Here is a 44,860-nt window from a genome sequence, read left to right on the forward strand (position 1 = left end):
CCCGCTGCAGTACTCCGCCTTCTTTTGCAATAAGTGGAAACACATGGCCAGGACGCTGAAAGTCTCCCGGTTCGGCGGTCTGATTGGCAAGGTGCTGAATTGTCAGCGCCCGCTCGGAGGCACTGATACCGGTTTTGGACGACACATGGTCGACGCTCACCGTAAAAGCAGTGCCATGCGGATCAGTATTCTGATCAGCCATCGGCTGAAGCTGCAGGCGCTCGGCCTGCTCTTCTGTGATCGGCGTGCAGACGAGACCGCGGCCGTACGTAATCATAAAGTTAATTGTCTGGGCATCAATGTTTTCCGACAGAGCGACAAAATCTCCTTCGTTCTCCCGGTCTTCGTCATCACAAACGATCACAACCTGCCCGTTTCTCAGTTCATCTAACGCTTCTTCAATGGGGTCAAACCAGCGTCGTTCCTCCATGGTATCGTTCCTACTTTCTTTGCAAAGGTTTTATTTATCTACAGTTAACAGACGTTCTGTATATTTGGCAAGCATGTCACATTCAATATTGACCAGATCGCCGGCCTGTTTGTCTGCGAGGTTGGTTACCTGCCACGTATGCGGAATAATCGACAGGGTAAAGGTTTCTTTTTCGTCATCCACTCCAAAAATCGTCAGGCTGATGCCATCAACTGTGACGGAGCCTTTATTGGTCATGTAGCGGAGCTGCTCCTTCGGCGTCTGCACATGCACGTAAATCATGTTTTCTTCCTCTTCAATAGAAGCAATGGTTCCTGTGGCATCCACATGTCCCTGCACAAAGTGCCCGCCAAAGCGTCCGCCAGCCTGCATCGCAAGCTCCAGGTTAACGTGTGTGCCTTCTTCCATATATTTCAGACTCGTATGCTTGAGCGTTTCAGCCATCACGTCTACGTAGACGCACCGGCCGTTTTTAGCCGTCGCCGTCAGGCAGATGCCATTTACCGAAATGCTGTCACCAATTTGAATACTGTTCATATCCAGATCACTTTCAAGCTCCAGCTGAATTAAATTTTCCTGGTGTGTCATTTTTGACACTGTTCCTGTCGCTTCTACAATTCCCGTAAACATGCTTTCACTCCCCGGCCTGCAGTGTATATTTTCGGTCCTGACCGAATGTCTCTTCCTTTATCAGTGAAAATGCCCGGGCCTCCTGAAGTGTCGAAATACCGCTTCCCTGGTAGACTCCGGGTGCATTTTCCCCGCCAATCACCATCGGCGCTACATACATTAAATATTCCTGAATCATTGCAGCTTCCAGAAAGGACCCGAGAACGCCGGCCCCTCCTTCCACAAATAATGAGACAATTTTCTTTTCTCCGAGCACATCAAGTACCGCGGAGATATTTTTCACGCCGGAAGCGACTGGTATCACTTCAGCCCCCGCTTCTTCGAGACGGCGCTGCTTTTCAGTGTCGGCCGGCTCATTCGTCAAGATGTAGACTGGAACTGCTGCATCCTTCAGCATTCGGCTGTTCTCCGGCATGCGGAGCGTACTGTCGAGTACTACCCGCGCCGGCGTCACTCCCGTTTCCGGAACCCGGGCTGTGAGGGACGGATCGTCACTCAGTACAGTCCCGATACCGACTAAAATGCCGTCACACCGGCGCCTCTCCCGATGCACATCCTCCCGGGCTTTTTTTCCGGTAATCCACTGGCTTTCCCCACTGGCTGTCGCAGTCTTTCCGTCAAGGGAAGAAGCAGTTTTAGCAGTCACATAAGGTTGTCCATTCTTAATAAAATGAAAAAATTTCCTGTTTAAATAAGCTGCTTCTTCCTGCCCCACTCCAGTCACAACTTCCAGACCCGCTTCCTCCATCATTTGTATGCCCTTGCCGGCTACAAGCGGATTCGGGTCTGAAGCTGCCACCACCACTTTTACAATGCCTGCTTCAATAATCTGTTTGGCACACGGCGGGGTACGCCCGTAATGGCTGCAGGGCTCAAGAGTGACATAAATCGAAGCTCCTTCAGCTTCGTTTCCTGCCATTGCAAGCGCATGGACTTCTGCGTGTGCTTCACCGGAGCGAAGGTGAGCTCCCATTCCAACGATTCTGCCATCTTTAACGACGACGGCACCGACCATTGGATTCGGGTAAGTCTGCCCTTCAGTTGAGCGCGCAAGTTCAAGTGCTGTATGCATCCATGTATGATCCATATGGCCGGACCTCCTTGTATTTTTGCTTTTTTTAATTACAGAAACAAAAAAGCCCCCGAATGAACATCCGGGGGCTTTTATACATACGTATCCAAAATAATATTCCACTTCCATTCTGCGGAACATACACCTGCAGACAGAAAAACAGAATTTTTTCGAATACGGTTTTCCTTCTCCCATCCAGACTGTTACTGTCGGCTTCAGAATTGCACTGAATCCACCGTCCGCGCCTTTGGCGCTTACCGGGTCACGGACTGAAAAGCATTCACTTTATCACCGTCGGTTGGGACTTTCACCCGACCCCGAAGGATGTTGATCGCAATCAACGTACCGTATGAAGTTAAAATACATTTTATTACTTTCTTATTTATCCGTCAAAACATTCAGCTTATGCTTCGTCCCAGACACGCACTTCCTTCATAACATCCTGTGCCTGGATGCGGTCCACCTGGTCCATATTGTCTGTCACACGGCCAAATACCGTATGTACACCGTTCAGGTGCGGCTGCTGGTCAAAGAGAATAAAGAACTGGCTGCCACCGGTATCTTTTCCAGCGTGAGCCATCGAGAGATAGCCTCTTTCGTGGGTGCGCGGGTTTCCTTCCGTTTCACACGGAATGGTATACCCCGGACCGCCGTCTCCACGGTTATTCGGGCATCCGCCCTGGGCGACAAAGCCCGGGATAACGCGGTGGAATGTAAGGCCGTCATAAAAGCCGTCATTCGCCAGACCTTCAAAGTTTTTCACTGTTCCCGGTGCATCCTCCGGGAAAAATTCCAATGTTACTGTTTCTCCATTTTCAAATGCGATTTTACCTTTTTTCATGTCTCTCTACCCCTTTTTATTTGGTTTTTGCCTTTGCCGGTGCATACGACAGATCGTACTGAAGAATATCTTCGTACGTTTCTCCGCGAACCACCAGATGTGACTCCCCGTCTTCGGCGAAAACGACCGGAGGACGCGGGAGGCGGTTGTAATTGTTGGCCATGGAATATCCGTAGGCTCCTGTGCAGAAAACCGCCAGCGTATCATTAGTTTTCACTTCCGGAAGCGGAAGGTTCCAGATCAGCATATCGCCGCTTTCACAGAGCTTGCCGGCGACCGAAAACGTGTCATCGGCTTTTTCATGGCCCCGGTTGGCTAAAATGCCCTCGTACTCTGCCTGATAAAGAGCCGGACGAATGTTGTCAGACATACCTCCATCCACTGAAATGTAGCGGCGGACACCGGGAATGTCCTTTTTCGAACCTACGTCATACAGCGTTGTTCCGGCATCACCGCTAATGGACCTTCCAGGCTCGATCCAGATTTCCGGCACGTCCATGCCGGTACGGAGCGCTTCCTGTTTAACTGACTGGATCATATCCTGGACGTACTGTTCCGGCGCGAGCGGTTCGTCTCCTTCCACATAGCGGATCCCAAAGCCGCCGCCGCAGTTCAGCACATCCGGCGTGAACTGAAGGTGCTCCTGCCAGTGCACAAACTGATCAAACAGTTTTTTGATAGCCATGGTGAACCCGCTCGTTTCAAAGATCTGCGAACCAATATGACAATGCACGCCTTTAATGTTGATGGACGGACTCTGCTGCAGGCGGTAAATGGCCTGATCGGCCTGGCCGGAGGTCAGGTCAAAGCCGAACTTTGAATCCTCCTGCCCAGTGGAAATGTATTCATGGGTATGCGCCTCGATGCCTGGAGTCGTCCGGATCAATGCTTCCACCTGGGTCTGCTGCCTTGCCGCCTGCTGCTCAATCAATTGAATTTCATGAAAGTTATCAATTACAAAGCAGCCAATGCCGAGTTCAATGGCAAGGGCGATTTCCGCTTCGCTTTTATTATTGCCGTGAAAATGAACTTTTTCCATCGGAAAACCGGCTTTTGACGCCGTCATCAATTCTCCTCCGGAAACCACATCCAGGCTGAGTCCCATTTCCTTCGCAAGCTGCGCCATTGCAACGCAGCTGAATGCTTTGCTTGCATAGGCAACCTGATACGTCATTTTGTTATCTTCGAAAGCCTGCTGAAACCCACGGGCCCGCTCGCGCATTAAAGCGACGTCATAAACGTAAACCGGGCTTCCGTATTCCTGCTTTATATCAACCGTATCCACCCCGCCGATCTCCAGGTGGCCGTGTTCGTTTATATGGTGCGTTCCATGAAGCTGCATATTATTCTCTCCTTCGTTGCTCCTCCTCGTTCGTTTATTTTAGCACGCTTCTGAAAAAGACAAAAGCTTTATGCAAGTAAAGAAACCGCGCAATTACTGCACGGTTTCATAAATGAGGACTGGTTTTTCAACAGCAGCTTCTGCAATTGTAAAGGCTTCGGAAATTTTCCTGGCGCTCTCAGCGCTGTTCTGGTCATTCACATGCATAATAGCGATCGTATCGCCCTTTTGCACAGGGTCACCGATTTTTTTCGTGAGCTCAATTCCCACACTGTAATCAAGCACGTCGTCTTTGGTAGCACGGCCGGCTCCGAGAAGCATCGCACTTACGCCGATTTCTTCGGCTTCAATGCCGTGCACATAGCCTGAGGCTTCCGCCTTTACTTCAACACGGTGCTCGGCAGCTGCAAGACCATCCGGGTTGTCTACAGCGGAGGCGTCCCCGTGCTGGTTTTGCACAAATGCCTTCATCTTTTCAAGCGCGTCCCCGTTTTCAATCACCTGAAGCACCATTTTTTCCGCCTGCTCCAGCGTGTCGGCTTTACCGCCCGCAACAAGCATATAGGAGGAAAGCGTGACACTCAGCTCGTGCAGGTCTTCCGGCCCGTTCCCCTGCAGTGTTTCAATGGCTTCTTTAACTTCGAGGGCGTTCCCGACGGTCCGGCCCAGCGGCTGATCCATATTGGAAATGACCGCCATCGTTTTACGATCCAGGGATTGACCGATTTCCACCATTGCTTCCGCCAGACGCTTCGCTTCCTTCACTTCCTTCATAAAGGCACCCGATCCTGCCTTTACATCAAGCACAATTGCATCTGCGCCGGCAGCAATTTTTTTACTCATCACCGAGCTTGCAATCAGCGGAATCGAGTTTACGGTTGCTGTCACGTCCCGGAGTGCGTACAGCTTTTTGTCTGCCGGGGTGAGATTTCCACTCTGGCCTGCGACAGCAATTTTGTGTTCATTAACAAGATTGACGAACTCTTCCTTTGGAATCTCTGTTTCAAACCCACGGAAGCTTTCCAGCTTATCGATCGTGCCGCCGGTGTGCCCGAGCCCGCGTCCGGACATCTTCGCTACAGGAACGCCGCATGCCGCCACAATCGGTCCGATAATCAGCGTCGTTTTGTCGCCGACGCCTCCGGTGGAATGCTTGTCCACCTTGATCCCCTCGATGGCCGACAGGTCGAGTTGATCGCCTGACTCTGCCATCGCGTAGGTGAGCGCGGCAGATTCCTTCTGGGTCATGTCCTGAAAATAAATCGCCATCGCAAACGCCGAGGTCTGGTAATCCGGCACCTCGCCATTGCTGTAAGACTCCACAAACCAACGGATTTCTTCTTCACTCAGTTCTTTTCCATCTCGCTTTTTTGCAATAATATCCACCATTCTCATAGTACGGCCCCTTTACACATTGCTGTTAATTACGTATTTTTGACGATTTCTTTCATTAAAGAGATAAAAATCGGTTTGGTTTTAGCCGCCGTTTCCATCACTTCGTCGTGGGAAATGCTGACGATTTCTTCTCCAATGGCCATATCAGTTATACACGAAACACCGAGGACGCGCAGCCCCGCATGCTGGGCCACAATCACCTCCGGCACCGTGGACATGCCAACCACATCAGCGCCGACGTTGCGAAGCAGGATCAGTTCTGCCCGGCTTAGAAAGTTTGGACCACCGATGCCGCCATAGACGCCGCGTTTCAAGTCAATTTCCAGCGTTTCAGCGGCCTGGAACGCCTTCCCGCGGAGTACCGGATCATACGCCTGGCTCATATCGGGAAAACGCGGGCCGAGATCGCTGTTGTTCGGACCGATCAGTGGGTTGCTTCCGGTAAAGTTTATGTGATCTTCAATCACCATTAAATCTCCCGGGCGAAACGATGACTGCATCCCGCCGCAGGCATTGGTGACAAATAAAAACTCGGCGCCGAGCGCTTTCATCACCCGCACCGGGAACGTTACCTCCTGCATCGAATAGCCTTCATAGTAATGAAAGCGGCCCTGCATCGCTACCACTGTTTTTCCTTCAAGCTCTCCAAGCACAAGACGCCCGGCATGACCTTCCACTGTGGAAACAGGAAAATGCGGGATGTCTTCATAAGGGATCACGGTACCCGCTTCAATGTCATCAGCCAGGTCGCCGAGCCCGGAGCCAAGAATCATGCCGACCTCAGGCGCAGCACTGTATTTCGACTGTATATAATCCTTTGCTTCCTTTATTTTTACAGCATTCATTCAGGCATCCTCCTGTGCGATCCGGCGAAGGGTTTCTTTCATTAATTTCAAGAAATCTTCCTGTACCTTTGATGTCGTATCCATGACTTCATCATGGCTTAACGGCTGGTCGAGCATGCCGGCAGCCAGGTTTGAAATGCAGGAAATGCCGAGAACTTCCATGCCTCCGTGTACAGCAACGATCACTTCCGGCACCGTGGACATGCCAACGGCGTCTGCACCCAGCACCCGTGCCATGCGGACCTCTGCCGGAGTTTCATAGGCCGGTCCGGTATTTGCCATATACGTGCCCCGCTGAATGCGGATATTCAGTGACAGCGCCGCCTCGTCAGCTATTTTGGCCAGGCCTTTTGAATACGCCGAACTCATATCCGGAAAGCGGGGACCGAGCTCTGCATCATTTTCCCCGATAAGCGGGTTAGCGCCGAGCCAATTGATGTGATCATCAATAATCATTAAATCGCCCGGTTCAAAGTCATGATTTACGCCGCCCGCAGCGTTGGTAACAAGAAGCCGCTTCACTCCGAGAGCGTTCATTACCCGGATTGGAAACGTCACTTCCTGGAGAGAATATCCTTCATAGTAATGAAAACGTCCCTGCATCGCTGCCACCTGCATGCCTTCAAGTTCACCGAAGACAAGCTGGCCCGCGTGACCTTCCACTGTCGAAACGGGAAAGCCGGGAATATCTTCATATTTTAGAACGACCGGGTTTTTAATTTCATCGGCCAGCACCCCCAGGCCGGAACCGAGCACGAGGCCGGTTGACGGCACGGCAGAGATATTGGACTGAATGTATTGAACTGCTTCTTTGGTTTGCTGCTGGATACTCAAGTTATTCACCCTTCCTTTTTAGTTGCTGTAAAAAGCTCGTGCCATACTTCGGCATGGATAGACGGAAATTATCCGCTACCGTGGCACCGATATCGGCAAATGTTTTCCGGGTGCCCAGCGGGGCAGAGCCGGTGCTTTTGCTGTAGGCAAGCAGCGGCACGATTTCACGGGTATGGTCAGTGCCGTGATGGACAGGATCGTTTCCATGATCGGCAGTAATAAGCAGAAGATCATTTTCGTCCATTGCGTCGAGCAGCTCCGGCAGCCGGGCGTCAAATTCCTCGAGCGCCTCTCCGTAACCCTGCGGATCGCGGCGGTGGCCAAACTTGGCATCAAAATCCACCAAATTCAAAAAGCTGAGCCCGGTAAACGATTTCTGCGCCGTTTCCGTCACACGATCCATACCATCCATATTGGAGGAGGTCCGGATCGACTCGGTCACCCCTTCGCCGTCATATATATCGCTGATTTTTCCAATAGCAATGCTGTCGAGTCCTGCGTCTTCAAGGTCGTTCATGACCGTGCGGCCAAACGGCTTAAGCGCATAATCGTGGCGGTTGGACGTCCGTTCATAGTTTCCAGGGGAGCCTTTGAACGGACGCGCGATCACGCGGCCGATCATATACGGTGCTTCGTACGTCATCGCCCGGGCCTTTTCGCAGATGTCGTACAGTTCTTCAATAGGCACCTCATCTTCGTGGGCCGCGATTTGAAGTACTGAATCCGCCGAGGTATAGACAATCAGCTTGCCGGTCTTTTGGTGCTCTTCGCCAAGTTCTTCAATGATCTCGGTGCCTGAAGCTACTTTGTTTCCAAGGATGCCCCGGCCGGTTTCCTGTTCGAGCTGCTGCAAAAGCTCATCCGGAAAGCCATCCGGGAATGTGCGGAACGGCTCATCAATATAAAGGCCCATGATTTCCCAGTGGCCGGTCATCGTGTCTTTGCTTCGCGACATTTCTTCCATGTAGCCGTACGAAGATGTCGGCGCCTCTGAAGCTTCCACGCCCGGAATTTCCCGGATATTCCCAAGACCGAGCCGTTCAAGGTTGGGAATTTTGATCCCGTTCATATGCTGAGCGATATGGCCGAGCGTGTCGGCACCTTTATCCCCGTATTCTTCAGCGTCAGGGGCTTCGCCGATACCGACAGAATCCATAACAACTAAAAAAACGCGTGGATACTTGTAGTTTTCCATTGCTCTCTCTCCTTTTCTGCTAGGCCCTTGGATGAGCCTGCAGGTATACATCTTTTAATTTATGGTTGGATACATGGGTATAAATCTGGGTAGTGGAAATATCGGCGTGTCCGAGCATCTCCTGGACCGCCCGCAGATCTGCCCCGTTTTCGAGCAGGTGGGTGGCGAAGGAATGCCTAAGGGTATGCGGAGTTAATGCTTTTTCTATGCCCGCTTTGCCTGCCGTTGCTTTTAATATTTTCCAAAAACCCTGCCTTGAAAGCGGATTGCCGTGATGATTTACAAATAGCAGGTCGTGGCGTTTATTTTTCATCAGAGTACTCCGGCCGTAATGTATGTACGTATCAATAGCCTCGGAAGCCACTTTTCCGAGCGGCACAATCCGCTCTTTGTTTCCTTTGCCAACACAGCGGATAAATCCCATCTGCAGGTGCACATCAGAAATTTTTAACTCACACAGCTCCGTAACACGCAGACCGGTAGCGTACATGCATTCAAGCATCGCCTGGTTCCGTTTTGCAAAGGCTGTCGTTCCTTCGGCTGCTGTGAGCAGCCGCTCGACTTCCTGAGTGGACAGCACGGTCGGAAGCTTTTTTTCTCCCTTTGGAATTTCAATCAATTCCGCAGGATCCTTTTTTACTACCTGTTCACGCAGAAGAAACTGGTGGAACGCCCGGACCGACGACAAAAAGCGCGCCAGCGTAGCTGTAGAGCGCCCGGCTTCTTTTTGAGCATACAAAAAATCCACGATATCCGCACGTTCTGTGTCCGTCCATGACTCCTTCCCCCGAAGCTGCATAAATTTTCTATAGTGTTCCAGGTCTCTTTGATACGACTGAATCGTGTTCTTGGAGAGGCCCTTTTCAACTTGGCAATAATGTATAAAGTCCAGTACCTCCGTGGTCATACGACCGCCTCCTGCTTCCCAATCTTCCCTTCTAAGAATAGCATAGTCGCTTATTACTAGGGAAGGGCGAATGCGGCAGTAAATATACCGCTTTCATTCTAACGGACAATAAAAAAAGCACCGCTCTTTGTTAAAAGACGATGCCCGTACATGTGTTAATTCGTGTGCAGCGAAGCAGCCTCCGCACTTTCTTCGTTCTTTTTTGCCTTCGCCTGACAGCGGTAACAGACCCCGTGGAACGTTAAACGGTGATCCTTTACCTTAAACTGGTAGTCTTTTTCTACAATCTTTTCGACCTCTGCAAGCAGGTCCTCCTGGATCTCATCAACGGTTCCGCATTCAATGCAGACGAGATGGTGATGAGAGTGGCTGGCTCCTTCTTTTCGCAGGTCATACCGTGAAACTCCATCACCGAAGTTGATTTTATCCACGACTTCAAGTTCATTAAGTAATTCAAGTGTTCTGTACACGGTGGCAAGACCAATTTCCGGCGCTTTTTCCTTCACCAGAAGGTACACATCTTCTGCACTTAAATGATCTTCTTCATTTTCCAAAAGCACCTGTACAGTTGCTTCCCTCTGAGGGGTCAGCTTGTAGCTCTGTTCATGCAGCTGTTTCTTAATACGTTCTACCCGATTTTCCAATTATCGCTACCTCCCTTATTCCTTCAAGGGTAATAAACTTATTATAATAATTTTAAATAAGCCTGTCAATATAAAACCGATAACCATTCTCACTTTAAAATTATTATAAATAAATTGGCATGAATTTTGCATACAGACCTTATTTGTCCCGCAATTTCAGTTATTCAGGCGTTGATTATCAATGATACCCCCATGTGACAGATAAATGACGATATTCAATCTCAATTACCGCTGACCGAGAATGGTTTTTACATACTGCACCGCATACATGGTTTTAGCATCATGAATCTCTTCTCTCTGGATCAACTCGTCCGCTTCCTTCAAGCTTACTTCCTTCAGTTCAATAAATTCATCCTCTTCGGTTTCCGGTTCGCCGGCCTCAAGATCGAACGCTTCATACAGATGGACAATTTCGTCTGCAAATCCGGGAGAGGTATAAAATGAAGCAATTTTCTGCACCCGCCCTGCAGTATACCCGGTTTCTTCTTTTAATTCCCGGGCCGCAGTTTCTTCCGGACTGTCAGTGCCTTCGAGTTTTCCGGCCGGTATTTCCACCAGCGGTTTTTCGAGCGGCTTGCGGTACTGCTTCACCATCACTATTTTCTGCTCTGGCGTGACTGCCACCACAGCTACCGCGCCGCTGTGATTAATCACTTCTCGTTTGCTGCTCCTCCCGTCCGGAAGCGTCACCTCGTGCACCGATAAATCGACGACTTTTCCTTCGAATATCGTTTCCTTCTGCGTTGTTTTTTCTGTAAAATCCATTATTAACGTCCTTTCTGCATCGAATATGATTCATTCGTTTTAGTTTACCAGTCTTTAACTGTCTGTGAGAATAGTCATTTGCTTATTTTCACTCTTCCTAATTATCACCAGATTTGCTACACTATCCAAGTAATCTGATGGAGGAGTTGGACCCCATGAATATTTTTGAAGCTGTTTTTCTAGGAATCGTCCAGGGCATTGCAGAATTCCTGCCGATTTCAAGCACCGCCCATATCATCATCGCAGAGTTTCTCCTCGGCCATTCGATCCCCGGCCTGTCATTTGAAATTTTTCTGCACCTGGGATCAATCGTAGCTGTAATTTTTTATTTCCGCAAAGATATCGTCCACCTGATTCAGGTCTTTTTCCGTTATATCGCCAAGAGGCGCCGGGAGGACCGCCCTGAGTTTTTCCTTTGTTTGTACATAGTACTTGCGACCATTATTACCGGCATTCTTGGCGTTTTCCTAGAGGATTCTCTTGGCAGCGCCCTGAAAACACCAGTCATGATTGCTATATCGCTCACCCTGACCGGCATTTTTCTCATCATCATCGAGCGGGCCTACACGATCGGACGCCGTACGGTGAATGAAATGACGGCGCTCGATGCCGTCATTGTAGGCCTTGCGCAAACAGTGGCTGTTATCCCCGGCATTTCAAGATCCGGAAGCACGCTGATTGCCGCTTTATTTTCAGGCCTGGACAGGGAAACGTCGGTCCGGTTTTCATTTCTGCTTTCGATCCCGGTCATTTTAGGATCAACCGTCCTCGCGCTAGGTGATATTACAGACGGCAGCCTCGCTTCTATAGGTGCAGTGTCGCTTGTTGCAGCATTTATCGCCTCACTGATCACTTCCTGGCTCGGCATCATCTGGCTGATTAACTTCCTGAATAAAGGAAAACTCACCTATTTTGCGATCTACTGCTTTCTGCTTGCGCTTGTAACTATTTTATTTCTCGACCCGGGAAGTACAGTAGTTGATTAACGGGTCATAACATAAAAATCCAGCCGGAGCCGGCTGGATTTTGTATTTCATTATTTTTTTACAGTGACCGTCGCTACCACCGTTTCTCCTGCCTTCAGGCGGTTCTCACTGTTCATCTGAATGTTTTCCACCTGATCGCCTTCCGTGAATACGACCGGTGTGATTTTGCTGGCAGCTTTTTCACTGATCACATCCATATCAAATTCCATCAGCAGCTCCCCCTCTTCGACGCTGTCTCCCTCGGATACTTTGCATGTAAAGCCTTCTCCGTCAAGAGACACCGTTTCAAGACCGATATGAATTAATACATCCAGGCCTTCTTCGGAACGAATGCCGATGGCGTGTTTCGTGGGAAAGATTTGCTCTACCTTCCCTTTGACCGGGGAAAGAATAATTCCTTCCGATGGATCCACCGCAAATCCTTCTCCCATCATTTTTTCTGAAAATGTTGGATCCGGCACTTCTGTTATATCAACGAATGCTCCGCTGACTGGTGATTTTATTGTAACGTCTACAGGCTTTTGCTCTTTTCCAAATAATTTTTTTAACATATCATTCACTTCCTTTTTATATAGTCACAACTGCGATCAAGCTGTGCGGATGCTTTAGTAAGTGTAACGAACTTCACGCCTGCGCACAAACCTTCCGGAACGCTCTTATCATTACAAGCTACATAATGCAGGACGAAACGCTCTTTTTTGAACGCTTGTACAATACGTTTTAAATGAGCGTGAATAAGGAATAGAACTCTATTCTAATTGTATATACCTTCTTTTTATAGCGATTTAAACCTTCATTCTATATATAGTCAAACACAGGGGGTGCGCAGATGATTACAGAAAATAAACAGCCGCTTTTTGAAAAGTTGTTTTATTTGTATGACCGGCGCTTGATCCATAAGCATTTTTCTGCCGTACATATGCACAACAACAGCATCTACACCGATGATGCTGCGCTTTTTTATGTCAATCACAGCAACTGGTGGGACGGACTTTTAATCTACTTTTTAAATAAATACTGGTTCCGCCATCCCGGCTACGTCATGATGGACGAAGAAGGACTGCGTGAATTTCCTTTCTTCCGCAGGCTCGGGGCCTATTCGGTGGACCGCAGCAGCCGCCGAGACGTTATCCATGCCCTCCGCCATACAGAAGAGAAGCTCGTAAACGGCCATCACGTCTGGCTGTTCCCGCAGGGGGCGGAAATCCACGCCGATCATTTTCCGATCACCCTTCAGCCCGGCATTTCCTACCTTCTTCCCAGGGTGGACGTTCCATTTGTACCGGTTACGATGCACTACACATTTTTGCATCATCAAAAGCCTGAAATTTTTATCAATATTGGCCCACCGCTCCCGCGGACACCGGAAAACCTCGCTTCAAGAGCGGCAGCCCAGGATGCACTTGAGCGCCATCTGCAGCATCAGTGGGACGAGATGCGTGAAGACATCGCGTACGAGCACCTGGACAACTACACTACTGTTTTGAGAGGTTCGCAGACAATGAGCAGCTGGTGGACCGGCCTCCGGCAGAAAAAATAGAAAGGACGCCCGCCATGTTTCTATGGATTCTCGTATGTATCCTCAGTGCCTGGACGATATTTACGTTCATTAATGTGTGGACTCTGCCTTCTCTCGCCTCTTTTTCTTTTCCAAAGCGCCCGGGCTTGATCAGCGTGCTTGTACCGCTTCGCAATGAAGAACGAAACGTGCCGGCGCTTGTGCGGAGCCTCCGCCAGGCCGACGATCTAAAAACAGAATTCATCTTTCTCGATGACCATTCCACGGACCGCACAAAAATGCTCCTGCAGGATGCTGTCCGCTCTTGGCCCAATGCACGTTACATTGAAGGGACTGCGCTTCCGGAAGGCTGGAACGGCAAGGTGCATGCCTGTCATCAGCTTTCCCGGGAAGCTTCCGGACAGTATTTGTGCTTTATTGATGCTGACGTACGAGTGCACGCGGATGCCCTCCGATGGGCAGAGGGCGCTCTTCAGAAGCATGACGCCGGCCTGGTTACCGGATTTCCTCATTTCAAAACTGAGGGCTTCTGGGGCCGGCTGCTTGTGTATATGCAGCATTTTGTCGTGTATGCTCATCTTCCTGTTCCAGTTGCCAACCGCACCACCTGGAGGGCTTTTACTGCAGCGCACGGAGCTTTTTTATTTTTCAGCCGGCCGGCCTATGACCGGGCTGGTGGCCATGCCGCTGTCAAACAGGCGCTCGTTGATGATATGGCGCTTGCCCAGAATATAAAATCGCACGGTTTAAAAACACTGCTTGTTTCTCCGGGCTCGGCCGTTACCTGCTATATGTACAAGTCGAGCCGGGAGGCGTGGCTTGGCTTCAGTAAAAATATTTTCCCCGGGATCGGCCGCTCAGCAGTCATTGCTGTGGCAGTCATTGCTGTGCATACGCTTTTTTTTATCGTGCCGGCCTTTCTTCTGCTGGCTGCCGTTGTTCTAGCCGAGTGGCAGCTGGCCATTCCATATGTGCTGACAGCTGTGCTTCGCACCGGCATTACCTTAAAAGCTTCCCACCCGTGGTGGACGGTACTTGTTCAGCCTCTTTCTTCGGGGGTCATGATCGCTGTGCTGCTGTACTCGATTTATTTGGATAAAACGAAAAAAGGCTACTCTTGGAAAGGGCGGACCTACCAATGACCACTACTGCTGTTATCGGTGCCGGGCTCGGCGGCTTAAGCGCTGCCATCGTGCTCGCCAAAACAGGCCAGAATGTTACTGTATATGAAAAAAACGAACGGGCTGGAGGAAAGCTCCGCCCGTTCCAGCTTGGAACCCACGCATTTGATTACGGACCCAACACCATTACGATGCCGGATATATTTCGCCGCGTGCTTGCTTTTGCCGGCAGGGAGCCCGAAAATCTCCTTCCGTTCAGGCAGCTGCCGGAGCACACCCGTAATTATTTCCCTGACGGCAGCACGCTCGAGGTTTCTTCAGACGCCGCCGAAACAAAACAGGCTATTGCCCGCCTTTCGGAAGCAGACGCCTCACGGTACGATGACTACCTTCGGGAGGTCAAGCGGCTTTACAAGCTCGCCACGGCAAATTTTCTGCAGCGCACCTTTGAGTCACCGTTGGATTACCTTTCCCCGGGGCTTGCCCTTGCTCTTCGCAAAGTGCGTCCGGCTACCACCATGCATGCTTTCCACCGCCGTTTTTTTAAGCATCCGGATGTACAGCAGGCGTTCGACCGTTATGCGACCTATATCGGTTCTTCTCCGTACGATACCCCGGCAACGTTTGCGCTGATTGCCCACCTTGAGCTTGCTGATGGCGTATACTATACTCCGGGCGGAAATGTGAAAATTGCCGATGTGTTTTATGAAACGGCCAGAGAGCTTGGTGTCACCTTTTCGTTCAATGATCCTGTGCACCACGTCTCCACACACAATGGACGTGCTCAAACTGTTTATGCGGCCTCGGGCTCTCTGGAGGTGGACAGCGTGGTACTAAACGGTGACCTTCTCAGCCAGTATCCGCTGCTTTTCCCGGCCTCCGCTCAGCAAGACCGAACGGTTCCAAAGAATCCTGAGCCATCGATTTCCGCGTTTGTAATCATGGCCGGGCTGAACACCCGCCTGTCGCAGTTGAAGCATCATCAGGTGTATTTTTCTGCGGATTATCCTGAAGAATTTGAACAGCTTAAGCATGGATTGTTTCCGGATGATCCGACCGTTTATATCAGCAACTCTTCGTACAGCGACCACGGCCAGTCCCCGGATGGCGACAATCTGTTTATTCTAATTAATGCCCCGGCACTTCCCGGAGGCGCTATGACAGAGGAAGAAAAACAGTCCTACAAAAACCTGGTATACGACAAGCTGGAGGAATTTGACCTTTTTCTTCGTCCGCATATTGTGGAGGAACAAGTACTCGGTCCGTCTTATCTGGAAGGAACGTTTGGCGCATACAAAGGCTCCATTTACGGTCTTGCCTCCAACCGTCGGAAGGATGCGTTTCTGCGACCCTTCAACCGCTCCCAGGATTTGAAGAATGTTTATTTTGCCGGCGGCTCCACCCACCCCGGCGGCGGTTCGCCAATGGTAACCACCAGCGGCGTTCTGGCTGCCTCCGCCCTGCTTAAGGATAATGGCATTCTGCTCGACTTCTGGGGAAATAGATGACCGGAACAGTCTTCTGCCTTTCAATATCACCGGCACATACAAACAGCCCCGCTTTTATCGTGAGCAGGGCTGTTTTCATTAGAAGGATAATGATTATTTATTTTTAAAATCGCCTTTTTTATCCTGGGCAACGCCTTTAAGCTTATCTTTCTTTCCTTCACGCTGCATTTTGGAATTGTTTGTGGCGCTTCCCATCCGGTCTTTTGCTTCCCCTTTAACCTTGTTCGCGTTTCCTTTTAGTTTGTCACCAAAACCCTTTTTACTGCTCATCTGTGATCCCTCCATGATGTCTGTCTACAGCAGGCCTTCCCTTTGGCAGCCGTCGTCAAACGGCAGAGTTTCGATTTGTGTATTATTTGCAGTTTTTCACCAGACCGTCCAGCCGCCATCGACGACGATCGTCTGTCCGGTTACCATATCGGAGGAAGCCGAGCTGAGAAAAGCGACCGCTCCGAACAGATCCTCGGGACGGGCCAGCCTGCCAAGCGGAATTCTGGCAAGCACTTCCTTTTTAAATTTTGTATCCTCAAACATTTTTTCTGTCATTGGAGTTTCAATAAAGGTCGGAGCTAAAGCATTAACGTTGATGCCGTCAGAAGCCCACTCAATAGCCAGGGATTTTGTCAACTGTGTAACGCCTCCCTTGCTCGAGCTGTAGGCAGCGCGGTTGTAATACCCCACAAAAGCCATCTGGGAGGACATATTGATGATTTTGCCCTGTCCTGCTTTACGCATCCACCTGCCCGCTGCCTGACAGGCAAAAAAGACGCTTTTTAAATTAATGTCATGGATGCGGTCCCACTGCTCCTCCGTTACTTCTTTCGCCGGAGCCGGGATATTCGTGCCGGCATTGTTCAGGAGCACATCGATTTGGCCGAACCGTTTGTAAATACTTTCAAACAGTTCATCCAAATGTTTTATTTCAGTTAAATCAAATGGGAACGGCTCGGCCGGTTGACCTTTCTCCTGAATTATCCGGGCTGTTTCCTGTAAAGCCTGCTCCTCCCTGGCTACCAGAGCCACACGGGCACCGGCCTCAGCCAGCATGACCGCTATTTCTTTTCCAATGCCTTTGTTAGCGCCTGTAACGACAATCGTTTTTCCTTCTAAAGAAAACAGATTAGGGCTGATGGCTTTCCCTCCTTTTATGAATACGTATACATTAACAGGCAAGCTTTTATCAACTATTTACATAATAAGCGGCTCAATATCGCGCCGGTGTTCAGTCAGTCGTGCTGTATCTTTGCACACGTAATGCAGCCTGGGCCTTATGTCCCTCGAAGCCTTCGAGCTCACACAGCCGTTCGGCGTATCTGCCTATTTCAACACTGGCTTTTTTTGTCACGCGCTGATACGTACAGTTTTTTAAAAACTTGCCTACCCATAAACCGCCCGTATATTTTGCCGCCTGCTTGGTCGGGAGTGTATGGTTGGTTCCAATTACTTTATCCCCGTAGGCGACATTCATTTCCGGCCCAAGAAAGAGTGCTCCGTAGTTTGTCATGTTTTCCAGAAAGTAATCCGGATCCCTGGTGAGGACTTCTACGTGTTCATAGGCGAGCTTGTCCGCCTCCTGAACAGCTTCCTCCACATTTTCCACGACGATGATAGAACCATTATCCTGCCACGCCTGCTCTGCGACTTCCGCTGTCGGGAGGGTTTTTAACTGACGGGCAATTTCCTCCTCCAAAGACTCGGCAAGCAATTGGGACGTTGTAATGAGGGCCCCGGGGATGTGGGCCCGTGCTCTGCCTGACCGAGAATATCGGTGGCTACCATTTCGACGTCGGCTGTTTCATCAGCAATCACGAGCGTTTCGGTCGGGCCTGCAAATAAGTCAATGCCCACTCTGCCGTACAGCTGCCGCTTTGCTTCCGCTACAAAAGCGTTGCCTGGACCGACGATCATATCCACCGGCTGAATTGTCTCCGTGCCGACAGCCATCGCAGTCATTGCCTGGACTCCTCCCAGCAGATAGATTTCATCCGCCCCGGCCATATGCATGGCTGCCACCGTGGCTGCCGGTATTTCCCCGTTAGTCGGAGGCGTGCAGGCAATCACTCTTTCGACCCCGGCCACCTTCGCTGTGACAATACTCATGTAGGAAGAGGCCACCATCGGATAGCGTCCACCCGGAATATAGCAGCCCACGCTGTTCACTGGGATATTTTTATGTCCTAAAATCACGCCGGGCCGCGTTTCCACTTCAATATCCTGAATGGATTCCCGCTGATGCCGGGCAAAATTTTGAATTTGCGACTGCGCAAAGCTAATATCATCAATCACCTGCTGCGGCAGCTCATCCATCACCTGTTGAATGGTTTCAGATGACAACCGGAATGATTCCGGCGACCATTTGTCGAATTTTTCCGAGAGCTCCCGGACCGCTTTATCTCCCCGCTCCTCTACGTCATGAATAATCCCCTGGACTGCCTGCTGAACCTTCGTGTCCGCCTCCTGTTTCTCCTGATCGCTTTTTCCTCTTTTCAGATAAGTGGGCATGGGACATCCTCCTTTTTTTGAATACGTATTCAACATAAAACAAACTAATTATTTTGTAAACGCTTTATTAAATATCCTGCCTGTTTTCTTACAAAAAATACGGTGCCCGTTTATCATAAACAGACACCGTACTATTAAAAATTACCCCCACACCTTTATTTCGTTTTTGCCAGCCTGCAGCTGACCGATAGGCCCCGGCACATCTGCATTGGCTTTTTGCTTGCCTAAGAAGTCAGTATCTATCCGGAGCTCGCTTCCATCCGGATTTTCAAAATCCGCATCCACGATACGCGCCCGCCCCAGATTTCCTGTATGCTTTATCTCCCCATTCATTTGTTCAAATTCACCGGGCAGTTCACAGGACAGATACACCTCATCCCCTTTTTCAATGATCGTAAGCTCGGGGTCAAAAGCTTCTTTAGTTAACGCCTCATGTTCTCCTTCAAACGGAACGGCCCCGTTAAAGTAAGCATTATGATTAATATAGACCGGCTGCTCGACACTGTGGAACGCTTCATGGTCCCCGCCGACCTGGTCCACCCTTTCGACATATTCCTCAAGCGACGCCGTGTATCCGTTAAAATGGGAGGTGCCTACATCTTTCAAATCCGATTTTCCTACAAACATGTTATTGTAAAAACGATCGTCTCCGCCGTAGACAGGCGCAAACCCGGCTACCTCCGTGCTGTGGGGGAGGTGATACGGGGTCGCCCGGTCCAGCATCTTCTTGTGCACCATTTTGCCCGCAATCAGATTGCTCACGTAGGCTCCGCCCTGCGCATGGTTATCCAGAGCATAGTCTGCGGTTAAAATATTATGGTCCACCACATACGGACCGCTGCTCACTTCCACGAAAAGATCACGGCTATTCCTGTAAAACAGGTTTTTGCTTACTCTCGTGCCCTGGGTCTGCCAGTCGAGCCATATTCCAAGCGAGCAGTCATAGATACGATTGCTGTGAATCTGGACATCAATCGCTGCGTGCAGCTTAATTCCGGCGATTTCATGGCCAAAAAACTCCCGCTTTAATGCGATATTATAAATGTGGTTATGATAGATCTCGCTGAATACGCAGCCCAGATGACCGACCACCCCGTTCTGGCCGCAATCATAAATGGTGTTGTTCCGAATAATGTGAGAGCCGGTGCGCTCCTTGCTCCAGCCAATATGACGGGCCATAAACACAGATTCCAGCTGATACTGATAGCCTGGTTTGTCCTTTCTTTTTGTCCGGTAATTGTCTCCAGTGGATGCTTCCTTTCCAATACTGATCGCACTGCACTTGGAATCATGAATCACGTTGTTTTCGATAACCCACCCTTTGCTCCAGTGCGGTCCGATCAATCCCGGCTGATCCGCTGTCGGAGGCGTCCACGGCGTTGCTGCCTGGGCCATTTCAAACCCCTGCACCGTAATATAGTCAAGCCCCGTCAATTCCGGGTAAAAGCAGGCTTTCCGCACATTTATTTCCACGAGCTCTTTATTGGGATCAGCGCCCTGAAAATTGGCGAAAATCGTCGTATGGCTGCCGTCTGCTTCCGCATACCAGCGGTACGTGGTCTGCTCTGAATAGAGGACAGGAACAGTCGTTTTTGTCCAGTGGTCCAAAACCTCGGTCTGCTTTTCGGGATTCAGCACTTCCGCAAAGGTTTCTGCTTCGTAAAAGGACATTCCGTTTAAATACACATCGCCCAGATGCCTGCCCGGATTGTGAACGATCCAGTCCCCGAATATTTCTTCCGTAAACGGATTGTAGTCGCCAAATAACGTGTTTGGGACGGCTGCCTTCCAGACCGTTCCCTCCACCTGTTCCCAGTAGTCAATTTGTTCCGAACCTTTAATCACTGCCTTTTCTCCGGGAGCTGCGGTATATGTAATTCTCCGGGTCTCACTCCGGCCGCCGTTTTTCGGCTTCACCCATTCTCTGTATTCACCTTCATGCACCACTACGGTGTCTCCCGCGGTGGCCAGTGAAGCTGCTCGATTAATTGTTAAAAAAGGACTTTCCTGTGTGCCGTCGTTTTTGTCAGAGCCGTTTTTTGCTACATGATATTCAAGTGCCATGAAGCTTTCCCCCTTCTATCAATCTATTTTTATTATAGGCGGGAAGCTTCTTATGCTTCTATTCAAAAAATAGTATAATATAAGACAATATTAGTGTTTTTGAAAGGGGATACGGCTTTGGTCTTTTTTGAGCCTCACGGAGTCGAAGAACAGGAATCATTTCAACGTGTCACCTTAACCAATTTCAGCTTTCCGCTTCACTTTCACCGTGCCTATGAGCTGATCCTTGTCCAGGAAGGACAAGTGCGGGTAACCATTGACCAAAAAGAATATCTTCTGCAGCAAAACGAGGCAGCCTTTATTTTTAACAATCAGATGCATGAATTTACAACGGTCGGGCATTCCGCTATCACCATCATCATTTTTTCTCCTGAATTAATTGGTCGTTTTTTTATGGATTATAAAGGCTTGGTCCCTGTAAATAATACGTTTTCTCTTTCACCGGACATGCAGCTGCCGTCTCGGGATTCCGTCTACAGGCAGAAAAGCTTTTTGTACGGCATATGCAGTACGTTAGAGGAAAACACCGATTTCAAGCCCGTACAATACTCTGCGAAAACGAAAATCCTTCATCAAATGCTTTTGTATGTGGATAATAATTACGCCTCCGCGTGTACGTTAAAAGCGGTGGCTGAACATTTGCAGTATGATTACCCTTATCTGTCCAAGCTGTTTGTGCACATGGCGGGCATGACCTTTACCGAATACTTAAACTATTATCGGGTATCGCGGGCCTGCTATTTACTGAAAAGCAGCCAGCAGCCGATCGGGGAAATTGCTGCAGACTGCGGCTACAGCAGCCTCCGTTCATTCAACCGGAATTTTCAGGCATTCGTGCGTGACTCGCCCCGCAGGTTTCGAGAGCTTTCCTCTCATCAGGCTTAATTACCGACGGAGGATTTCATGATCCGGAGAAACGAATTCGCATTCCTTTGAAATTCATACGAAACAAAGACTTCTTCCACCATATGACCCTCCGAGGTTAAATATTCAATCACTGCATCCAGATGCTCGTACCTCTCGCCCTTCAGATCCACCAGCGGAAAAATGCGCACTTCCTCTTTTGCTACTCTCACCAATTCTGTAAGCGTGTCGATGTGAAAGTCATAGCTCAGGCGGTCGGCGTACATAAACAGGAAATGGGCGGACAAAACGGTGTCAAAGGTGCTGTCCTCAAAGGGCAGCACCGGTAGTTCCGCTGGCACGTACCGGCCGCCTGAATGATACATATCCTCCGAACAGTCGCGCAGTGCCTGTGTGCGTCTGCTTTTTAAATCTTCAACACTATGAATATAACCCCATTCGTAATTACCTTTGGCCTTCATTATGTGTTCCGCCGCGTGCTCAATATCCTGAAGCCCCTTTTGTTTTAGATCTTCGCCACGGTGATCGTACGCGATATCACAGGCTGTCACCTCTGCTCCCAGACTGTTTGCGATAGCCGTAAACGAACAGGCCCCGGCCGGGCAATCCAGAATCCTCCTTCCTTGGATCCCTGCTTTGGACAGGTCAAACATATCCAGGTATTCGTCAAATGTGCGTCCGATAAAAACAATACGTTCCAAATCAAGCTTCTTCTTTTCTCTGCTCAACTCTGCTCACCTCAAATAAAAAAGATTACCCTCAAGGTAGCATACGAGCTGCTACCAGGGTAATCCTTACTGGAAAAATAATCGATTTTTATTCGTTATTCTAACGGCTGTTAAGCTAACGATCCTCCATCGACAACCATCTCGTCCCCGGTTACAAACCGGGATTCATCGGAAGCATAGTACAGGGCAGCGTACGCAATGTCCACCGCTTCCCCGTGGTGGGGCGGAAGAGGCACAACGTCCTGATTATCCTCTGAAATGGTTTTCTGCCGCTCGCCCATGATTGGCGTCCGTATCGGACCTGGATGAATGCTGTTTGCCCGAATGCTTTCTTCGGCAAAATGGGCAGCCACGTGCTTCGTCATGGAACGTATCGCCCCTTTGGCCGCACTGTAGGCTGTGCCGTTACCGCCAGCTGCTCCGGACCCGGTTAAGGCGGCCATCGATGCTATATTAATAATCGATCCCTGCCCGGCCTTCTGCATTTCCGGGATCACTTCGCGCATGCCGAGAAAGTACCCGGTCGAATCCACGTTCATGACTTTGTTCCATTCCTCCAGGGAGGTTTCGAGAATTTTGCTCGGATAGTGGATGCCTGCGTTATTGACCAGAATATCCACCTGCCCGTAGGTATCCACCGCTTGTTGAACAGCCTTTTTCCAATTCTCCTCTGAGGTGGTATCCAGCTCGAAGGCAGAGATATCCGCCCCTTCGTCCTGTATTTTCTTTACTTCCTCCTGCAGCAGATTGAATTGAACGTCGGCTGCTATAACCTTCGCTCCCTCTTCTGCAAACAGTCTGGCAGTACCGAGACCAATCCCACCGGCTGCCCCGGTCACAATTGCAACTTTGTTTTGTAAACGTGCCAATCTAGTTCCTCCTTCAATGATTCAGACTCATCCGTTTTCTCTCGTATAAATACCCATTATGGGCAGCGGGTAATCAATACCCTTTGGAATGGTATAATTGTGCGACACGTTCTTAACTGAAAAGGTTAAGCCCTGACCAACGGTCAGGAGAACTGCTATTTCGAGAAGTCAAATGACAGGGTAACGCCTGGAAGGGCTTCCTCTGATACTCCGACGTGCAAAAGCATGAAGTAAGCATGCCTTTGTACGAAGCTCGGTAAAGACGGCTGAAAATGATCGTCAGATACCGAAAGGTATCTCGAAAGAGGCCCAGCGGTGGGCTTTATCATTGATAGGCCGGGAGTCTACAACATGACTAGGGATAGAATCGGTTCCGTAAAACCATGGGTAGGAGGAACCTGACGAATCTCCGAAGGTACGGGTCGAGAACGATTACTATCCAGAAATGGATAGGCCACGGGCGTGGCGCTGACGTGGGTGAGTAAGAATAATTGTTATGAAAGTCCATATGCCGTTACAGGCGGCATTCCCTCAGCAGGCTTAAAGGAGAGTCCTACGGTCATGGGCACAGATAGAAATAGCGGAACGTGGAAACCTGCTAACATGGAGGCCTTACTGCCGATGATGTGGGTGAAGGAAAATCATAACCTTCGTTGACAGCAGGGAGAGCGATGGCACAGTACCGAAGAAGGAATGGAAACATTCTGGAGGGATAGCCATTAGTCTAACGATGATATCAACACCTTATTGAACAAGCTGTGCTAGGGACGGATAAGGTTCTTGTAGGACTAATAAAGGTTACCTCTGAAAGGAGTACCGACTTATTCAAAAAGTAGCAAAGCTTCGACACGCTGAATACTACGGCATGCAAGGAAATTTGGATGCCTTGTATCAGCAAAGTCACAATGGGGACCGATTTTATAAGCTCGTCGAGCTTATGAGCAAAGATGAAAATATTCGCTTGGCCTATCGTAATATCAAGAGAAATATGGGTAGCCTAACGGCAGGTGTTGATGGCAAAACCATCCAAGACATTCAACAATTAACGATTGAGGAAGTCATAGAGCATATTCGATCCATGTTCCAGTGGTACAAGCCTCAAAAGGTTCGACGAACCTTCATTCCGAAACCAGATGGAAGCCGAAGGCCCTTGGGTATTCCAACGATTTGGGATCGATTGTTTCAACAGTGCATTCTTCAAGTATTGGAACCTGTGTGTGAAGCAAAATTTCATGGGCATAGCTATGGATTTCGACCGCATCGAAATACGCATCATGCCTTGGCTCGAATGAAATCCCTCGTTAATAGCAAAGGCAAAGGATTCCATTATTGTATCGACATGGACATTCAAGGGTTCTTTGATCATGTACACCACGGGAAACTGTTGAAACAACTATGGAGCATGGGCATTCGAGATAAAACCTTGATCGCTATCCTGTCTTCCCTGCTTAAAGCGGAAGTTCAAGGAGAGGGCATTCCCCGTCAAGGCACACCGCAAGGTGGCATTTTGAGCCCGTTACTTTCTAATATCGCATTGAATGAATTGGATTGGTGGATTAGCGACCAATGGGAAACAATCGAAACCAGTTATTCGTACGCTGGTCGTTCAGAAAAGTATAAAGCGCTGAAGAAAACGAATTTAAAAGAGTGCTTTCTCGTTCGATATGCCGATGATTTCAAAATTATGTGCCGAGATTATCCGACAGCGGTGAAAATGTTTTATGCGACGCGGGATTTTCTTCAAACTCGTCTGAAGTTGGATATCCATCCGGAAAAATCATTCATCGTTAATCTTCAGAAACACGCAAGTACGTTTTTAGGATTCTCGATCAAGGCACGAAAAAAGCGAAATCGGCATGTTGCTCATAGTCGAATGACAGCCAAAGCGAGAAAACAAGCCTATCAGAAACTAACGATGGCTGTAAAAGCGATGGCGCGCAAACAAACACCACAAGCGGCTTGGCAATATAACACTACCGTAATGGGTATCCAAAATTATTACTCGGCAGCAACCCATATTAATCGAGACTTAGACCATTTGAGTAACCATCTTACAAGAATGCTTTACAACCGATTGCGACGTGACTGGAAACGAGCGAGCAAACGTGAGTTGCCCCATCGATTACAGCAACGATACCGAAGGTATCACCCCAAGTGGTACAAGTTGCAGGGCATTGTGCTCCTTCCAATCTATACGACGAAACATCAGTCCGCACGAAATTTCACACCAGCTATTTCTTCGTATACGAAACAAGGACGAGCACTCATTCATGATTCTCTGCAAGCTGTACCGGTGGAAGTATTACGTCATGTCCAACGCTTTTATATCCCTCACCGGACAATTGAATACAACGATAACCGCATTACTACCTTCATTGCGCAGTATGGAAGGTGTGCCATGACCGGTCTATCGTTAGGGCTTACTGGTTGGCATTGTCATCATAAGGTCCCGTTGGGACAGGGCGGCACCGATCGATTTGATAACCTTGTGATTATTCAAGAAGATATTCATCAAGCCCTTCATCAGGGAGATATAAAGCAAGCTCGAACCACGTTAGGTCACTATACCTTAAACAATCGGAAGAAGCAGCAATTTGATGACTGGCGAATATTGGCCGGGCATCAACCGATCTTTCGCTCAACGAAATAACGATGTTGATATGGTTAGATGGAACGCCGTATGAGGGGAAACTCTCACGTACGGTGTGGAGTGGGGGAAAAGGTGGCGATCACGTCAAAGCCTTACCTATCACTATTAGACAAGCCCGTAAAGTCTTAAGGAGGGATTTCCCCATGATGGAGAAAAACGATACATCTCCTCAGCTTACTCCCGAACAGAAAAAAGCTATTCTGGCAATACTCGAAAACCGTTTCGAACAGCATATGCACCGCCATAAAGAGTTAGCATGGGCTTCTGTTCTGGAAAAGCTTGAGGGAGACAACGAAAAACTGTGGTCATTGAACGAAATGGAGTCGACCGGCGGAGAACCGGATGTGATTGGCTTAGACCGTGAAGAAAATAAATATTTGTTCTGTGACTGCTCGGCCGAAAGCCCTAAGGGTCGCCGAAGCGTGTGCTATGACCGCGAAGCACTGGAAGCAAGAAAGAAATATAAGCCTGAAACAACTGCTGTCGACATGGCTCAGGCTATGGGTGTCGAGATTTTAACCGAAGAGCAGTATCTCACTCTTCAACAGCTGGAAAAAATCGATACGAAAACGTCAAGCTGGATTCAGACGCCTGCGGATATAAGAAAACGGGGCGGCGCTTTGTTTGGCGACCACCGGTACGGCCGCACGTTCATCTACCATAACGGAGCCGAATCATACTACGCCGCGAGAGGCTTCCGGGGCATACTGAAAGTATAAAACACTATTTCAATTCTTCGGCGCTTCCTTTGATACGGGTATTTACGATTTGATTGCTGCGTACAAACGTTTCCGATTCAATCATGCTCGGCTTTCCCATAGCGACTCCCTGAACAATACGAAAGGTATTCCACCCTTCGTTTACTGGGGGCAAAATCTTATGTGCCGTTAAATAGGCGCCTAAGGCCGAGGCAGCCACCCCGGTGGCCGGATCCTCCGGATAGCCGGCCCTTCGGGGAAACTGGCGTGCCTGCACGTATTTTTCGTGTTGTTGTGAAACAGCGAAAGGATAAAAGCCGGTCGTGTTAAATTCGTCACATAAATCCCAGAGATAATTAAAATCAGGCTGAAGCGCGTTCAACGTCTCTACTTTTTTTAAAGGGATCATTAATTTATAACGGGACGTCGAAACGGATTGAACCGGCCATTCTGCCAGTTCCTCTGTTTCAATATTCAGTGCCCTGCCTATTTCTTCTTTCGACGGAACGGTGGTCAGAAACCCGGGCGGGAACTGTTCGACACTTATCTCCAGCTTTGAATCATGCTTTTCCCATTTTACATTTACAGGCCCAAGCATGGTCTCCACAATGACCGGGGAATGGCTAATGGCCCCTTTGTTCACTAAAACCGTGATGCTCCCTATGGTGGCATGAATGCACATTTCCATCTCATGGGAGGGAACAAAAAAACGAAGCTTTAGATCACAGTCCGGGCGGGTGGAGGATATAACAAAGGCTGACTCATGTGCAAACTCCTTTGTCATCTGCTGCATTGTTTTTGTGGAAAGATGATCCGCGTCTAAAACGACAGGACACGGGTTACCTCCGCCCTTTTCCATAGAAAACACGGTGGTGTGTACAACCTGATAGCTCACTTTTCTCCCTCATTTCGTTAGCTTTCAGGTTTATTATAGCACTCAGGAGGCAATTAACATCCGCCCCTTTTATGCTTCTTTATTAAACGCCTCCTGAATTTGCCCCATCATCATGAATCTTGCAACCTCCCCTCCGTTCGCCGCTGCCGCTATCAGCTGGCTGCCAAAATTGTCCTTTGCTTCGCCGGCCACATACAGTCCTTTCACAGAGGTTTCTCCAAACTGACTGAGCACAAATCGATTGTTTTCATCCCGCTCCACGTCCAGATCGCTTAAAAATTCATAGTTGGTGTTCCAGTGGACGTACGTAAAAGCACCCTCCACCTCTACCGTTTCTCCGTTGGTCATTCTAATCGCCTGCAGCTGTCCCTTCTCTCCAGACATTTCGTCAATTTTCTCCAGATGATAAGGAATATTTTTATCTTCGAGTATCTTTTTATTTTCCTTCGTCAGGCTGGTGTGGCCGTCGGTGAATACTTCGAGTTGGTTTGTCCAGTTGGAGAGAAGCATAACCATGTGCATGACCAGCTCATTCGGATTGATAACGGCAAGCTTTTTGTCTCTCATTTCCCAACCGTCGCACCACGGGCAGTAAAAGACGCTTTGCCCGTAATAGTGTTCGATATTTTTAATCGCTGGCAGCTGTTCGATTAATCCCGAGGCAACCAACACCTGCTTTGATTGAAACTGACCCGCTGGCGTTTGGACGATAAAGCCGTCATTATGCTGGTGTATTGCAGTCACTCTATCATTTAACAGCGTATTGCCCTCGTACTTCAACGCATCTTCCCTGGCCCGCTTCCGGAACGTCTGCGGAGTCACTCTATCCTGGGTTAAATAGGAGTGCGTTTCATGCGTTACGATGTTTCTCGGCCTATCCTCATCAATAATCAGCGCCCTTTTTAATCCTCTTCCAAAATAAAGCGCCGCACTTAATCCAGCCGGTCCTCCACCAATAATAATTACGTCATACATCATTTTAAAACCCCTTCCTGTATATTAAAGATTCTTATTATCTATAATTATAATAAAGCAAAAGGATCTGCTACACCGTTAAATCCTTCAGCCTTTTGTTTTTTAGCGTGCTGATTAAATTTTCCTGGGCTTCCATCATAGCCGCCTGAATTCTGCATTCCTCTCCGTGATCAAAGCTGTCTTCAAACAGCGTCTGCACGCCGTCGATCGCAACCACAATATCGTACACGCTCACGTTTTCCCAGTTCTTCTGCAGCCTGTATCCGCCCTTGGCACCGCTCGTGGAGCTAATGTAATTCGCCTTTACGATACGCGTTAATACTTTGGATAAGTACGTGGTAGAGACATTCAGTGCTAACGATAAATCCTGGACCGGGATTTTGGTTCTCTCCCCGTCACGATGAATCATATACACCAGCGCATGCAGGGCGTAGTCGGTGGCTTTTGAAAATTTCATCCCGCTTTTCACTTCCAATTATAGATATTATAAATCTATTATATACTCATATAATGACGTACGCAAGCTTAAATACTAAAAAACCAAAATAAAAAGACTGATGATGGAGTCTGTTCTCCAGCACCAGTCTTTACACTACCTAATTCTTAAAAAAGTTTAAGCTACTGTCACGTCCACTTCAATGTTTCCGCGTGTCGCTTTCGAATACGGGCAGTTCTCGTGGGCGCCTTCGGCAAGCTCTTTCGCCTGCTCCTCCGAAACGCCTTCCACATGAACCGCAAGCTTCACGGCCAGGCCGAATCCGCCTCCGTCATCCTTGCCGATGGAGACGTTGGCAGTAATTTCTGTATGATCCGGCTTGATTTTTTTCTGACGGGCGACCATGTTCAGGGCGCTTTCAAAGCACGCCGCATAGCCGGCGGCGAAAAGCTGCTCCGGGTTTGTTCCCTCTTCGCCGCTGCCTCCGAGCTCTTTCGGCGTACGAACGTCAAGGTTTAGGTTACCATCCTCTGAAGTGACACGGCCGTCGCGTCCTCCGACAGCGGTAGCGGTTGTAGTATAAAGTGGCTGCATGTTAATTCTCTCCTTTTTGAATATGTTCTGTAATTTGGTGCAGCTGACGAAGCAGCTGCTTCGCGCCTTCCTCATCAATCCCCAGGCGGCTGCCAAGACGCTCAGGCAGACACGCTGCATCGCGCTTTAACAGGCGTCCCTGTTCGGTAAGATGAACCAGCACGATTCGTTCATCCTCCGTAGAGCGCTTCCTTGTGACCAGACCCGCGCCCTCCATCCGTTTCACCATCGGGGTCAGCGTCCCGGAATCGAGATACAGCTTTTCGCCAATGGCTTTGACGGACTGATGGTCCTCCTCCCACAGCACAAGCATCATCAGGTACTGCGAGAAGGTGAGCCCGAGCGGATCCAGCTCTTCGCGATACATTTTCGATATTTCCTTGGAGCAGGCATAAACAGCAAAGCATAACTGGTGATCAAGCGATAATGGTGAATCATTCATGCGGATGGCCATCCTTTATTTTTAATTGTGCACAATCAAATAGTACACAATATTATATTAAAGCACAAATAATGTGCTCATATGATATTTCACTCAATCAGGCTCTTATCCCTTTAGTTTTTTGGGAAAAGATTAAGAGTTAAGCATATACGTGAGCGATTATAAAGAACGTAACCGTAAAGGAGGAAAACATGAAATATGACATAGTTGTCATCGGCGCCGGCCATAACGGCCTCACCGCTGCTATTCAGCTCGCCAAGCAGGGTAAGAAAGTACTGGTGCTGGAGAAGGAAACCCGCCCCGGAGGAGCTGCTAAATCTGGTGAAGTAGCCGCTCCGGGCTTTATTCATGATTTATTTTCCATGAACATCAGCTTGTTTTTAAAATCCCGGTTTTATTCGGAAAATCAGCGGGAGCTCGAGGCAAATGGCTTCTCCCCTGTCTACGGGCCCCACCCGTACGCAAGCGTTTTTCCCGACGGGCACGGACTCGCCATTAACAAGGACCCGGCCAAAACGCACCGCAATATCGCCAGCTATTCCGCCGCTGACGCAGAGACCTGGAAGGATTTTGATGCCTTATACGACCGTGTTTCTCCTTATTTATATAAACTGATGCACCGGGAGCTTCCCTCGCTCCATGCCGGCCTTATCGTATTCAGGGCGCTGCTTGATTTAAAAATTAAATCTGCCCTGGAGGTCTCCAGTCAGCTCGCCAAGTCCCCTCGGCAATTCGTCGATTCATGGTTTGAAAATGATAAAGTAAAATCACTGGTCGTACCGTGGGGCTATCAATTGGACTACGCCCCGGATGTCAGCGGCGGGGCTGCCTTTCCATTAATGGAAGCCATAGGACACTACCGGGAGGGGGTTCCGTTTGCCCGCGGCGGCATCCAAACGATGATCCAGGCGATGGTAACGATGCTCGAAGCAAGAGGCGGCGAGCTGCAAACCGGCACCTGGGTGAAGGAAGTATACGTTAAGGACGGCGAAGCCAAAGGAGTGATTCTGGACGACGGCACGTATATAGAAGCCGGGGACGTCATTGCCACCGCTACGCCTACCCAGATCGTTGATCATTTAGTCGATACGGCCCACCTGCCTGCTTCCTTCGTCACTAAGGCAAACAATTACCAGTACGGGCCGAAAACGATGGTGATCCATCTGGCGCTGGACGAGCCGCTCCAGTGGACGGCCGGGGAGGAAATCGGGCAATCTGCTTATGTTCACATAGCGCCTTATGTAAAAGACCTCGCCCGCACTCATACCCAGGCATTGAATGAGACGCTTCCGGACAGCCCCCTGCTGATCGTTGGCCAGGCTAGCGCCGTTGATCCAAGCAGAGCGCCGGAAGGAAAAGCGGCTGTATGGATCATGGTTCGCTCCCTTCCCGCTCATCCTAAGTACGACGCGCTAAACGAGATTGAGCCGGGTCCCTGGTCCTCCATCAAGGAACAATACGCCGACCGGATCATCGATAAACTGGAAGAATACGCTCCCGGGGTGAAGGATACGATAGCAGGTCGGCACGTCTTTTCCCCGGAGGATCTGCCCCAGGAGGATCCGAATCTTGTCGAAGGCGACCATATGGCCGGAAGCCACCAGCTGTTTCAGCATTTTCTATTCCGCCCCTTCGTCGGCCACTCCCGCTATCAAACACCGATTAGCCATTTTTATATGATCGGGGCGTCCACCTGGCCCGGCGGAGGGTTAAATGCAGGATCTGGATATTTATTAGCGGAAAAGCTAAAAAGCAAATCCTTTTTTAAATTTTCGCCTTTGTGATTGGACTAATAGGCGTTTAATATTAATTACATCGTTAATACTAGAACGTTTCTTTATATACAGAGAGATGGGAAAAGGAGAATATAATTGGTAAGCTTTCAATTTCCTCAGTGATTCTTCCTTTTTCTTGTCTCGTCCCTTTTTCAAGAAGAAGATCTCTCATCAATTCCTCAGTCTAGCCAGTATGAAAATTTGCTATAAATGGAGATGTCTTTTACTTTGTGCATTGCACCAATCTACCATTATAATGAGAGTACTTAGTGATAATTAGTGGAGGTCGACATTGTGACGGTTAGTATTAAAGATGTGGCACGTCAAGCAGGAGTATCAACAGCGTCAGTATCCCGAGTGATTAGCGGTAAACCAGGGGTAGGGGCAGCTACCGAAGCCCGCATCCGCAAAATTATGGAAGATATGGATTACCGCCCAAATTTAGGGGCAAGGGGCCTGGTCAAGCAGCAGACGGGCAATATAGCTATTATCGTTCCCCGTGGATCTTTCACCTTAAATAATCCTTTTTTTTCGACAGTCATCGATGGTATTGCAAAGGGCATTGACCAATCTGATTACAATATCGTGATGTCTTTTACTTCGGCCCAACAAAAGAAATTACTGGAAAATCAATCCGTGGACGGAATTATTTTATTTTCACCCCGAAGTGAAGAGTTTCGCTTGGAATGGTTGGAAACTCTTGGCCTTCCTACCGTCGTCATTGGCAGTTACATTGATGACTCCCCTTTTCCCTGCGTCCGCCCGGATGACGCTGATGGCATGGGTCAAGCCGTTCAGGCTCTATACGAACGCGGTCACCGACATATTGGGTTGATCAACGGACCCATGAGTTCAATGCACAGCGTGAAATGCTGGGAAGGGTATCATCAAGCCGTAGAGCGACTTGATTTAGGTTCGGGAAGCAATGATATGTTGGAACTCAATGAATTTGATGTCAACGACTCTGACAGCAGTGTTTCTACCTTTTTATGTTCCCGGCCCACCATGACTGGTATTGTCTGTGCTTCCGATTACTTGGCCATCGGGACCATGCGTATAGCGACGACCATGGGGCTTTCGATTCCAGAGGACTTATCGGTCATCGGTGCTGATGATGTGCCTATTGCTTCCCTGTTAACACCGGCCTTGTCTTCTGTGCAAGTGGACCTCCCCGGCATCGGCCAGGAAGCCACGCGTATGCTCATTGATTTGCTAACTGAGAACCGCATAGAATCGCAAGATCTTGTTTTTCCAATGACTTACATTGATCGCGAAACAACACGACACGTAGAGCAATAAAGAAAGCCACGATCCAGGGATCATGGCTTTCTTTTTGTTACCGCTTACAAAAATATAAAGCATCATGGGAAAACAATCAGCGTGAGAGCTCTGGTTATTTTTTAACTCCATATCCCTACAAGATCGACAATTACTTTTCCAATTAGTGCTAAACCAAACAAATAACTAATAATCATACATGCCTGGAGAATTCTCGGCTGCTTCATGCCTTGATTAACATCTTTTCGAAATAACATCAAACAAATAAAGAAACCAGCCGCCGGTGCTGCTACCGCCGTGGCAATATTCGCTAAATAAATGAGTTGAACCGGGGAGCCCCCATAACTAAAACTCACCGCTGCTGAGATCGCCAGCACGCCCAAAGACCCCCATTTAATACTTTTATCTTCCAATCCGGTTGGTTTATTGAATCCCGCGTTCAGCAGAACCACCGAACGATGCGTATTACCTAACAGGGAAGAAAAAGCTGCGGCTAATAGGGCAATGCCCATGACGACGCCTGCGGCTCCTCCCATAAAAGGAACAAGCATATCTGCCATTTGCCTCGGGGATTCGATGAGCACATTTTGTGGGTTCATCACGATCGCTCCCACTAGAACAATCGCTCCACTAACTAACACTACCCCTAAAACGTGGGCAATGGAATCCGCCAACATAGCTCCATTGAACAAATCTTCCTTCTTCCATTTTTTCTCTTTGCTTAAATACGTGCCGTATAGACCTGTGGTGATCGAAGCATGCGTACTAATAAACCCTAAAGCTAACGCAAAGCTTCCCGCTGGAAAATACCAATGCGTTAATCCTTCTGCTGTCTGTGCCACACTTGGTCCACCTGTACTAAATAACGTGGCATAAAAAGCAATGATCATCCCTAAAATGCAAAGCATCGCGCCTTTTTCAACTTTCGAGTAGACCCCTTTCGCAAAATAAACATACACCAGGATACACAACATGATCAAAGCACCGAATTTCCAATTGATACCGAATACTAAATTCATGCCCGTTCCAGTACCAGAAATATTTCCAATGGTAAAAAATACACAAGACAGAAATGCAGCGATACCCACGACGGCTGCCCCTACTTTTCCGTAATAATGGCGAATTGCATGGATCGACGGCATCCCTGTCAGTAATGTAATTCGGTACGTGGCCAGTAAAAACGTGATAGCCATAAAGGCGATCGGAAAAAATAACCATAACAGAGAATATCCATACGATGCGCCAAGCATCGATGCTGTCGTAATAACGCCTGGCCCCATTACCACTCCTGTCAAAACAATCCCTGGCCCTATACGTTTCAATAATTGCGTAAATGGAAGCCGCTTGGTTGCACTGTCACTCACCATTTCCTTCGCTTCCACTTCTTGTTTTCCCATGTTGCCCCCTCCTTTGCGCTTCCTAGCACTAGGACTGATTGTTGTTAAATTCATCATACACATAAACGGCCAAAGGGAGTAGTCTCCCTTCCATGGCCGTTATGTCTTTTTTACATCGAAGCGCTTTCAAAAAGCTTATGCTTTTGCTTCATCTTTGAGCAATCCGACGCTTAGTAATCCTTGACGAATTTCTTCCCGTTCTTCCTCGGATAATGGCAGTACCGGGCGTCTTGCCTGACGACTGCTGATCAATCCACGCTGATACATCGCTTCTTTCATACGCAGATGAGAGGTTGACGACGGCTCATCCATTTTGTAGACAGCTTGTTTCAAGTCAAAAATGCGGTCATATACCTGTTGGGCAGCAGCAAGATCTTGATTCTTGACACATTTGACGAGTTCAGAAATCAAGTCTGGCACAAAACATCCAAATCCAACGAGTGCACCGTCAATGCCCTGGACAAGGGTCGGAAGCAAGTATTCATCGTGACATGTTAATAATGATACATCCGGAGCTTCTTGTTTAAGGGCCCTAACATCAACTTCGTATTGTGCAATGTCCCGTTCCCCAAGTTTAAAGGATACGACATTTGGAATTTTCGCCATTTCTAAAAGCTGACTGGTGGAATATGACGATTTCGTCCAGGTAGGATACTGGTGAACCACGATCGAGATATTGATGGCCTCCGCAACGTCTTTAAAATATTGCACCGTAGATGCTGGCTGCATGCCAAACCGTAACCAGGAATGAGGAGGCATAAGAAGAATTCCTTCGCCACCAGCTGCTTCTACAGCCTGGGCATGTTGAATAGCTTCGGTCGTTCCTTCAGCAGAAATACCAGAAATAACAGGGACCTCGCCTTGTAGTTCATCCGCTGCGATTCGTACCGCTTCTGCTCGTTCTTCGGGAAGCAAGGTCATGATTTCCCCCGTATGACCATTGACCACGATGCCGTTGACACCGTCATGGCCAGCAACCCAACGTACCAGAGACCGAAATCCTTGTTCATCAATCGAATCGTCTTCGTTAAAAGGAATCAATACCGCCGGGAATACGCCACTCCATTTTGCTTTGTTTTTCATGTTTGTTTCCTCCTTGATTGAATGAATTTATAGTAAACGTTTACGTTGATAAACATATCACGTAAACGTTTACGTGTCAAAGTATTCTAAAAATTTATTTTTGAGATTCTCCCTCGTCTGAGAACGCCTAGAGACATGTTTTCCCGGAATGCACTTTCGTTAGTGGCTTTTTAGCTGTTCTTTATAACATTAATTCTGGCAAATGAAACCCATTTTAATACATGCAAAGACCGAGCATGAAGGTTTCCATATCATGCTCGGCCTCTTGTAACTTATAATGAAATCTTGTCATTGTTGTCTGTAGACGCCTCGCCAAGCGAAAACGTAATATGAAGCACTTGAGCAATAGCCAGGAGGGTGTCCACTCGAGGCGCCGTGATCCCCGCTTCAATACGTCCAATCGTGGATTTTGGTTTACCAATCGCATCTGCCAGTTCTTGTTGGGAAAGACCCTGACGCTGGCGTTCGGTTTTGATGGTCGCTGCGAGAGCTGCTTCCTGCTTTAATCGATCAATGTGCGCTTTTCCCACGGCTTCCTGGTAATGATCGAATGCCTTGCTCATCCCAACTGCCTCCTTTGTTTTACCCCTTGTTATTTGGAATCATTTGTCCCATAAGTTTCGTAACATTCTTCGGCTGGAATAATGTCCGGTCGTCGAATCGCGCCGTTATACGTCTTATCAAAATGATGCAGCAGCAACACTTTCTGCCTTTCATGAATCACAAACAACAAACGGTGATTGCCGGTTTTGGCGCCATCGATCCCCCAACGGTATAGCTCTTCTAATTCTGTGTTTCGATATACCTGTTTGATCGACGGCGGTACAGCGTCTCGCCCTGTTTGACTCTCTTCCGGCGGGTACGGATTATATTCGAGGATCGCTCGCTGCCGGATGTACTGATCTGCTGTTTTGCCCCAAATCCCCTGACGGCCTCGTTGCTGCCATCCCTGTGTCGCGGCATTGAAAAGCCAATCTTCGAACATAGGGACATTTCCTAATGCCTGTACGTCATATGCCATCGTTGGTCCATCCATTCCTATGATATTCTCTATACCCCTATGATAGCACAAATGCTATCATAGGGGTATAGAGAATCGTCTATGCTACTAATAAAAACGGATCTGCTTCCGATAATCTACTTTATGGTAATAATCGAAGGAAAGCAGCTATTTCCTAAGCACTTCCCTTTTAAGATAAAGAATAAGTCAAATACCATCCATAATATTCCTTTTCAAATGATTGACTGCTATCATGGAAAAAGAAATATTGTGAGCTATTCATGGAGGTGTTCGATGACCAGTGCAAAATCCGTTCTTTATATATACGGAATTTTTTTATTTATTTCATGGAATTTGATGCTTTTATTGGATCAGACACATTATACGGTAGAAGATAAAATTAAAGGTGTCCTATTTATCTGTACGGTGATACCGATCTTATTTACGCTTGTCTATATCTATCACAAGCATCGAATAGGAAAAATGATCGTAGCGTGGGCGTTAGGCGGATTATTTCTCATCAATACGGTATGTTTTTTTGTCGTTCCATAAAAATGGACGTTGAAACATGCTCTTCTCCAACTTATTAGGAGAGAGCATGTTTTATGGAATCAATCCGCTTATTGGCTTTTCATACAAACATACAGAAATGTATGAATGGAGATAAAAGAAACCAAACATAGAAGAAAGAAGGAATCCTTGATGCTGCTATTACGTCCTGGGGATAAAATCGGTATTTTTACGCCTTCATCTCCCGCAACAGTCACAGCCAGAACGCGATTCGAACGAGCGAAATCCTTTCTTGAAAGCAAAGGATTCATCATTATCGAAGGAACGTTAACCGGAAAAGCAGAACCCTATCGATCAGGTTCGCCCAAGGCACGGGCTGAGGAATTAAATGAATTGTTGAAGAATCCCGAGATCAAAATGATCATGGCAACGATCGGTGGGAGCAATTCCAACAGTCTCTTGCCATATATCGATTATGGTGCTTTTTACAACCATCCCAAGTTTGTCATTGGTTATTCCGATACGACCGCCATTCTTCTAGCTCTTTATCATAAAACGAATATAACGACGTACTACGGACCAGCACTCATTCCTTCTTTTGGCGAGTGGGCGCCCCTGGTTCATGATACGTGGTCGCATTTCGAGAACTACTTTATGAGTGCTCCCCCCCTGCCTTATGAGATTCCTATGCCTCCATATTGGTCGGATGAACCGGTGAACTGGTTGGATAAAACGACCACCAAAACCTTGTATCCGAATGAATGGACGGCAAGAAATCCTCATGCCGTGGAAGGAAGACTCATCGGTGGGAATGTAAACGCTATGTATGGATGTATTGGTACCGATTATTTTCCCACCATTAATCACGGCGATATCTTGCTCATCGAGGACAGCGCAAAAGATGCGGCCATCGTCGAAAAAAATTTTGCGATGCTGAAAATGCATGGCATCTTCGAGAAGGTATCTGGCATTGTTTTAGGAAAGCATGAAAGATATGACGATCTTGGCACAGGCAACAAGCCCATAGATCTTCTATTGGAACAACTGGACGGAAAGAACATTCCTATTCTAGCAGAGTTCGATACCAGCCATACGCACCCGATGCACCCCTTAGCAATCGGGAAACAGGTGGCTTTAGATACCAGAGCCAAAGCCGTTTATTGTACGGAAGATTGGTTGTAATTCCTGATATTTTCATCGATATTTTTAAAAATCGTAAAATGTGAAGATAAAGTGATTGACTACCGATAAGCGCAATTATGTTAAGGGTTCTCCTGAAAATGGAGGATCCTTTTTAGATTGTAAATAATGGAAATAAAAATTAGACTAAAGTCAGTTCAAGCGCATTCTAGTGTACCTATTATCACAAGCATACGGTGGGAGCAGACCAACGAGCGTGGAAAGGGGCAGGGTAGGAAATGAACATGAAAACAGTGTTAAAACATTCGGTGTGGATCGTATTAAGTGTGTATACGATTTTATTTATTGCTGCTGGGGTGAGAACCGGGGAATGGCATTTTCTCGTTTTTATAGGAGGTTTTATTGTTCTTGGTGGTGGTTTTTTAGGTTCTTATTATAAAAATTATCCACCAAAGGGATGAGCACACATATAACTTTGATGTTGGCCTTTCATTGGAATACTCCTTAGCAAAAATACTAGCGAAGATCTATAGTTCATCTATCGTCCCGTGCACGTTAAACAATAGCGTCTGGGCGCCCTTAGTGTTCTTCCCGGCATCAAATTCCATATGATTTTTTGAAAATAATATCGACATACCTTCGGGTTTACTATGTTCTAGAATAAAATATTCTTGTTTAAAAAGATAGCATTTAAATTAACAACTCAATCTATTCATTTATATTACGATTAAAGGAGTCATGATGGTGTTAATACTCTTACCTATGAGAGATGCTTTTTTGGTAGCTACTATCATAGTAGTGATAACATTGCTTTTGAAAAAATTAAAAATATCAAGATGGTTCGTGAACATCCCCAGCATTTTAGGTATTTTAGGTTCTCTTGGTCTTCTATATTGGAGTTTAGTATTCATTCGGGGGTTCGAGGCTATGGGTATAATATTCTTGTCGTTTTTCTTAATGATATTTTTAATTCCTTCGCTAATAATAGCTAACCAGAAATAGAATAACTGCGTCAAATGTATGTAAGATCTACTCAGAATAGCACTCAAAGAGATAATTTATTGAAATTACCAAAGGAAAAGTAAACAAGCAAATGAATGCAGAAGAAAGCAAGAGCAAGCAGTTCAAAACTGCTTGCTCTTGCGCTTTCGAAGTCCAGTTACATTGACGACTTTCTAAATATCTATTCTTTATAATTTTGGCTCTGGAATATTAACATTATTACAGAGAGCCTTGATAAGAGTAGTATATTCAACTTCCAAATCACGTTTATCTACTTGAGAACTATTAATAGAACTCTTAAAAACATCACATTTCTCTTTTACTTTTTTATCATCGGAAAATAACCATTCTGTTTTTACAATAAGAGATCGGAACGTAGGTCCGTAATATGGATTTAAATCAATTCCTCGGTAATAATTTTTTACTAGCTGTCGACTATCACCCCATTCAACTATCAAAGAAAGTTTCGATTGTCTTCTGTCCCGCTTTTCTTGGTATTTATTCTTCAGCCAATAACCAATCACAGAACCAATTACTCCTATAAAAACACCAAGAATGACAAACATAATTACTCCCATTTTTTATTCCTCCTCAGTAAAATTCTCTTCTTTAACAAGTTGGTTATTTATTTCTTTGCGCTCTCCCCTAGTAAGCAATCGCTTTTCATCTTCAACATAGTTCCTATGTCCCCAACTATATCACAACGCATATATGTATTCCGTAGGATCTTGTTCTCTATAATAATCAAGTTCACCGTCTTGAAACAACTCATTGCTTTTTGTATAAATCATATAGCTGCTCGTTATATATTATTGTTTTTTATCCTCCCTACCATTACTCCTGTAAGACTACCTGTGTTTCATTTTAGCGTAAATCGTGGACCTGGGCACACCAGTAAGTTTAACGATATCGTTCACGCTCATCTTATTCGTCGCACGGTTTTCGAATAGTTGGAGAGCTTGCTGAACGGCTTTATCCGTTTGGCCCGGTCTTCCCATGTGCTTCCCTTGAGCTTTCGCGCGTTCTCGTCCTTCTGTGGTACGCTCCCGGATCAGGTCGGCCTCAAACTGCGCAAAGCTCCCCAGCACATTAAAAAGGAGCGTCTGCATGCTATTCGTGTCCTCTCCGGCGTGAAATTCCATGTTATCTTTCAGAAATAAGACGGAAATGCCTTCGGCTGCCAGTTCATGCACAATGTTGTTGAGATCGATAATGGAACGCGCCAGGCGGTCAATTTTCGTCACCACCAGGGTGTCACCGGGGCGGGCATACTGAATGGCCTCTCGCAGCTGCTCCCGTTCGATGGTTGTTGTACCTGTCACCTTTTCGGTAAAGATTCGATGGCAGCCAGCCTCTTCCAACTGCTTCTGTTGAGAGCTGAAATCCTGGTGAAAGGTGGATACGCGCGCGTAACCAATCCGTTGCGTCATTTTGTTTCCTCCAAAGTGTCTAAAAGTCTGTTAGATATTGTACACTTCATTATAGACGAACTTGCAGATGGAAAACACCCCGTTTTTGACGATAAAAACGGGGTGTTTAGGGCTGTGTCCAGAAGTTAAAGGTTTTAGACTGATTTACGGCTTCTTCGTTGTTTATAGGAGATAAAGCAATTAAAATAAATTGTAAAGAAATTTCCATATAATTGACATACATAGAATCATGGATCGATCTTCAATGGCAGAAACAATAAAAGGGAGGTTTCGTCATGGATATTCATTGTCGAACGATCACGCCACAAGATTATGCTTCTCTCCCCTTACTTTTTGAAGCATTGGGGTATCCCAGTACTGCCATAGATATTGCCAAACGCATGGGTTATTTGATGGAATTGCCGCAAAATCAGGCTCTTGTAGCTCTCAATGACAAAGAAGAGCTTATTGGCTTTATCGGTTTAGGGTATATGCATTACTTCGAAAGGACAGGCACGTATGGAGCTATTTTAGCCATGGCGATGAGAAATGATAAGCAACGCCAAGGGGTAGGGACGGCGTTAATAGAAGCTGCAGAGGCATGAGCGAAAGGCCTTGGATGCCAAGCCATGGTGTTAAGCAGTGGTAATCGTGAAGAACGTCAGACAGCTCATCAATTCTACCAAAAGCATGGATATCTGCTTCAAGGGTCGGGCTTTGTTAAACAGTTGGTAAACAATATCAACGAATAAAGCATAAAAAGGCTTTAACGGAAGCCAATAAGTTTAAAAATTAAAACATGTTCTCGTTCGCCACTATCCAAGGAATTATTGAATTCATCATTCCCAAGGGTAGGCAGAGAAAAGGGTCGCATGTTCTTTCTTTTGGATATCAATGCCACTAGGCGAGCTATTAGTTTCACGTCATGACGGTTAACTCCATCTTTTATAAGAGGTCCCGTCCGTTTGAGAAAGGCTATAGTGCTAAGGAGGTATCATGAATGCAAGAGTACTGGATACGCCAGGGAGAAACATTATTACACTGCCTCGACAGTCATACAAAGGACCAGAGCAGCACCACTCCCTTATTGATTAGTCCGGGGTTGTCTGAACCAGCCGAAAATTATATGGCGACGATCTACGCCCTATGGCCCCAACGTTGTATCGTTTTTGCTCATCGAGGAAGAGGAAAAAGTAGCGCCCCCACGTCAGGCTATGCGCTGGAAAACCATGTGGACGATATCAAGGCCGTCGTGCATTTTTTTGACCTCCAGAGCTTTTATTTGATGGGGTATTCACGCGGCGTCTCCTATGCGTTAGGCTACGCTCTGAAGGAGACTTCTAAGTTGAAGGGACTTATTTTAGCTGAATATCCCGCTGTTCATAAACAAATGGGGCCAGGATGGGCTGATCAGTATTTACAAACATTTTGGGGAAACGAACGAGGGAGCAACCTCCTAGCTGAACATGTCGTGCGAGGTATCGAGCAAGAGGCTCGGCAGCACTCGTTCGAGCCTATGCTTCATCAGATTTCCTGCCCAACACTTATCTTACGAGGAACTGGAGAAGACTCTCTTCTCTCCAAAGAAGAAGCTACAAGGTATCAAAACGAGATTATGGATACGCAAGTAGTTGTATTTGAGTACACTGGTCATACCTTAAAAGAATCGGAATTTGCTAAATTTATTCGGACTCTTCGTAGATATTTACAGATCGAAGAATAAGCATACTAGCCTTTCGGATTTCTTCTATTTTTCTTCATGAAACGCTATCGATTGTACTCATTTAACCTCTGAACTCCCATGACAAAAAATGAAATTAAAACCCCCAAGATGAGGAATCCCGGATAAATAAGGTGAAAGGGAAAAAGAGAAAACTCGGAATGGAAACTAGCATATATTCTTTCGATCGAGTACCCGGTAAAAAAAATAACCGTACCAAACATAATCCAGCTAAAGAACGTTTTCACTTTACGTAACGATGCTTTTGATGCAGAAACATCCGCGTCAAAAAAGGCAAAGTGATGGGCATATACGCGCAAAAAGGGGTTTAATATCGTAAAAAACCCCGTCCAACCTATCCAGATGAACAGATTCCATTTACTACCGTATTTCATTTCTCCCTCTGGCAAAAAGTTTATGATAACTGTATCCGGTATTCTTTCCCAAACGATCAACGTATAAATGATTAAACTGATCAATAAAACCACGGAAGAAAGATCATGAACAACATATAAAGGGGATTTTATATCTTTTCCTCGATAGGTGGGATGATGATTTAATATCAAAATAATAGACACATCCTTCCCTTGCACAGCGAGTTAGATAAAAACATACAGGAGCTCAAGAAGCTATAAGAGATATTACGCTCACCATTTTTTCTCTTGGACCACCACTTTGCTCATATAAATCTCATGGGTATCAATTCATTTTTGCAGTAAATCTGGTCATTCGTTTGTTTACGTAAAAAACCTAAAACTTGGCTCCGCTTTTTTCTAAAACTTTCACTCTCCCTTCTCTTAGAAACACGAGCGAGGAAATACCAAATAGTAGCATGCAAAGCATATCGATCATCGCTTCATACTCCATAAACATGTCCGTGTTATGATTTAAGCCCAATAAAACTAAAGAGAACGTAAACATCAACAAGCTAACAATCACCGAAAAAATAAATTTACATTTCATCTTTTTACCACCTTCTTATGAATTATATATTATCGACGTTTATAATCATTGTTCTCCAAACATATGTCATTATTATCCTAGTATCCCGCTTTTAAAGGGTTGAAATGATAATTCATGCTAACCATTAAAAATGTTAAGTGCGTTGACCTTGTGTTTGTTGATCGTATTCAATCGGTTCCAGTTGGTCAATGGCATCGAGCCTATATATATCTTTATTAACAAAATACGTAATACTGGTGAAAACAAGAGCGACTGCATTTAATGCCATCACTACTCGCAACGGCATCACGTCGATAATGATTCCTCCTAGTAAGGCACCAATAGGCATCGCGATGGTGATCACGGAATCCACGGTCGTATTCATTCTTCCCAATAAATGAACGGGTGTTAATACTTGAAATAAAGAGGCAAAAATAATGTTGTATGCCCCCATCCAGAAGTTAGCCAAAAAGATAAATACAAACGCCACGTAGGGGACCGTACTAATCGTCATGAAAAACCATAAAAGACCATTTGCGAGCAAACCGTATGTTAATATCTTGCCAGGAGATAATACTTGTTGGATCTTATTAACCATGAGTGCTCCAATCATGCTACCTGCGCCACTGAAGGCTAACAGAAATCCATAGGTAGAGGGAGAACTGGTTAATTCATCCGCAAAAAAAGGCAGGGCTACCGTATTAACAGCGGTAAAAAAGTTGAGAAATGCTAAAGGAAGTAAAATAAATTTGATTTTAGAGTGAGAAACAAATGATATTCCTTCCTTCAACTCCCGGGTATAGCTTTTCATATCGAATGTTTCTAATTCTTCCGTATTCGTTTGGAATTTCAAAAACTTGAGCATCAATAGGGGAATAAGAAAAACCAGCAAATTCGCTTCATAGATGAGCGAAACCGTCCCTACGACTAAGATGATACCTGCAATCCCATCAAACAGGGAATCCGATAACTTGTACACCACTGTAAATATCGAGTTTGCACGAACGAGTTCGTCATTCTCTACGATTTGCGGAAGCATCGTCTCTTCCACTGGGTAAGTGATCGAAGAACAAATAGCTGAAATAAACAATAAAAGCAATAACATCGGAATGGTCATCATGCTGGTGATAAACAACACGATGATGATGAGGTGTACTAAAATTTGCCCTGTAGCAGAAAAAGCTAAAATTCGCTTTGGATTAAATCGGTCGACAAGTGGACCGAAAAAGATCAATAGGGTTTCCGGCAGTGTAAATAAAAACACGGCTAGCCCCGCATAGATGGCAACGTCTGAATTATTGGCCACATACCACATCGTGACAATAAAAAATAAACTATCGCCAATATTCGTGAATAACCCCAGGCCTAAAATGGATTTAAAATTTTTGTTCTGTTTTAAACTCATGCTGCGCCTCCGTATCTATGATGTTCATGGGTGCTTCTGTTTATCGATGAGGGGCTCTTCTAACATTTATGTAAATTAATTCCATTCTCAACGATGTAGAAGGTTTTTGCAATGCCTCCTCATGAACGTTTAGGTTAACCCAAGCGTTCCCGTATCTACATTTAAAAAAGAGGCTGATCCTTAAATGGATAGCCTCTTTTGAGTATTTCTATTAGAGATCTACTAAAAGATGTGCCGATAATCGTCATTATGTTGAGTGAAAAAGTACTAGACAAAGAAAACATAGTTCAATATATACTGAACTTATTTTCTACTTTTTGTCTCAAGATACGAAGACTACGGGACCGTCAATAATTTTGTGTAAACGGCTGTCCTCTTCCAGCCTTGAAGTTAACCCTGCCGTTGAAACATATCTTCCAATTGATGTTGGGCCTGGGCGAAGCCCAGG

The 44,860-nt window shown here is 47.0% G+C and carries 44 protein-coding genes, 1 pseudogene and 1 riboswitch (1 of these 46 cut by a window edge); of the genes and pseudogenes, 13 read left to right on the forward strand and 32 right to left on the reverse strand.

Going from position 1 to position 44,860, the window contains the following annotated elements; translation table 11 throughout:
• The 12 genes from Q0757_RS08015 to Q0757_RS08070 all read right to left on the reverse strand — a co-directional run.
• Window positions 1–430 carry the beginning of a bifunctional 3,4-dihydroxy-2-butanone-4-phosphate synthase/GTP cyclohydrolase II gene (locus Q0757_RS08015; RefSeq protein ID WP_298786057.1) on the reverse strand. It extends 779 nt beyond the left edge of the window, so 430 of the gene's 1,209 nt are visible here — the first part of the coding sequence; the start codon lies at window positions 428–430; its stop codon lies off the left edge, out of view.
• A gap of 30 nt (window positions 431–460) precedes the next feature.
• Window positions 461–1,060, reverse strand: coding sequence for a riboflavin synthase (locus Q0757_RS08020; RefSeq protein WP_298786059.1), 600 nt, complete (start codon window positions 1,058–1,060; stop codon window positions 461–463).
• A 4-nt stretch (window positions 1,061–1,064) separates the two neighbouring features.
• Window positions 1,065–2,147, reverse strand: a complete 1,083-nt coding sequence (gene ribD, locus Q0757_RS08025) for a bifunctional diaminohydroxyphosphoribosylaminopyrimidine deaminase/5-amino-6-(5-phosphoribosylamino)uracil reductase RibD (RefSeq protein ID WP_298786063.1) — start codon at window positions 2,145–2,147, stop codon at window positions 1,065–1,067.
• Window positions 2,148–2,311: 164 nt separating this feature from the next.
• A riboswitch (FMN riboswitch) is annotated at window positions 2,312–2,461 on the reverse strand.
• A gap of 74 nt (window positions 2,462–2,535) precedes the next feature.
• Window positions 2,536–2,973 carry a peptidylprolyl isomerase gene (locus tag Q0757_RS08030; RefSeq protein WP_298786065.1) on the reverse strand — a complete coding sequence of 146 codons (438 nt, stop codon included), beginning with the start codon at window positions 2,971–2,973 and terminating at the stop codon, window positions 2,536–2,538.
• A 16-nt stretch (window positions 2,974–2,989) separates the two neighbouring features.
• Window positions 2,990–4,315 carry a diaminopimelate decarboxylase gene (gene lysA, locus Q0757_RS08035; RefSeq protein WP_298786067.1) on the reverse strand — a complete coding sequence of 442 codons (1,326 nt, stop codon included), beginning with the start codon at window positions 4,313–4,315 and terminating at the stop codon, window positions 2,990–2,992.
• Window positions 4,316–4,408: 93 nt separating this feature from the next.
• Window positions 4,409–5,710: a pyrimidine-nucleoside phosphorylase gene (locus tag Q0757_RS08040; protein WP_298786069.1), complete on the reverse strand. Its 1,302-nt coding sequence runs from the start codon at window positions 5,708–5,710 to the stop codon at window positions 4,409–4,411.
• Window positions 5,711–5,739: 29 nt separating this feature from the next.
• Window positions 5,740–6,555, reverse strand: a complete 816-nt coding sequence (locus Q0757_RS08045) for a purine-nucleoside phosphorylase (protein WP_298786070.1) — start codon at window positions 6,553–6,555, stop codon at window positions 5,740–5,742.
• Window positions 6,556–7,383 (reverse strand): purine-nucleoside phosphorylase, encoded by an 828-nt coding sequence (locus tag Q0757_RS08050; protein WP_298786170.1) that lies wholly within the window; start codon window positions 7,381–7,383, stop codon window positions 6,556–6,558.
• A 7-nt stretch (window positions 7,384–7,390) separates the two neighbouring features.
• The gene (gene deoB, locus Q0757_RS08055; RefSeq protein ID WP_298786071.1) at window positions 7,391–8,584 is read right to left on the reverse strand and encodes a phosphopentomutase; all 1,194 of its coding nucleotides are present in this window, start codon (window positions 8,582–8,584) and stop codon (window positions 7,391–7,393) included.
• A gap of 19 nt (window positions 8,585–8,603) precedes the next feature.
• Complete coding sequence (gene xerD / locus Q0757_RS08060; RefSeq protein ID WP_298786073.1) at window positions 8,604–9,491, reverse strand: site-specific tyrosine recombinase XerD; 888 nt, start codon at window positions 9,489–9,491, stop codon at window positions 8,604–8,606.
• Between the two features lie 155 nt (window positions 9,492–9,646).
• Entirely contained in the window at window positions 9,647–10,135 is a 489-nt protein-coding gene (locus tag Q0757_RS08065; RefSeq protein ID WP_298786075.1) for a Fur family transcriptional regulator, read from the reverse strand.
• Between the two features lie 225 nt (window positions 10,136–10,360).
• Window positions 10,361–10,900: an NUDIX hydrolase gene (locus tag Q0757_RS08070; protein WP_298786077.1), complete on the reverse strand. Its 540-nt coding sequence runs from the start codon at window positions 10,898–10,900 to the stop codon at window positions 10,361–10,363.
• A gap of 155 nt (window positions 10,901–11,055) precedes the next feature.
• Here Q0757_RS08070 and uppP point away from each other — a divergent pair, with 155 nt between their 5' ends.
• Window positions 11,056–11,886, forward strand: coding sequence for an undecaprenyl-diphosphatase UppP (gene uppP / locus Q0757_RS08075; RefSeq protein ID WP_298786079.1), 831 nt, complete (start codon window positions 11,056–11,058; stop codon window positions 11,884–11,886).
• A gap of 50 nt (window positions 11,887–11,936) precedes the next feature.
• Here the strand turns inward: uppP and Q0757_RS08080 are convergent, their stop codons facing one another.
• Window positions 11,937–12,437, reverse strand: coding sequence for a PTS glucose transporter subunit IIA (locus Q0757_RS08080; protein ID WP_298786081.1), 501 nt, complete (start codon window positions 12,435–12,437; stop codon window positions 11,937–11,939).
• 278 nt (window positions 12,438–12,715) lie between these two features.
• On the opposite strand from Q0757_RS08080, the gene Q0757_RS08085 reads away from it, so the two are divergent.
• From Q0757_RS08085 to crtI, 3 genes are read left to right on the forward strand one after another with little or no spacing between them, the layout of a single operon-like run.
• Window positions 12,716–13,426, forward strand: a complete 711-nt coding sequence (locus Q0757_RS08085) for a lysophospholipid acyltransferase family protein (RefSeq protein WP_298786083.1) — start codon at window positions 12,716–12,718, stop codon at window positions 13,424–13,426.
• Window positions 13,427–13,440: 14 nt separating this feature from the next.
• Complete coding sequence (locus Q0757_RS08090; protein WP_298786085.1) at window positions 13,441–14,547, forward strand: glycosyltransferase family 2 protein; 1,107 nt, start codon at window positions 13,441–13,443, stop codon at window positions 14,545–14,547.
• Window positions 14,544–16,034: an NAD(P)/FAD-dependent oxidoreductase gene (gene crtI, locus Q0757_RS08095; RefSeq protein ID WP_298786087.1), complete on the forward strand. Its 1,491-nt coding sequence runs from the start codon at window positions 14,544–14,546 to the stop codon at window positions 16,032–16,034. The genes Q0757_RS08090 and crtI overlap by 4 nt, the downstream gene beginning before the upstream one ends.
• 93 nt (window positions 16,035–16,127) lie before the next feature.
• Here the strand turns inward: crtI and Q0757_RS08100 are convergent, their stop codons facing one another.
• From Q0757_RS08100 to Q0757_RS08115, 4 genes and pseudogenes are all read right to left on the reverse strand, one after another.
• Window positions 16,128–16,304 (reverse strand): CsbD family protein, encoded by a 177-nt coding sequence (locus Q0757_RS08100; RefSeq protein WP_298786090.1) that lies wholly within the window; start codon window positions 16,302–16,304, stop codon window positions 16,128–16,130.
• 96 nt (window positions 16,305–16,400) lie between these two features.
• Window positions 16,401–17,207 carry an SDR family NAD(P)-dependent oxidoreductase gene (locus tag Q0757_RS08105; protein ID WP_298786092.1) on the reverse strand — a complete coding sequence of 269 codons (807 nt, stop codon included), beginning with the start codon at window positions 17,205–17,207 and terminating at the stop codon, window positions 16,401–16,403.
• Window positions 17,208–17,256: 49 nt separating this feature from the next.
• Window positions 17,257–18,536, reverse strand: a pseudogene (gene hisD, locus Q0757_RS08110) (histidinol dehydrogenase).
• Window positions 18,537–18,677: 141 nt separating this feature from the next.
• A complete protein-coding gene (locus tag Q0757_RS08115; RefSeq protein WP_298786094.1) occupies window positions 18,678–20,600 on the reverse strand; it encodes a right-handed parallel beta-helix repeat-containing protein in 1,923 nt (640 codons plus the stop codon).
• Between the two features lie 117 nt (window positions 20,601–20,717).
• Between Q0757_RS08115 and Q0757_RS08120 the strand changes: the two genes are divergently transcribed.
• Window positions 20,718–21,485 (forward strand): AraC family transcriptional regulator, encoded by a 768-nt coding sequence (locus Q0757_RS08120; protein WP_298786096.1) that lies wholly within the window; start codon window positions 20,718–20,720, stop codon window positions 21,483–21,485.
• On the opposite strand, the gene Q0757_RS08125 is transcribed toward Q0757_RS08120, so the two are convergent.
• Together Q0757_RS08125 and Q0757_RS08130 are read right to left on the reverse strand one after the other, a co-directional pair.
• Window positions 21,482–22,192: an SAM-dependent methyltransferase gene (locus tag Q0757_RS08125; RefSeq protein ID WP_298786098.1), complete on the reverse strand. Its 711-nt coding sequence runs from the start codon at window positions 22,190–22,192 to the stop codon at window positions 21,482–21,484. The two genes, Q0757_RS08120 and Q0757_RS08125, sit on opposite strands and share 4 nt — an antisense overlap.
• Window positions 22,193–22,302: 110 nt before the next feature.
• Entirely contained in the window at window positions 22,303–23,061 is a 759-nt protein-coding gene (locus Q0757_RS08130) for an SDR family NAD(P)-dependent oxidoreductase (RefSeq protein ID WP_298786100.1), read from the reverse strand.
• An 865-nt stretch (window positions 23,062–23,926) separates the two neighbouring features.
• Here Q0757_RS08130 and ltrA point away from each other — a divergent pair.
• Both ltrA and Q0757_RS08140 read left to right on the forward strand, forming a co-directional pair.
• A complete protein-coding gene (gene ltrA, locus Q0757_RS08135) occupies window positions 23,927–25,711 on the forward strand; it encodes a group II intron reverse transcriptase/maturase (protein WP_298786102.1) in 1,785 nt (594 codons plus the stop codon).
• Between the two features lie 146 nt (window positions 25,712–25,857).
• Window positions 25,858–26,430 carry a DUF4256 domain-containing protein gene (locus Q0757_RS08140; RefSeq protein WP_298786172.1) on the forward strand — a complete coding sequence of 191 codons (573 nt, stop codon included), beginning with the start codon at window positions 25,858–25,860 and terminating at the stop codon, window positions 26,428–26,430.
• Window positions 26,431–26,434: 4 nt separating this feature from the next.
• Here the strand turns inward: Q0757_RS08140 and Q0757_RS08145 are convergent, their stop codons facing one another.
• The 5 genes from Q0757_RS08145 to Q0757_RS08165 all read right to left on the reverse strand — a co-directional run bounded on the left by Q0757_RS08145 (window position 26,435) and on the right by Q0757_RS08165 (window position 29,751).
• Complete coding sequence (locus Q0757_RS08145) at window positions 26,435–27,304, reverse strand: PhzF family phenazine biosynthesis protein (protein ID WP_298786104.1); 870 nt, start codon at window positions 27,302–27,304, stop codon at window positions 26,435–26,437.
• A gap of 69 nt (window positions 27,305–27,373) precedes the next feature.
• Complete coding sequence (locus Q0757_RS08150) at window positions 27,374–28,282, reverse strand: NAD(P)/FAD-dependent oxidoreductase (protein WP_298786106.1); 909 nt, start codon at window positions 28,280–28,282, stop codon at window positions 27,374–27,376.
• A 67-nt stretch (window positions 28,283–28,349) separates the two neighbouring features.
• Entirely contained in the window at window positions 28,350–28,736 is a 387-nt protein-coding gene (locus Q0757_RS08155) for an Rrf2 family transcriptional regulator (RefSeq protein WP_298786108.1), read from the reverse strand.
• 156 nt (window positions 28,737–28,892) lie between these two features.
• The gene (locus tag Q0757_RS08160) at window positions 28,893–29,309 is read right to left on the reverse strand and encodes an organic hydroperoxide resistance protein (RefSeq protein WP_298786110.1); all 417 of its coding nucleotides are present in this window, start codon (window positions 29,307–29,309) and stop codon (window positions 28,893–28,895) included.
• Between the two features lies 1 nt (window position 29,310).
• Window positions 29,311–29,751 (reverse strand): MarR family winged helix-turn-helix transcriptional regulator, encoded by a 441-nt coding sequence (locus Q0757_RS08165; RefSeq protein ID WP_298786112.1) that lies wholly within the window; start codon window positions 29,749–29,751, stop codon window positions 29,311–29,313.
• 191 nt (window positions 29,752–29,942) lie between these two features.
• On the opposite strand from Q0757_RS08165, the gene Q0757_RS08170 reads away from it, so the two are divergent.
• Window positions 29,943–31,535: an NAD(P)/FAD-dependent oxidoreductase gene (locus tag Q0757_RS08170; protein ID WP_298786114.1), complete on the forward strand. Its 1,593-nt coding sequence runs from the start codon at window positions 29,943–29,945 to the stop codon at window positions 31,533–31,535.
• A gap of 285 nt (window positions 31,536–31,820) precedes the next feature.
• The gene (locus tag Q0757_RS08175; protein ID WP_298786116.1) at window positions 31,821–32,825 is read left to right on the forward strand and encodes a LacI family DNA-binding transcriptional regulator; all 1,005 of its coding nucleotides are present in this window, start codon (window positions 31,821–31,823) and stop codon (window positions 32,823–32,825) included.
• Window positions 32,826–32,926: 101 nt separating this feature from the next.
• On the opposite strand, the gene Q0757_RS08180 is transcribed toward Q0757_RS08175, so the two are convergent.
• The 4 genes from Q0757_RS08180 to Q0757_RS08195 all read right to left on the reverse strand — a co-directional run bounded on the left by Q0757_RS08180 (window position 32,927) and on the right by Q0757_RS08195 (window position 36,305).
• A complete protein-coding gene (locus Q0757_RS08180) occupies window positions 32,927–34,201 on the reverse strand; it encodes an Nramp family divalent metal transporter (RefSeq protein ID WP_298786117.1) in 1,275 nt (424 codons plus the stop codon).
• 135 nt (window positions 34,202–34,336) lie between these two features.
• Complete coding sequence (locus Q0757_RS08185) at window positions 34,337–35,284, reverse strand: dihydrodipicolinate synthase family protein (protein WP_298786119.1); 948 nt, start codon at window positions 35,282–35,284, stop codon at window positions 34,337–34,339.
• A gap of 272 nt (window positions 35,285–35,556) precedes the next feature.
• Complete coding sequence (locus tag Q0757_RS08190) at window positions 35,557–35,847, reverse strand: helix-turn-helix domain-containing protein (protein ID WP_298786120.1); 291 nt, start codon at window positions 35,845–35,847, stop codon at window positions 35,557–35,559.
• A 29-nt stretch (window positions 35,848–35,876) separates the two neighbouring features.
• The gene (locus Q0757_RS08195) at window positions 35,877–36,305 is read right to left on the reverse strand and encodes a hypothetical protein (protein ID WP_298786121.1); all 429 of its coding nucleotides are present in this window, start codon (window positions 36,303–36,305) and stop codon (window positions 35,877–35,879) included.
• A gap of 681 nt (window positions 36,306–36,986) precedes the next feature.
• Here Q0757_RS08195 and Q0757_RS08200 point away from each other — a divergent pair.
• Both Q0757_RS08200 and Q0757_RS08205 read left to right on the forward strand, forming a co-directional pair.
• A complete protein-coding gene (locus Q0757_RS08200) occupies window positions 36,987–37,976 on the forward strand; it encodes a S66 peptidase family protein (RefSeq protein WP_298786174.1) in 990 nt (329 codons plus the stop codon).
• Window positions 37,977–38,218: 242 nt separating this feature from the next.
• Entirely contained in the window at window positions 38,219–38,395 is a 177-nt protein-coding gene (locus Q0757_RS08205; protein ID WP_298786123.1) for a hypothetical protein, read from the forward strand.
• Between the two features lie 729 nt (window positions 38,396–39,124).
• Here the strand turns inward: Q0757_RS08205 and Q0757_RS08210 are convergent.
• Both Q0757_RS08210 and Q0757_RS08215 read right to left on the reverse strand, forming a co-directional pair.
• Window positions 39,125–39,514, reverse strand: a complete 390-nt coding sequence (locus Q0757_RS08210; RefSeq protein ID WP_298786125.1) for a hypothetical protein — start codon at window positions 39,512–39,514, stop codon at window positions 39,125–39,127.
• A 270-nt stretch (window positions 39,515–39,784) separates the two neighbouring features.
• Entirely contained in the window at window positions 39,785–40,366 is a 582-nt protein-coding gene (locus Q0757_RS08215) for a recombinase family protein (protein ID WP_298786127.1), read from the reverse strand.
• 275 nt (window positions 40,367–40,641) lie between these two features.
• Between Q0757_RS08215 and Q0757_RS08220 the strand changes: the two genes are divergently transcribed.
• Entirely contained in the window at window positions 40,642–40,950 is a 309-nt protein-coding gene (locus tag Q0757_RS08220) for a GNAT family N-acetyltransferase (RefSeq protein WP_298786129.1), read from the forward strand.
• 395 nt (window positions 40,951–41,345) lie between these two features.
• Window positions 41,346–42,068, forward strand: coding sequence for an alpha/beta fold hydrolase (locus tag Q0757_RS08225; protein ID WP_298786131.1), 723 nt, complete (start codon window positions 41,346–41,348; stop codon window positions 42,066–42,068).
• 44 nt (window positions 42,069–42,112) lie between these two features.
• Here the strand turns inward: Q0757_RS08225 and Q0757_RS08230 are convergent, their stop codons facing one another.
• Window positions 42,113–42,631 carry a hypothetical protein gene (locus Q0757_RS08230; protein WP_298786133.1) on the reverse strand — a complete coding sequence of 173 codons (519 nt, stop codon included), beginning with the start codon at window positions 42,629–42,631 and terminating at the stop codon, window positions 42,113–42,115.
• Between the two features lie 530 nt (window positions 42,632–43,161).
• A complete protein-coding gene (locus Q0757_RS08235) occupies window positions 43,162–44,412 on the reverse strand; it encodes an MFS transporter (RefSeq protein WP_298786135.1) in 1,251 nt (416 codons plus the stop codon).
• Window positions 44,413–44,860 lie beyond the last annotated feature (448 nt).

The sequence above is a fragment of the uncultured Marinococcus sp. genome, from assembly GCF_947493875.1.
GTDB lineage: Bacteria > Bacillota > Bacilli > Bacillales > Marinococcaceae > Marinococcus.

Excerpts from the sequence above, each read along its gene's own strand:
- Q0757_RS08020 (WP_298786059.1), bottom strand. The coding sequence starts at position 1,060 with ATGTTTACGGGAATTGTAGAAGCGACAGGAACAGTGTCAAAAATGACA.
- ribD (WP_298786063.1), bottom strand. The coding sequence starts at position 2,147 with ATGGATCATACATGGATGCATACAGCACTTGAACTTGCGCGCTCAACT.
- Q0757_RS08030 (WP_298786065.1), bottom strand. The coding sequence starts at position 2,973 with ATGAAAAAAGGTAAAATCGCATTTGAAAATGGAGAAACAGTAACATTG.
- lysA (WP_298786067.1), bottom strand. The coding sequence starts at position 4,315 with ATGCAGCTTCATGGAACGCACCATATAAACGAACACGGCCACCTGGAG.
- Q0757_RS08040 (WP_298786069.1), bottom strand. The coding sequence starts at position 5,710 with ATGAGAATGGTGGATATTATTGCAAAAAAGCGAGATGGAAAAGAACTG.
- Q0757_RS08045 (WP_298786070.1), bottom strand. The coding sequence starts at position 6,555 with ATGAATGCTGTAAAAATAAAGGAAGCAAAGGATTATATACAGTCGAAA.
- deoB (WP_298786071.1), bottom strand. The coding sequence starts at position 8,584 with ATGGAAAACTACAAGTATCCACGCGTTTTTTTAGTTGTTATGGATTCT.
- xerD (WP_298786073.1), bottom strand. The coding sequence starts at position 9,491 with ATGACCACGGAGGTACTGGACTTTATACATTATTGCCAAGTTGAAAAG.
- Q0757_RS08070 (WP_298786077.1), bottom strand. The coding sequence starts at position 10,900 with ATGGATTTTACAGAAAAAACAACGCAGAAGGAAACGATATTCGAAGGA.
- uppP (WP_298786079.1), top strand. The coding sequence starts at position 11,056 with ATGAATATTTTTGAAGCTGTTTTTCTAGGAATCGTCCAGGGCATTGCA.
- Q0757_RS08080 (WP_298786081.1), bottom strand. The coding sequence starts at position 12,437 with ATGTTAAAAAAATTATTTGGAAAAGAGCAAAAGCCTGTAGACGTTACA.
- Q0757_RS08085 (WP_298786083.1), top strand. The coding sequence starts at position 12,716 with ATGATTACAGAAAATAAACAGCCGCTTTTTGAAAAGTTGTTTTATTTG.
- Q0757_RS08090 (WP_298786085.1), top strand. The coding sequence starts at position 13,441 with ATGTTTCTATGGATTCTCGTATGTATCCTCAGTGCCTGGACGATATTT.
- crtI (WP_298786087.1), top strand. The coding sequence starts at position 14,544 with ATGACCACTACTGCTGTTATCGGTGCCGGGCTCGGCGGCTTAAGCGCT.
- Q0757_RS08100 (WP_298786090.1), bottom strand. The coding sequence starts at position 16,304 with ATGAGCAGTAAAAAGGGTTTTGGTGACAAACTAAAAGGAAACGCGAAC.
- Q0757_RS08115 (WP_298786094.1), bottom strand. The coding sequence starts at position 20,600 with ATGGCACTTGAATATCATGTAGCAAAAAACGGCTCTGACAAAAACGAC.
- ltrA (WP_298786102.1), top strand. The coding sequence starts at position 23,927 with ATGCAAGGAAATTTGGATGCCTTGTATCAGCAAAGTCACAATGGGGAC.
- Q0757_RS08140 (WP_298786172.1), top strand. The coding sequence starts at position 25,858 with ATGGAGAAAAACGATACATCTCCTCAGCTTACTCCCGAACAGAAAAAA.
- Q0757_RS08150 (WP_298786106.1), bottom strand. The coding sequence starts at position 28,282 with ATGATGTATGACGTAATTATTATTGGTGGAGGACCGGCTGGATTAAGT.
- Q0757_RS08155 (WP_298786108.1), bottom strand. The coding sequence starts at position 28,736 with ATGAAATTTTCAAAAGCCACCGACTACGCCCTGCATGCGCTGGTGTAT.
- Q0757_RS08160 (WP_298786110.1), bottom strand. The coding sequence starts at position 29,309 with ATGCAGCCACTTTATACTACAACCGCTACCGCTGTCGGAGGACGCGAC.
- Q0757_RS08165 (WP_298786112.1), bottom strand. The coding sequence starts at position 29,751 with ATGAATGATTCACCATTATCGCTTGATCACCAGTTATGCTTTGCTGTT.
- Q0757_RS08170 (WP_298786114.1), top strand. The coding sequence starts at position 29,943 with ATGAAATATGACATAGTTGTCATCGGCGCCGGCCATAACGGCCTCACC.
- Q0757_RS08180 (WP_298786117.1), bottom strand. The coding sequence starts at position 34,201 with ATGGGAAAACAAGAAGTGGAAGCGAAGGAAATGGTGAGTGACAGTGCA.
- Q0757_RS08185 (WP_298786119.1), bottom strand. The coding sequence starts at position 35,284 with ATGAAAAACAAAGCAAAATGGAGTGGCGTATTCCCGGCGGTATTGATT.
- Q0757_RS08190 (WP_298786120.1), bottom strand. The coding sequence starts at position 35,847 with ATGAGCAAGGCATTCGATCATTACCAGGAAGCCGTGGGAAAAGCGCAC.
- Q0757_RS08195 (WP_298786121.1), bottom strand. The coding sequence starts at position 36,305 with ATGGCATATGACGTACAGGCATTAGGAAATGTCCCTATGTTCGAAGAT.
- Q0757_RS08200 (WP_298786174.1), top strand. The coding sequence starts at position 36,987 with ATGCTGCTATTACGTCCTGGGGATAAAATCGGTATTTTTACGCCTTCA.
- Q0757_RS08205 (WP_298786123.1), top strand. The coding sequence starts at position 38,219 with ATGAAAACAGTGTTAAAACATTCGGTGTGGATCGTATTAAGTGTGTAT.
- Q0757_RS08210 (WP_298786125.1), bottom strand. The coding sequence starts at position 39,514 with ATGGGAGTAATTATGTTTGTCATTCTTGGTGTTTTTATAGGAGTAATT.
- Q0757_RS08215 (WP_298786127.1), bottom strand. The coding sequence starts at position 40,366 with ATGACGCAACGGATTGGTTACGCGCGCGTATCCACCTTTCACCAGGAT.
- Q0757_RS08220 (WP_298786129.1), top strand. The coding sequence starts at position 40,642 with ATGGATATTCATTGTCGAACGATCACGCCACAAGATTATGCTTCTCTC.
- Q0757_RS08225 (WP_298786131.1), top strand. The coding sequence starts at position 41,346 with ATGCAAGAGTACTGGATACGCCAGGGAGAAACATTATTACACTGCCTC.
- Q0757_RS08235 (WP_298786135.1), bottom strand. The coding sequence starts at position 44,412 with ATGAGTTTAAAACAGAACAAAAATTTTAAATCCATTTTAGGCCTGGGG.